Annotated in this window: 54 protein-coding genes and 1 tRNA gene (2 of these 55 cut by a window edge); 23 read left to right on the forward strand and 32 right to left on the reverse strand. The window is 65.4% G+C overall.

The window, feature by feature from the left end; genetic code table 11:
- The 4 genes from JQ592_RS10980 to JQ592_RS10995 all read left to right on the forward strand — a co-directional run.
- Positions 1-576, forward strand: partial view of a glycosyltransferase family 87 protein gene (locus tag JQ592_RS10980; RefSeq protein WP_211402866.1) — the 3' portion only. Its footprint begins 687 nt before the window's first position; only the last 576 of its 1,263 coding nucleotides appear in the window; its start codon lies off the left edge, out of view; the stop codon is at positions 574-576.
- Positions 577-730: 154 nt separating this feature from the next.
- Positions 731-952, forward strand: a complete 222-nt coding sequence (locus tag JQ592_RS10985) for a dodecin (protein ID WP_080135072.1) — start codon at positions 731-733, stop codon at positions 950-952.
- Between the two features lie 179 nt (positions 953-1,131).
- Positions 1,132-3,036: a sensor domain-containing diguanylate cyclase gene (locus JQ592_RS10990; RefSeq protein WP_211402867.1), complete on the forward strand. Its 1,905-nt coding sequence runs from the start codon at positions 1,132-1,134 to the stop codon at positions 3,034-3,036.
- Between the two features lie 141 nt (positions 3,037-3,177).
- A complete protein-coding gene (locus JQ592_RS10995; protein WP_246820339.1) occupies positions 3,178-3,345 on the forward strand; it encodes a hypothetical protein in 168 nt (55 codons plus the stop codon).
- Between the two features lie 58 nt (positions 3,346-3,403).
- On the opposite strand, the gene JQ592_RS11000 is transcribed toward JQ592_RS10995, so the two are convergent.
- The 10 genes from JQ592_RS11000 to JQ592_RS11045 form a co-directional block, all read right to left on the reverse strand.
- A complete protein-coding gene (locus tag JQ592_RS11000) occupies positions 3,404-3,598 on the reverse strand; it encodes a hypothetical protein (protein ID WP_211402868.1) in 195 nt (64 codons plus the stop codon).
- Positions 3,599-3,818: 220 nt separating this feature from the next.
- Positions 3,819-5,717, reverse strand: a complete 1,899-nt coding sequence (locus JQ592_RS11005) for a TRAP transporter large permease (protein WP_211402945.1) — start codon at positions 5,715-5,717, stop codon at positions 3,819-3,821.
- Positions 5,717-6,385 (reverse strand): TRAP transporter small permease subunit, encoded by a 669-nt coding sequence (locus JQ592_RS11010; protein WP_211402946.1) that lies wholly within the window; start codon positions 6,383-6,385, stop codon positions 5,717-5,719. The genes JQ592_RS11005 and JQ592_RS11010 overlap by 1 nt, the downstream gene beginning before the upstream one ends.
- Before the next feature lie 103 nt (positions 6,386-6,488).
- Entirely contained in the window at positions 6,489-7,625 is a 1,137-nt protein-coding gene (locus JQ592_RS11015; protein ID WP_211402869.1) for a TRAP transporter substrate-binding protein, read from the reverse strand.
- Positions 7,626-7,849: 224 nt separating this feature from the next.
- Positions 7,850-8,818, reverse strand: coding sequence for an ABC transporter ATP-binding protein (locus tag JQ592_RS11020; protein ID WP_211402870.1), 969 nt, complete (start codon positions 8,816-8,818; stop codon positions 7,850-7,852).
- A complete protein-coding gene (locus JQ592_RS11025; protein WP_211402871.1) occupies positions 8,815-9,810 on the reverse strand; it encodes an ABC transporter ATP-binding protein in 996 nt (331 codons plus the stop codon). Before JQ592_RS11025 ends, JQ592_RS11020 begins: the two co-directional genes overlap by 4 nt.
- On the reverse strand, positions 9,810-10,727 hold the full coding sequence (locus JQ592_RS11030) for an ABC transporter permease (RefSeq protein WP_211402872.1): 918 nt from the start codon (positions 10,725-10,727) through the stop codon (positions 9,810-9,812). Before JQ592_RS11030 ends, JQ592_RS11025 begins: the two co-directional genes overlap by 1 nt.
- A complete protein-coding gene (locus tag JQ592_RS11035; protein ID WP_211402873.1) occupies positions 10,693-11,652 on the reverse strand; it encodes an ABC transporter permease in 960 nt (319 codons plus the stop codon). Before JQ592_RS11035 ends, JQ592_RS11030 begins: the two co-directional genes overlap by 35 nt.
- A gap of 30 nt (positions 11,653-11,682) precedes the next feature.
- Complete coding sequence (locus JQ592_RS11040; RefSeq protein WP_211402874.1) at positions 11,683-13,473, reverse strand: peptide ABC transporter substrate-binding protein; 1,791 nt, start codon at positions 13,471-13,473, stop codon at positions 11,683-11,685.
- A 262-nt stretch (positions 13,474-13,735) separates the two neighbouring features.
- Positions 13,736-15,154 carry a M20 family metallopeptidase gene (locus tag JQ592_RS11045; RefSeq protein WP_211402875.1) on the reverse strand — a complete coding sequence of 473 codons (1,419 nt, stop codon included), beginning with the start codon at positions 15,152-15,154 and terminating at the stop codon, positions 13,736-13,738.
- Between the two features lie 288 nt (positions 15,155-15,442).
- Here JQ592_RS11045 and JQ592_RS11050 point away from each other — a divergent pair, with 288 nt between their 5' ends.
- From JQ592_RS11050 to JQ592_RS11060, 3 genes are all read left to right on the forward strand, one after another.
- Positions 15,443-16,414, forward strand: a complete 972-nt coding sequence (locus JQ592_RS11050; RefSeq protein WP_211402876.1) for a S1C family serine protease — start codon at positions 15,443-15,445, stop codon at positions 16,412-16,414.
- Positions 16,415-16,435: 21 nt separating this feature from the next.
- A complete protein-coding gene (locus JQ592_RS11055) occupies positions 16,436-17,506 on the forward strand; it encodes a phospholipase (RefSeq protein WP_211402877.1) in 1,071 nt (356 codons plus the stop codon).
- Positions 17,507-17,588: 82 nt separating this feature from the next.
- On the forward strand, positions 17,589-17,792 hold the full coding sequence (locus JQ592_RS11060; RefSeq protein WP_211402878.1) for a hypothetical protein: 204 nt from the start codon (positions 17,589-17,591) through the stop codon (positions 17,790-17,792).
- 96 nt (positions 17,793-17,888) lie between these two features.
- Here JQ592_RS11060 and JQ592_RS11065 read toward each other — a convergent pair whose 3' ends face one another.
- The 5 genes from JQ592_RS11065 to JQ592_RS11085 form a co-directional block, all read right to left on the reverse strand.
- Positions 17,889-18,551 carry a DsbA family protein gene (locus tag JQ592_RS11065; RefSeq protein WP_211402879.1) on the reverse strand — a complete coding sequence of 221 codons (663 nt, stop codon included), beginning with the start codon at positions 18,549-18,551 and terminating at the stop codon, positions 17,889-17,891.
- An 88-nt stretch (positions 18,552-18,639) separates the two neighbouring features.
- Positions 18,640-19,362 carry an LrgB family protein gene (locus tag JQ592_RS11070; protein ID WP_211402880.1) on the reverse strand — a complete coding sequence of 241 codons (723 nt, stop codon included), beginning with the start codon at positions 19,360-19,362 and terminating at the stop codon, positions 18,640-18,642.
- On the reverse strand, positions 19,359-19,742 hold the full coding sequence (locus JQ592_RS11075) for a CidA/LrgA family protein (RefSeq protein ID WP_211402881.1): 384 nt from the start codon (positions 19,740-19,742) through the stop codon (positions 19,359-19,361). Before JQ592_RS11075 ends, JQ592_RS11070 begins: the two co-directional genes overlap by 4 nt.
- 44 nt (positions 19,743-19,786) lie before the next feature.
- Positions 19,787-20,263, reverse strand: coding sequence for a PaaI family thioesterase (locus JQ592_RS11080; protein WP_211402882.1), 477 nt, complete (start codon positions 20,261-20,263; stop codon positions 19,787-19,789).
- A 3-nt stretch (positions 20,264-20,266) separates the two neighbouring features.
- Positions 20,267-20,695: an acyl-CoA thioesterase gene (locus JQ592_RS11085; RefSeq protein ID WP_211402883.1), complete on the reverse strand. Its 429-nt coding sequence runs from the start codon at positions 20,693-20,695 to the stop codon at positions 20,267-20,269.
- Between the two features lie 101 nt (positions 20,696-20,796).
- Between JQ592_RS11085 and JQ592_RS11090 the strand changes: the two genes are divergently transcribed.
- Positions 20,797-21,345 (forward strand): TetR/AcrR family transcriptional regulator, encoded by a 549-nt coding sequence (locus tag JQ592_RS11090; protein WP_211402884.1) that lies wholly within the window; start codon positions 20,797-20,799, stop codon positions 21,343-21,345.
- A 51-nt stretch (positions 21,346-21,396) separates the two neighbouring features.
- Here the strand turns inward: JQ592_RS11090 and JQ592_RS11095 are convergent, their stop codons facing one another.
- Positions 21,397-21,888 (reverse strand): hypothetical protein, encoded by a 492-nt coding sequence (locus JQ592_RS11095; RefSeq protein WP_211402885.1) that lies wholly within the window; start codon positions 21,886-21,888, stop codon positions 21,397-21,399.
- Positions 21,889-22,101: 213 nt separating this feature from the next.
- Between JQ592_RS11095 and JQ592_RS11100 the strand changes: the two genes are divergently transcribed.
- Both JQ592_RS11100 and JQ592_RS11105 read left to right on the forward strand, forming a co-directional pair.
- On the forward strand, positions 22,102-22,377 hold the full coding sequence (locus tag JQ592_RS11100) for a PsiF family protein (protein WP_211402886.1): 276 nt from the start codon (positions 22,102-22,104) through the stop codon (positions 22,375-22,377).
- 101 nt (positions 22,378-22,478) lie between these two features.
- Positions 22,479-23,564: an AbrB family transcriptional regulator gene (locus JQ592_RS11105; protein ID WP_211402887.1), complete on the forward strand. Its 1,086-nt coding sequence runs from the start codon at positions 22,479-22,481 to the stop codon at positions 23,562-23,564.
- On the opposite strand, the gene JQ592_RS11110 is transcribed toward JQ592_RS11105, so the two are convergent.
- Positions 23,565-24,104 (reverse strand): disulfide bond formation protein B, encoded by a 540-nt coding sequence (locus JQ592_RS11110; protein ID WP_211402888.1) that lies wholly within the window; start codon positions 24,102-24,104, stop codon positions 23,565-23,567.
- 159 nt (positions 24,105-24,263) lie between these two features.
- Between JQ592_RS11110 and JQ592_RS11115 the strand changes: the two genes are divergently transcribed.
- Positions 24,264-24,348: transfer RNA gene (locus JQ592_RS11115), tRNA-Leu, on the forward strand.
- A gap of 181 nt (positions 24,349-24,529) precedes the next feature.
- Positions 24,530-24,832, forward strand: coding sequence for a hypothetical protein (locus JQ592_RS11120; protein ID WP_018646482.1), 303 nt, complete (start codon positions 24,530-24,532; stop codon positions 24,830-24,832).
- A gap of 24 nt (positions 24,833-24,856) precedes the next feature.
- Here the strand turns inward: JQ592_RS11120 and JQ592_RS11125 are convergent, their stop codons facing one another.
- Positions 24,857-25,318, reverse strand: a complete 462-nt coding sequence (locus tag JQ592_RS11125) for a DUF6314 family protein (protein ID WP_211402889.1) — start codon at positions 25,316-25,318, stop codon at positions 24,857-24,859.
- Between the two features lie 123 nt (positions 25,319-25,441).
- Here JQ592_RS11125 and JQ592_RS11130 point away from each other — a divergent pair, with 123 nt between their 5' ends.
- From JQ592_RS11130 to JQ592_RS11145, 4 genes are all read left to right on the forward strand, one after another.
- On the forward strand, positions 25,442-25,675 hold the full coding sequence (locus JQ592_RS11130) for a hypothetical protein (protein WP_211402890.1): 234 nt from the start codon (positions 25,442-25,444) through the stop codon (positions 25,673-25,675).
- A 260-nt stretch (positions 25,676-25,935) separates the two neighbouring features.
- Positions 25,936-28,665, forward strand: a complete 2,730-nt coding sequence (locus JQ592_RS11135; protein ID WP_211402891.1) for a DUF2235 domain-containing protein — start codon at positions 25,936-25,938, stop codon at positions 28,663-28,665.
- Positions 28,666-28,781: 116 nt separating this feature from the next.
- Entirely contained in the window at positions 28,782-29,465 is a 684-nt protein-coding gene (locus tag JQ592_RS11140) for a response regulator (protein ID WP_211402892.1), read from the forward strand.
- Positions 29,462-31,372 carry a sensor histidine kinase gene (locus JQ592_RS11145; protein ID WP_211402893.1) on the forward strand — a complete coding sequence of 637 codons (1,911 nt, stop codon included), beginning with the start codon at positions 29,462-29,464 and terminating at the stop codon, positions 31,370-31,372. The genes JQ592_RS11140 and JQ592_RS11145 overlap by 4 nt, the downstream gene beginning before the upstream one ends.
- Before the next feature lie 265 nt (positions 31,373-31,637).
- Here JQ592_RS11145 and JQ592_RS11150 read toward each other — a convergent pair whose 3' ends face one another.
- The gene (locus JQ592_RS11150) at positions 31,638-31,928 is read right to left on the reverse strand and encodes a hypothetical protein (RefSeq protein WP_211402894.1); all 291 of its coding nucleotides are present in this window, start codon (positions 31,926-31,928) and stop codon (positions 31,638-31,640) included.
- Positions 31,929-32,163: 235 nt separating this feature from the next.
- On the opposite strand from JQ592_RS11150, the gene JQ592_RS11155 reads away from it, so the two are divergent.
- A complete protein-coding gene (locus tag JQ592_RS11155) occupies positions 32,164-32,388 on the forward strand; it encodes a cysteine rich repeat-containing protein (protein ID WP_211402895.1) in 225 nt (74 codons plus the stop codon).
- A gap of 182 nt (positions 32,389-32,570) precedes the next feature.
- Positions 32,571-34,151 (forward strand): GMC family oxidoreductase, encoded by a 1,581-nt coding sequence (locus tag JQ592_RS11160; protein ID WP_211402896.1) that lies wholly within the window; start codon positions 32,571-32,573, stop codon positions 34,149-34,151.
- Positions 34,152-34,154: 3 nt separating this feature from the next.
- Here JQ592_RS11160 and JQ592_RS11165 read toward each other — a convergent pair whose 3' ends face one another.
- The 3 genes from JQ592_RS11165 to JQ592_RS11175 form a co-directional block, all read right to left on the reverse strand.
- Complete coding sequence (locus tag JQ592_RS11165; RefSeq protein ID WP_211402897.1) at positions 34,155-34,841, reverse strand: hypothetical protein; 687 nt, start codon at positions 34,839-34,841, stop codon at positions 34,155-34,157.
- Positions 34,842-34,930: 89 nt separating this feature from the next.
- Complete coding sequence (locus tag JQ592_RS11170) at positions 34,931-35,638, reverse strand: hypothetical protein (protein ID WP_211402898.1); 708 nt, start codon at positions 35,636-35,638, stop codon at positions 34,931-34,933.
- A 133-nt stretch (positions 35,639-35,771) separates the two neighbouring features.
- A complete protein-coding gene (locus tag JQ592_RS11175) occupies positions 35,772-36,020 on the reverse strand; it encodes a hypothetical protein (protein WP_183246881.1) in 249 nt (82 codons plus the stop codon).
- Between the two features lie 221 nt (positions 36,021-36,241).
- On the opposite strand from JQ592_RS11175, the gene JQ592_RS11180 reads away from it, so the two are divergent.
- Both JQ592_RS11180 and JQ592_RS11185 read left to right on the forward strand, forming a co-directional pair.
- On the forward strand, positions 36,242-37,429 hold the full coding sequence (locus JQ592_RS11180; RefSeq protein ID WP_211402899.1) for an IS481 family transposase: 1,188 nt from the start codon (positions 36,242-36,244) through the stop codon (positions 37,427-37,429).
- 264 nt (positions 37,430-37,693) lie between these two features.
- Complete coding sequence (locus JQ592_RS11185) at positions 37,694-38,962, forward strand: Spy/CpxP family protein refolding chaperone (RefSeq protein WP_211402947.1); 1,269 nt, start codon at positions 37,694-37,696, stop codon at positions 38,960-38,962.
- Here JQ592_RS11185 and JQ592_RS11190 read toward each other — a convergent pair whose 3' ends face one another.
- The 3 genes from JQ592_RS11190 to JQ592_RS11200 form a co-directional block, all read right to left on the reverse strand.
- A complete protein-coding gene (locus JQ592_RS11190) occupies positions 38,963-39,829 on the reverse strand; it encodes a hypothetical protein (protein WP_211402900.1) in 867 nt (288 codons plus the stop codon).
- A 310-nt stretch (positions 39,830-40,139) separates the two neighbouring features.
- Positions 40,140-42,587 (reverse strand): adenylate/guanylate cyclase domain-containing protein, encoded by a 2,448-nt coding sequence (locus JQ592_RS11195; protein ID WP_211402901.1) that lies wholly within the window; start codon positions 42,585-42,587, stop codon positions 40,140-40,142.
- A gap of 216 nt (positions 42,588-42,803) precedes the next feature.
- Entirely contained in the window at positions 42,804-44,891 is a 2,088-nt protein-coding gene (locus tag JQ592_RS11200) for an AsmA family protein (RefSeq protein WP_211402902.1), read from the reverse strand.
- A gap of 235 nt (positions 44,892-45,126) precedes the next feature.
- Here JQ592_RS11200 and JQ592_RS11205 point away from each other — a divergent pair, with 235 nt between their 5' ends.
- Positions 45,127-45,801, forward strand: coding sequence for a Crp/Fnr family transcriptional regulator (locus JQ592_RS11205; protein WP_211402903.1), 675 nt, complete (start codon positions 45,127-45,129; stop codon positions 45,799-45,801).
- Positions 45,802-45,810: 9 nt separating this feature from the next.
- Here JQ592_RS11205 and JQ592_RS11210 read toward each other — a convergent pair whose 3' ends face one another.
- The 6 genes from JQ592_RS11210 to JQ592_RS11230 form a co-directional block, all read right to left on the reverse strand.
- Positions 45,811-46,047: a DUF4926 domain-containing protein gene (locus JQ592_RS11210; RefSeq protein WP_211402904.1), complete on the reverse strand. Its 237-nt coding sequence runs from the start codon at positions 46,045-46,047 to the stop codon at positions 45,811-45,813.
- A gap of 110 nt (positions 46,048-46,157) precedes the next feature.
- Positions 46,158-46,385 carry a DUF6883 domain-containing protein gene (locus tag JQ592_RS38835; RefSeq protein ID WP_433996414.1) on the reverse strand — a complete coding sequence of 76 codons (228 nt, stop codon included), beginning with the start codon at positions 46,383-46,385 and terminating at the stop codon, positions 46,158-46,160.
- Between the two features lie 33 nt (positions 46,386-46,418).
- Positions 46,419-49,568: an efflux RND transporter permease subunit gene (locus tag JQ592_RS11215; RefSeq protein WP_211402905.1), complete on the reverse strand. Its 3,150-nt coding sequence runs from the start codon at positions 49,566-49,568 to the stop codon at positions 46,419-46,421.
- Entirely contained in the window at positions 49,568-50,497 is a 930-nt protein-coding gene (locus JQ592_RS11220) for an efflux RND transporter periplasmic adaptor subunit (protein ID WP_211402906.1), read from the reverse strand. Before JQ592_RS11220 ends, JQ592_RS11215 begins: the two co-directional genes overlap by 1 nt.
- A gap of 158 nt (positions 50,498-50,655) precedes the next feature.
- Positions 50,656-51,327 carry an OmpA family protein gene (locus JQ592_RS11225; protein WP_211402907.1) on the reverse strand — a complete coding sequence of 224 codons (672 nt, stop codon included), beginning with the start codon at positions 51,325-51,327 and terminating at the stop codon, positions 50,656-50,658.
- 148 nt (positions 51,328-51,475) lie between these two features.
- The gene (locus tag JQ592_RS11230) at positions 51,476-53,005 is read right to left on the reverse strand and encodes a caspase family protein (RefSeq protein WP_211402908.1); all 1,530 of its coding nucleotides are present in this window, start codon (positions 53,003-53,005) and stop codon (positions 51,476-51,478) included.
- Between the two features lie 399 nt (positions 53,006-53,404).
- Between JQ592_RS11230 and JQ592_RS11235 the strand changes: the two genes are divergently transcribed.
- Together JQ592_RS11235 and JQ592_RS11240 are read left to right on the forward strand one after the other, a co-directional pair.
- Positions 53,405-54,211, forward strand: a complete 807-nt coding sequence (locus tag JQ592_RS11235; RefSeq protein ID WP_211402909.1) for an N-acyl homoserine lactonase family protein — start codon at positions 53,405-53,407, stop codon at positions 54,209-54,211.
- A gap of 238 nt (positions 54,212-54,449) precedes the next feature.
- On the forward strand, positions 54,450-54,767 hold the full coding sequence (locus JQ592_RS11240; RefSeq protein WP_211402910.1) for a hypothetical protein: 318 nt from the start codon (positions 54,450-54,452) through the stop codon (positions 54,765-54,767).
- A gap of 61 nt (positions 54,768-54,828) precedes the next feature.
- On the opposite strand, the gene JQ592_RS11245 is transcribed toward JQ592_RS11240, so the two are convergent.
- A protein-coding gene (locus JQ592_RS11245; RefSeq protein WP_211402911.1) for a class I SAM-dependent methyltransferase crosses the window boundary here: on the reverse strand, positions 54,829-55,361 show its 3' portion. 250 nt of this gene lie beyond the right edge of the window; 533 of the gene's 783 nt are visible here — the last part of the coding sequence; its start codon lies off the right edge, out of view; the stop codon is at positions 54,829-54,831.

Consider the following 55,361-nt stretch of genomic DNA (forward strand, 5'->3'; position numbering starts at 1 on the left):
TGGCAGATCTGGACGGCCTGGCTGGGCGCGATCAAGGAATCGGCGAGCTATCTCGAGCAGGGCTCCTATCCGCTCTATCGCATGATCTCGGCCTATGCGGCGCTCCACAAGGCCGGCCTTCCGGCAAGTATCGCCTTTTGGGGACAAGTGACCGTTGCGGGGCTGGCCTTGTTTGCCGTCCTCGTCTGCACGGCACGTGGCACGTCGTCCAAATTCGCACTTGGCATTACGGTGATGGTGTCGGTGATGATCAGCCCCTACGCCTATGATTACGACTTGCCGATGCTGGGGATCGGTCTTGCTTTGATCCTGCCTGAGCTCGCCGGGCTGGCGCGCCCGCGCGAGCGCAGCTGGATGTACGGGTTGATCCTGCTCGCCGGCGCCTATGGACTGCTGCAGTCGGCGCGGCTGGCCGTGCAAGTCGCGCAGAAAGCCGATCCCAGTCAGCATTTCGCACCCGCCATTGGCGGCTTCGCGCTGATGGCGCTGCTGCTTCTCCTGCTAAAACTGCCGTGGAGCCGGCAGAGAGAGCCGATCGTCCTGTCGCGCCGCGCCGAATCCATGGATAGCGCCTAGCTGGCGGACGCTGGCCGCCCCACCTCGCCTGGTGCATGCTGGCCATCGCCGGGCACGGAACCCGACGCGCGGGTGCCCGTTCACAGGGGAGGCCCAACGCTCTTGACCTCGGGAGCGGTATCCGGGCCCGCCACAGCCCAAGGGGAGTACCCTCATGCCCACAGCCGAGAAGGATCACGTCTACAAGATCCTGGAACTGGTCGGATCATCCGAGACCTCGATCGAGGATGCGATCAAGAACGCGATCGGCCGCGCCGCCAAGACCGTCCGCGAGATGAAATGGTTCGAGGTGGTGCAGACGCGCGGCCACATCGAGAACAACGCCGTGCGCCACTATCAGGTGACACTGCGGGTCGGCTTCACGCTGGAGGGATGACGCGGCCGATTCCGGGCAAACCCGTTACACCGCCGCAGCGTGGTTAACATCTGCCGACGAGAGTCGATCAAGATATATCGACCCCACCGGTTGAATACGGACCGCGCACAATCATCGCGGATATTGCAACACGCCGTTAAGTCCAAAGTGAGAGGTTTGCTCCGATTTGGAGCAAGCCGATGGTCACGAGCCGCGAATTCGCCAAGACGCGCCTTCCGCTCTGGGCGGCAGGCTTCGTCGTGCTGATTTGCGTGGCGATCCTCGGCTTGAGCGCCTGGCGCGAATGGGAGACGCGCAATGCCGATCTCAGGAACGCCGAGATCGACGTCACGAATCTCGCGCAATCGCTGATCCAGCACGCGGACGACACTTTCGAGCTCGCCGACACGATCCTGGTCGGGCTGGTCCACCGGCTGGAGCTCGACGGGACCGGCCCCGATACGATCGCAAAGCTCCAGACCTATCTGCCGACCCGCAAATCGTCGGACCGCATCCGCGGCATCTTCATCTATGACGAGACCGGCCGCTGGCTCGCCACGACCGAGCGCATCGATTTCTCCAAGCTCAACAACAGCGACCGCGAATATTTCCGGCAACACCGCGACTCCCCGGAGAAGGGCACGCTGATCGGACGTCCCGTCAAGAGCCGCGCCGGCGGCCAGTGGATCATCACTGCGTCGCGCCGGATCGACCGCCCGGACGGCAGCTTCGCCGGCGTCGCCCTGCTCACGATCGACGTCGCCTATTTCGTGAAATTCTACGAGCGGTTCGACTTCGGGCCGAACGGCTCGGCATCGCTGCTCAACAACGGCGGCATCATGCTGGCGCGCAGCCGCGACGAGGCCAGTGCCTTCGTCGGCCGCGACCTGTCAAATGCGCCCTTGTTCAAGACCTGGGCAAGCCGTCCCGCCGCGGCGGTCTATTATTTCACGTCGCCGCTCGATGGCGTGCAGCGGCTGAGTTACTACCAGCGCAGCAGCCGTTATCCGCTGATGGTGCTGGCAAGCAAGTCGCAGGACGACGTGCTTAGGCCCTGGCGCCGCGCGGCAACCGCGCGCATGACCTTCGTCCTCGGTCTCGTCCTGCTGATCGCGTTGATCGGCTTCTATCTGGTCCGTCAGCTGGTGCAGCGCCAGCGCATGGCGCAGGCCCTGGTCGCCAAGGAGGCGAATTTCCGCCTGCTGGCCGAGCAGTCCAGCGACATGGTGACCCGGATCGGCATGGACAACCGGCTGCTCTACGTCTCTCCCGCATGCGTGCGCATCACCGGCTGGTCCGCCGACGAGCTGCTGACGACTTCGGCCCTGGCCGGCATCCACCCGGACGACATGGAACGTGTCGAGCAGGCCATCACCGCGCTGAAGAATGGCGAGGCCGAGGAAGCGCGGTTCGTCTATCGCCAACGTCATCGGGACAAGGGTGAGATCTGGGCGGAGGCGGCGCTGCACGTGACCTTGGCGTCGGACAGTGGCGAGATCGACGGCGTCGTCGCAGTCGTGCGCGACATGACCGAGCAGAAGGATCTTCAGGACAAGCTCGCCTCGCTTGCGACGACCGACGGCCTCACCGGCCTTGCCAACCGGCGCGCATTCGACGAACGCCTCACCGATGAATGGGCGCGCGCCCGGCGCGACGGCACGCAGCTTTCGCTCCTGCTGATCGATGTCGATCACTTCAAGAAGTTCAACGACCATTACGGACATCTGGCGGGCGACGGATGCCTTCGCGCGTTAAGTCGGATTCTGTCCGCCCACGCCAGGCGCCCAGGCGATCTCGCCGCCCGCTACGGCGGCGAGGAATTCGCCGTGCTGCTGCCGAACACCGGCCCGGACGGCTGCGCCGAGGTCGGCGAAGCGATTCGCCAGGCTCTGCACGATCTCGCCATGCTGCATGCGCAAAACCCGCCCTCTCGCCTGGTGACCGTCAGCGTGGGCGCCGCGGCGAGCCTGCCATCGGAAACCACGGCGGACTCCAGCACGCTGGTCGCGGCTGCTGATCGCGCGCTCTACGCTGCCAAGGACCGCGGCCGTGACCGGCTGGTGATGTCGGGACAGGTCGTTCCCTGGCCCGCGAAGACCGCGTGACGGGATCGATCGCTCACCAGGCGTAGCGAACGCTGCGCCGCGCACCACAACCGTAGAGACAGTCCCGGGTTTGTCCTCAATACTCGGGCAGGATATGACTGCAGTCAGGGCCGGATGTTCGGCCAATCCGAGAGTGCTGCCGTGACTGATGGAATCAAGCTGGTCCTCTTCGACATGGACAACGTGCTCTGCGACTATGACAGGGCAAAGCGTGTCGCCTGCCTGGCAGAACTGGCGGGGACGACCAGCGAGTTCATCCACGAGGCGTTCGGGCAGGCCCTCTCGGAATATGGCCTGCTTCATGGATGAATATGCGTAACATCGTAACGCCGGTGAAGGCGTCCAGGCAGGCTCGGCCCCGGCGCAATCACTTGTCGTGATTGGGGACCCATTCCTCCGCGGTCGAGTCCCAATGATGGGTATCGTCGAAGTGCCGCCATGGGGGCCGCTGTGGTTTGGGCTCGGCGGGCTTTTTCCACGGTTGGGGCATGAGCGCGCCAAGCCTCATCGTCCAGTCACGGGCGCTCTGTTCCCAGTACGGCCTGTTGAAGGGCGTCAGCATCGGGGCCTCCTTCAAGCAAGAAGCGTGGCCATTCTAGCACCATCGGAGCCATGTGGTGTAAGATGCTTCACACTCCGAAATGAATTTTTCCGCTTACTCCTTCGCCCAAGGAGCGGCCGGCGGATCCATGCCGGCCCATGGCGGCGTCGAATGCGGGTGCGCCGGCCTTCGTTTCGAGGAGCCGGATTCCAGGCCGGCGAAGCACTGAGACGTTCGATGCTCAACTTCCGTACAGATAGTTCGGCAGCCACAGCGTCAGGCCGGGCCAGATGTACATGAACACCATGCAGACGATCACGATCAGCATGTAGGGCATCATGCCGGAGAAGATCTGGTTGAGCGTGACGTGCTTTGGCGCCACGCCCTTCAGATAGAACGCCGACATCGCCACGGGCGGCGACAGGAATGCGGCCTGGAGGTTGACGAAGACCAGCACGCCCCACAGGATCGGATCGATGTTGAAGTGCTTCAGCATCGGCAGGAAGATCGGCACGAAGATCACGATGATCTCGGTCCATTCCAGCGGCCAGCCGAGCAGGAAGATGATCGCCTGCGACAGGATCATGAACTGGACCGGCGACATGTTGAGCGAGAGCACCCAGCTTTCGAGTAGCGCCTGGCCGCCGAGGATCGCGAACACGGCCGAGAACAACGCCGAGCCCACGAAAAGCCAGCACACCATCGAGGTGGTCTTGGCGGTCAGGAACACCGCTTCCTTGGTGCGCTTCCAGTCCAGCGTCCTGGCCTGGAACGCGAGCAGGAAGGCGCCGGCCGCACCCACTGCCGCCGATTCCGTCGCGGTGGTGATGCCGAACAGGATCACGGCGAGCACGACCACCGTCAGGATGCCGAGGGGCATCACGGACATGACCAGGAGCCGCAGCACCTCGAACTGCTCGGCTTCCATGGTCCAGTAGTAATAGAGGAGCATGAGCGCGCAGATGCCGGCGACGACGGCAAAGTAAGTATAGAACTCAGGCGGCGGTCCGGACTCCGCGGGCGCGGCCGTGGTCTTGCCCCGCAGCTCGGCACTGCCCATCTGCTGGAGCACCTCGGGCGCGTTCGTCGTGGCCCTCTCCGACCGGCTGGCGGCGCCGCCGAGCTCCTCGAGCTTTTCTTCGGCGCTCTCCTGCTGCTGGGCGCCCGCGCCGAGCGGCTGGAGCGTCTCCTCCGCGCGCGGCTGTTGCTGCGTCGCGGCCGCGACCGGTGTTTGAATGTCGGCCTGCTGGTGGATCACGACGTACCACCAGGCGGCCCAGAGCGTTGCAAGCGTGAGGACCAGCGGCACCAGCGCGTAGCCGAGGCTCCGCACCAGCGTCGAATAGGTGACGCGGGCGCCATCGACGCCGGCATTGACGATCCTGGCAGGCGCCAGCAGGGCCGCAACGAGCGCCGGCAGCACTTTGCGCGAATAGGCCTGCTGCAGCGTGACGATCCACGGACGGACCGGAACCTTGGTTTCGCTTTCGGGAAGCTTCGGCGCAATCTTCGGATTGAGTAGCGCCCAGCCGACGATGTAGACGAGATAGAGGAAGGCCAGGAAGAAGCCCGGAAACATCGCCGCCGCGTAGAGCTTCACCACCGACTGTCCGGCGACGGCCGCGTAGACGATGATCATCACCGAGGGCGGAATCAGGATGCCGAGCGTGCCGCCGGCGGTGATGACGCCGGAGGCGAGCTTGACGTCATAGCCGGCCTTCAGCATCGGATTGAAGGCGATAACGCCCATCAATACCACGACCGCGCCGACGAGCCCGCTCGCGATGCCCCAGAACGTGCAGACGATCAGCGTCGCCACCGCGAGCGAGGCAGGCACACGGCGGAAGGCGAGCTGGATCGAGTAGAACATCTTGTCGACCAGCGCGCCGCGCTCCATGACGTAGCCCATCAGCACGAACAGAGGGATCGAGATCAGGACGTCGTTGGTCATCGCACCATAGGTGCGCTGAACCATCAGGTCGAAGATGTGGTTGTCGCCCCAGGCTTCGCCCGCCCGGTGATAGGCGAAGAAGCCGAAGAACATGCCGAGCCCCATCAGGGTGAAGGCGGTCGGAAAGCCCATCATGATCACGACCACGATGAGGACGAGCATCAAGAGTCCGAGTGCCGGATCGCTGATCATCCCTGCAGGTCTCCGCCCATGCCGCGCTGCCGCGCGCTTTCCTCGATGTCCTGCGCGCGTGCGATCGCCGCCTTCCGCGCCTCTTCGTCGACATGTTCGCTGTGCGCAAGCTGCTCCTCGATGACGTCGATTTCGGAGACATCGGCGAGCCGGCCCGGCCAGGTCCCTGTCTTGAGACAGAGCACGCAGCGGGCGATTTCGGCTACACCCTGCAGCAGCACCAGAGCGCCCGCGAGCGGAATCATGAACTTGAAGTGGTAGACCGGCGGCCCCTCGGCGGTGACGTTGGAATGCTCGTTGATGCGCCAGGAATCCTGCGCATAGTCCCATCCCGCATAGACCAGCGCGGCGATGCCGGGCAGAAAGAACGCCAGGTACAGCACGAGGTCGAGGCTCGCCTGGGTGCGCGGCCGCATCGAAGAGTAGAGGAAGTCGCCGCGAACATGGGCGTTCTGGGCCAGCGTATAGGCGCCCGCGATCATGAACAGGGTGCCATACAGCATGTTCGAGGCGTCGAAGATCCAGGCGGTCGGCATGTTGAGGATGTAACGCTTGAAGACCTCGGCACAGACCAGCGCCATCAGGCCCACGACCAGCCAGGCCGCGATCTTGCCGGTCCACGTGCTGATCGCGTCAATGGTGTACAGAAAGCGCTGCGGATTCATGTGCGTTGCCATCGCCAATCCTGGCGTTACTGCTGCCTAGAGACAAGACAAGCGCCATCCGGGTTGCGGTCCCGGATGACGCTTCGATCGTGCGATGAGCCTGCTAGCTCTTCTTCTTGGCGTTGGGACCAAAATAGTGGGTGTAGGCCATGCGGCGGCTGACCACCGTATCCTGCTCCCACTGCGTCGCCCTCTTGGCGAAGGCCAATTGCGATTCGACGATCTCCTTGAACAGCGGGTTCTCTGCCGACTTCTTCTCGGCCACCTGGTCGAACACCTCCAACTGCTTCTGGAGGATCGAGTCCGGCGTCTTGTAGAACTTGACCTTGTCCTTGGTCTGCAGCTCCTCGTAGTCCTTGGAATAGCGGTCGATCGCCTTCCAGGCCATGTCCTGGCCCGCCGCGTCGACCGCATTGGCGATGATCGCCCTCATCTTCTCCGGCAGCGCGTCGAACTTTGTCTTGTTGAACAAAATCTCGAACTGCTCGGCGTTCTGGTGGTAGCTCTGGAGCATGCAGATCTTGGAAACATCCGGGAAGCCGAGGACGCGATCGGATGTGGCGTTGTTGAATTCGGCCGCATCCAAGAGGCCACGGTCCATCGCCGAAACGATCTCACCACCCGGCAACGCGTTGACCGCAGCGCCGAGGCCAGTGAACACGTCGATTGAGATGCCGACGGTGCGGAATTTCAGGCCCTGGAAATCCTCCACCTTGGTCATCGGCTTCTTGTACCAGCCGAGCGGCTGGGTCGGCATCGGCCCGTATGGGAACGAGACGACGTTGGCGCCGATCGAGGCGTAGAGCTTCTCGAGGAGCTCCTTGCCGCCGCCATAGCGGTGCCAGGCGAGCAGCATGTTGGCATCCATGGCATAGCCCGGACCCGAGCCCCACAGCGCAAGCGCGTTCTGCTTGCCATAGTGATAGGCGAGCACGCCGTGCCCGCCGTCGAGCGTGCCCTTCGACACCGCATCCAGCAGGCCGAAGGCCGGCACCACAGCGCCGGCGGGAAGCACCTCGATCTTGAGGTCGCCGCCGGTCATGTCGTTGACCTTCTTGGCATAGTCGAGCGCGTATTCGTGGAAGATGTCCTTGGCCGGCCAGGTGCTCTGCCAACGCATGCTGATCGGCCCCTGCGCCAGGGCGATGGTTGGCGCGGCGACAGTGGCGGCCGCTCCGGCTGCGGCAGCCTTCAGAAAACGGCGGCGCGTCGACGCGCCGTCCTTGCTCGTGTTCGTCATGATGTCCTCCCTCAGCGCGATCCGTGACGGATCGCCCATTTTTTTTGTAAGGAGAAGACAAGGACTTGCGCCGGACTTTGGCAAGAAAGTTCCGGACGATGCGACGCTTCGACGCGGAGGGCGTGCAGGACGACGCCAACTCGCCTGTTCGAATTATTCCCCGCCCGTCGGATTAAATTAAGCGGCAGCGTGAAGGCGCCTGCTGCGCATGACGCGCTGCACCATTACGCCAGATGACACGCCACGAAGTGCCCGCCTGCCCCCTCCTTCAGCTCGGGCGCGCTTTCGGCGCAGCGCGGCTGGGCGATCGGGCAGCGGGTGTGGAAGTGGCAGCCGGACGGCGGTTTCATCGGGCTCGGCACGTCGCCCTTGAGGCGGATGCGCTCGCGCTTGAGCTTGGGATCGGGCACCGGCACCGCCGATAGCAGCGCCTTGGTGTAGGGATGCTGCGGATGGCGGTAGAGGTCGCTGGCCTTGGCGAGCTCGACGATGCGGCCGAGATACATCACCGCCACGCGGTCGGAGATGTGCTCGACCACCGAGAGGTCGTGCGCGACGAAGAGGTAGGTGAGGTTCAGCTCGGCCTGGAGGTCTTCCAGGAGGTTGATGACCTGGGCCTGGATCGACACGTCGAGCGCCGAGACCGGCTCGTCGCAGACGATCAGCTTCGGCTCGACCGCAAGCGCGCGCGCGATGACGATGCGCTGACGCTGGCCGCCGGAGAATTCGTGCGGATAGCGCCGCATGTGCTCGGCCTTCAGGCCGACCTTGACCAAGAGGCCCGCAACGCGCTCCTCGCGCTCCTTGGCGGACGAGGCCAGATTGTGGATGGTGAAGGCCTCGCCGAGAATGGCGCCGACCGTCATGCGCGGATTGAGCGAGGCGAACGGATCCTGGAACACCAGCTGCATGTTCCGCCGCATCGCACGCAGATCGTTGCCGCCGAGCTTGCGCACGTCCTGGCCGTCGAAGGTGACCTCGCCATCGGTCGGCTCGATCAGGCGCAGCACGCAGCGGCCCGTGGTGGACTTGCCGCAGCCGGATTCACCGACGAGGCCGAGCGTCTCGCCGCGATTGACCGAGAACGACACGCCGTCGACCGCATAGACACTGCCGACCTGGCGCGACAGCAGGCCGCCGAGCACGGGGAAATGTTTCTTCAGGCCGCTGACGCGGAGCAAGGGTTCGCTCATGACGCGGCTCCCAACTGCGTATCTCCCAGGTGACAGGCCATGCGATGGCCGGGCGAGACCTCGCGCAGCAGCGGCTCCCTCTCGGTGCAGACGTTCATGGCGAACTTGCAGCGCGGCGCAAAGCGGCAGCCCACCGGCGGATTGATCAGGATCGGCACCGAGCCGCCGATCGCCTCCAGCCGCGTCTTGTGCTCGCTGTCGAGATCGATGCGCGGGATCGAGCGGATCAGGCCTTGCGTATAGGGATGGCGGGGATCGCCGAAGAGATCGTCGACGGGCGCTTCCTCCACCACCTTGCCGGCATACATCACGACGACGCGCTGCGCGGTCTCGGCGACGACGCCCATGGCATGGGTGATCAGCATCACCGCCATGCCGAAGCGCTCCTTCATGTCCTGCAAGAGGTCGAGGATCTGCGCCTGGATGGTGACGTCGAGCGCCGTGGTGGGCTCGTCGGCGATGATCAGCTTCGGCTTGCAGGCGAGCGCCATCGCGATCATCACGCGCTGGCGCATGCCGCCGGAGAACTGGTGCGGATAATTGTGCACGCGGCCTTCGGCGTTGGGGATCTGCACCAGCTTCAGCATCTCGATGGTACGTTCGAGCGCCTGCTTCTTGGTCACCGCTTCGTGCCGGCGCAGGCTCTCGGCGATCTGCTCGCCGATCGTGAGCACCGGATTGAGCGAGGTCATCGGCTCCTGGAAGATGAAGCCGATCTCCTTGGCCCTGATCTCGTCGAGCTGATTGCTGGTCAGCGGCACGAGATCGCGGCCTTCGAAGATGATCTGGCCGGCCGCAATCCGGCCCGGCGGCATCGCGATCAGCTTCAGAATCGACATCGCGGTCACGGTCTTGCCGCAGCCGGACTCGCCGACGACGCAGAGCGTCTCGCCCTTGTTGATGGAGATGTCGACGCCGTCGACGGCCTGGAGGATGCCGTCGTCGGTGGAAAAGTGGGTTTTCAGGCCCTTGATCTCGAGCAGCGGCGCCATCAGATCACCCGTCGCGCATCGAGCGCGTCACGCAGGCCATCACCGATGAAGTTGATGGCGACCACCGCGATGAAGATCGCGCCGCCCGGAAACAGCGCCCAGTGCGGACCGATGTCGAGGAAGTCCTTGGCGTCATACAGCAGTCGTCCCCAGGTCGGCGTGTCGGGTGGAAAGCCGAGACCGAGAAAGGACAGCGTCGATTCGGCGATGATGGCGGCGGCGACGTCGATGGTGCCGGCAATGATCACCGGGCCGACCGCATTGGGCAGGATATGGCGCACCACCTGCCGCACCGGGCTGGCGCCGAGCGCGCGGGCCGCCTCGACGAACTCCTTCTCGCGGATCGACAGGAACTGCGCGCGCACGAGCCGCGCCACCGGCATCCAGCGCAAGCCCCCGATCACGAGCACGATCAGGATGAAGATGCCGCCTTCGGGACCGAACACCTGCTTCAGCCCGTCGCGGAAGAGATAGATGAGCAGGAGCAGCAGCGGCAGTTGCGGCAACGACAGGAAAAGGTCGGTGAGCCACATCAATCCGTGCCCGAGCGCACCGCGCGACATGCCGGCGAGCGCACCGATCAGCGTGCCGATGAAGACCGAGACCAGCATCGCGGCGAGCCCCACCGCGAGCGAGATGCGGCCGCCATAGATCATGCGCGCCAGGATGTCCTGGCCGAGATCGTCGGTCCCGAAAGGATGGGCGAACGACGGTCCCTGCATGCCCGCGACGATGTCGATGTCGTTGATCTTCACACGCCACACGAAGGGCCCAAGCACGACGGCGAGAACCAGAATGAGGAGCAGGAAGGCGCTGACGACGGCGAGTTTGTGACGGCTGTAGCGCCGCCACGTCTCGCGCCAGGGCGAGTAGGCGCCCCGCTCAGCGGAGGGAGATGCGAGGGTCAAGCCAGCCATAAAGGACGTCCGCGATGAGGTTGAACAGCACCACGAGGCACGCGAAGACGAAGGTGACGGCCATCACCACCGGCGTGTCGTTGGAAAGGATGGAGGAGATCAGCAGCGAGCCGATGCCGGGGATGCGGAAGATCTGCTCGGTGACGATGGCGCCGCCGAACACCGCAGGCATCTGCAGCGCGATCAGCGTGACCACGGGGATCATGGCGTTGCGCATCACGTGCTTGACGATCACCGTGGCCTGGCCGAGGCCCTTGGCTCGCGCCGTGGTGACGTAGTCGAGCCTGATGACGTCGAGCATCGCCGAGCGCACGAAGCGCGTCATCGACGCCGCCTGGAACAGGCCGAGCACAGCCACCGGCATGATGGCCTGACGGATCATCTCCAGCACCCAGCGGAAGCCGGTGGCCTTGATGTCTGTGGTGTAGACGAAGGGCAGCCAGTCCAGCGTGACCGAGAAAATCAGGATGAACAGGATGCCGGTGAAGAAGGTCGGCAGCGAGAAGCCGACGAAGGCGAGCGTGTTGGCGATCTGGTCGAACAGCGAATAAGGCTTGGTCGCGGCATAGACCCCGACCGGAATCGCGATCAGCAGCGCCAGGACCTGCGCCGAGCCGATCACGTAGAGCGTGGCCGGCAGACGCTGGAGGATCAGCGTGTCGACGTCCATCCGGCTGACGAAGGAAAAGCCCCAATCCCCGTGCAGCATGGCGTTGAGCCAGTGCAGGTAACGAAGGTGGATCGGATCGTCGAGACCGAACTTGGCCCGGAGTGCGGCTTGCACCTCGGGCGGCACGTTCGGGTTCGTCGCCAGTTCAGAGAACGGATCGCCGGGGGCGAGCGCAAGCACGACGAACAGCACGACCGAGATTCCGAGCAGGCTCGGAATCGCGATCAGGAGGCGGCGCAGGACGTATTGACTCATGAGGGAAGGCCCCGTCTTAGAGCTGGGGGATCATTCCTCGCGGTACCAGTCGAACAGGTTGTCGGTTTCGTTGGCCCAGCCCGAGATCACCGGGCGCAGCGTGTTCGAGGCCGCCTCCACCTTGAGCCGGTGCTGCGCCGGAATGAACACGGTCTCCTGGAACAGGATGTCGTTGGCCTTGATGTAGAGCGCCACGCGCTTGACCGGATCCATCTCGCCGTCGGCGGCGTCGATCGCCGCGTCGTAGTCCTTGTTGACAAAGCGCGGGAAGTTCGTGCCCTGCCACTTGTTCTCCTTGGTGGCGACGTTGCTCGAATGATAACGGCGCATGTGCTGGGCCGGATCCGGCTGGCTCATCGGGATCTGGAACATCTCGATGTCGGCGTAGAACTTCGCGTAGGTGTCGGGATTGGCGACGTCCGACGAGAAGAACACCGAGGCCACGACCGACTTCAGCTCGACGTCGATGCCGGCCTTCTGGCAGGCCTGCTTGACGATCGCCTGCGTCTTCTGGCGCGGGCCGTTGATCGAGGTCTGGTACAGCAGCTTGAGCTTCTTGCCGTCCTTCTCGCGGATGCCGTCCGCGCCCGGCTTCCAGCCGGCATCGTCCAGAATCTTCGAGGCCTTCTCGATGCTGAACTCCCAGGAGGTGTTCTTGGAGACGAACTTTTCCGGACCGTTGAGGAAGTTGGCGGTGGTGCGGCCGGCGCGGCCGTAGATCGCCTTCTTGATGGAATCACGATCAACCAGCAGCGACAGCGCCTTGCGCACGGCGGGGTCGGAGAACAGCGGATGCTTGGTCTTCATCGACGACTTCTCGCCGTCGACCTCGGTGCCGGGGTCGGTGAAGTTGAGCGCGATGAATTCGGTGTCGCCGCCGACGGCGTAGATGGTCTTGCCCTTGCCGCCCTTCTCCAGGCGCAACAGCACGTCGTCCTCGACCTGGATGTTCCAGCCGAAATCGTACTCGCCGGTCTGGATCACCGCACGCGCGGCCGAGACGGCGTCGCCGCCGCCCTTCATCTCGAGCGTGTCGAAATAGGGCCGGTTCGGCATGTGATAGTCTTTGTTGATCTCACCGCGGATGAGATCGCCGGGCTTGAACTCGATGAATTTGTAGGGGCCGGTGCCGACGGGCGCGAGGTTGTTCGGCGCCTCGCGGGACTTGGAGCCCTTGTACTCGGCGAACAGGTGCTTGGGCAGAATCTGTCCGGTTGCGCCGACGAAGGCATCCGCCCAGAACGGCGTCGGCTTCTTGAAGGAGAGACGGACCGTCAGATCGTCCACCTTCTCGACCGTGATGTCGCGATAGGTCGCTACCGTGACGGCGGCCGTCGCGGGATCGATGATGTATTCCCAGGTGAAGACGACGTCGTCGGCGGAGAACGGCTTGCCGTCATGCCACTTCACGCCGGGCTTCAGCTTCCACGTCACCGACTTGCCGTCGGCGGCGAGCAGGCCGTTCTGGGTCGAGGGAATTTCGGAGGCCAGAACCAGCTTCATGTTGCCGTCCGGATCCCAGCAGGCGAGCGGCTCGTAGAACAGGCGCGAGCCGTCCTGGTCCTTGGTGCCGGTGGCGAAGTGCGGATTGAGCAGAGTCGGGCCCTGCCACCACAGCAGCTTCAGCGCACCGCCGCCGCCACGCTTGGTCGGCTTGTAGGTGGTGGGGCCCTCGGCCATGGCGACGCCGCCGAGTGCCAGGATCTGGTTGGCCAGGGGAGCGGTGAGACCGACCGCGGCGAGGCGCTTGATGAAGGCGCGGCGATCCATCCGCCCGTCCTTCACCTGACCGATCATCGAACGCAGTTCTTTATCCAGCATGGTTGTCCCCCGTCTGGTTCCCGTATGGATGCAGGCGGCCGCAAGACGCGACCGCCGGGTTTGGCTGGCGGTAGATGGCACACCGATTAGGGGGCACGTCAACTGGGACCGTGTGTATGCAAACGGTCTTCTGGCTGTCCGTTGGGCAAAACTGTGTTCCGCAGCCCAAGCGTTCGGCAATCCGGCGCCAAAATGCGCCGGAAACCGCGCTGCACTGCGGAAAATTTGTTCGCCGGATCAGACGAAGTATCGAGACGGAATTCTACGCCACGGACATATCGAGCGGGGGCGCGACGTGGTCCGGCAGCGGACAGACGTAAGGCGTCTTCGCCGTGCGCTTCTTCAGGTCCGCCTTCGCGGCCTCGATCAGCTCCGGCTCCGTGAGCGCCTTGATGCCGAGCCCGGCCATCGCCTTGGCCGCCTGCACCATGGCCTTGTGCGCGTGCGGGCTCTTGCCCTGCGCCACCACCTGCCAGGTGTGGAAGGGCGTGCCGATTGCAACCGTAGGTGCGTGAACCTGCACGGTCGGCACCACCCAGCTGACGTCGCCGACGTCGGTCGAGCCGACAAGCGGGTTGCGCTTGGCATCGAGCGGCACCAGGAAGTCGGCCAGCGGCCGATCGGTCGGCTCCATGCCGATCGCGTAATAGACCGAGGCGATGTCCTTGTCGCTCAGCGTCGCGCGGATCTGGCTGGCAAAGCCCTTGTCCGCATCGTCGAAATGCGGCGGTCCGAGCTCTTCCATGACCCGGTGCAGCGCCTGCTCGAGCGGCGCGTTCGGCAGGATGTTGGAGACCGCGGAGATGATCTTCATCTCGACCTTGGTCTCGGTCATCAGCGCAGCGCCCTGCGCGATCTTGGACACGCGTTCGACCAGTTCGTTCATGCCGGGAAGATCGCGGGCGCGGATCGAGTAGCGCACCCGCGCATGCGCCTGCACCACGTTGGGCGCGATGCCGCCGGTGTCGAGCAGCGCATAATGCACGCGCGCATCGCTCGGCATGTGCTCGCGCATGTAGTTCACGCCGACATTCATCAGTTCCACCGCATCGAGCGCGGAACGGCCGAGATGCGGCGAGGCCGCCGCATGCGAGGTGCGGCCGGTGAAGATGAAGTCGGCGCGCGTATTCGCAAGCGACGGCGTCACCGCCACTTCCCAGAAGCTGTGCGGATGCCAGGTGATGGCGATGTCGGCGTCCTCGAACGCGCCGGAGCGCACCATGAAGGCCTTTGCCGCGCCGCCTTCTTCGGCCGGGCAGCCGTAATAGCGCACACGGCCGGGCACCTTGTTCTCGGCGAGCCAGTCCTTCACTGCGGTCGCGGCGAGCAGCGCGGCGGAGCCGAGCAGATTGTGACCGCAGCCATGGCCATGGCCGCCGGTTTCGACCGGACGATGTTCCGCGACGCCCGCCTCCTGGCTGAGGCCCGGCAGCGCGTCATATTCACCCATGAAGGCGATGACCGGTCCGCCCTCACCCCACTCCCCCATCAGCGCGGTCGGGATGCCGGCGACGTTCTCGGTGATGCGGAAGCCCTGATGACGCAACTCGGCGAGATGTTCGGCGGCCGACCGCGCCTCGGTGTAGCACACCTCTGGCGTGCCCCAGACCTTGTCGCTGAGGTCGATGAAACGCGCCTTGATCGTGTCGACGCCACGCCAGATGTCGCTGCGGTTATCCATGCTTCGGTCCGTGATCCCTTGGTCAAACGAAGCGGCAATGGTTAGCAGCTTCGTTGCAGCCCGCCTAGCACCTCGCCGGACAGCAGCCATGCGGCCGGTGCCGGATCGCGCGGTTGCCCGTCCCCTGTGCACGAGGCGTTTCCGTACGTTTCGAAGATTTCATGCGGCGTTCGCCGGAATAGTTGAGGAACGAGGCTTTCAAGACGGCCCTCTCCGGCCTAAATTATCCGTGCTTCGCGCGTCGTCCCGCACCAATGGCGGAGCGATGCACTCAGCCAGGAGAACTCCATGCCCGCCCTGACCGAATGGAGAGTGCCGCCGGCCAATCAGCCGCGCGCAAGCGACTACGGTTTCGATCTCGACCGCGCGCTCGCTTCCGTCGTGGGCCTGCACGCCATCGTCCCGCCGGACGCATTCAGCGCCGAGACGCTGGGCACCGAACGCGCCGGCAACGGCGTCGTGATCGACGACGGGCTGGTGCTGACCATCGGCTATCTCATCACCGAAGCGGAATCGGTGTGGCTGCACCTCGCAGACGGACGTGTCGTCGAGGGGCATGCGCTGGGTTTCGATTCCGTTACCGGCTTCGGCCTCGTGCAGGCACTCGGCGCGCTCGACGTCGAACCCTTGCCGCTCGGCAACTCGGCCGACACCCGGATCGGCGACCGCGTCGTGGTCGGCGGCGCCGGCGGCCGCACGCGATCGGTCGCAAGCCAGATCGTGGCCAAGCAGGAATTCGCCGGCTACTGGGAATATCTCCTGGATGAGGCCGTCTTCACCTATCCCGCGCATCCGAACTGGGGCGGCACTGGCTTGCTCAACGAGCGCGGCGAGTTGATCGGCATCGGCTCGCTCCAGCTCGAGCGTGAACGCGACGGCAAGGCCGAGCACGTCAACATGATCGTGCCGATCGATCTGCTGAAGCCGATCCTGGAGGATCTGCGCAAGTTCGGCCGCGTCAACAAGCCGTCGCGGCCCTGGCTCGGGCTCTATTCGACCGAGATCGACAACCGCGTGGTTGTGATCGGGATCTCCGCCAACGGCCCGGCCGCACGCGCCGAGCTCAAGACCGGCGACGTCATCCTGGCCGTCGACGGCGACAAGATCACGAGCCAGACCGCCTTCTACAGGAAGCTGTGGGCTCTCGGCGCCGCCGGCGTCGACGTGCCGCTGATCGTGCACCATGAGGGTGTCACCTTCGATGTCACGGTGACCTCGACCGACCGCTTCAAGCTTTTGAAGGCGCCGAAGCTGCATTGACCCCAAGCCAGGGAAGCCGCGATGAGCGAGGCCGTGATCGACGACATCGTGGCCGTTCTGCCGCCGCTGCTCAGTGCGCTTGAAGCGCTCGGCTTCTTCCAGCGGCATTTTCACCCGCCGGCCTTTGCCTCGGTGATGAACGCGATCGGCACGCCGGACGCGGCGCTGCAGGCATCACACGCCGCGATCGGCGAATGGCCGGAGCAGTTCGCGGGCTTGCTCGATCGGCTCGACCGCGCCTGCAACGAGACACTCGCCGCCTTTGCCGGCATCCGCGAGGTCGAGCACGGCAATGGCGATCTCGTTGCCGTCTTTCGCGCGCTGCGCCATCTGCCCCGTGCGCAGGAGGCGCTTTATCCGCTCGCGGTACAGTTTCCGCCAGTGAGCAGCTTCTTCCTCAACGCCGCAAATCGCGAGAATAAGGATCTGCTCTCGCGACTGGAGGTCAGCGCGAATGAGCACACCGGCATCTTCCACGATCACAACGAGCCCGGCAGCCGCGGCGGCTTCTCGGTCTATGTCCCCGAATATTACACGCCTGATCGCGCCATGCCGCTGGTGATGGCGCTGCATGGCGGCAGCGGCAACGGCCGCGGCTTCCTGTGGAGCTGGCTGCGCGATGCGCGCAGCCTCGGCGCGATCCTGGTGGCACCGACCGCAACCGGGCCGACCTGGGCGCTGATGGGCGACGATGCCGATACGCCGAACCTCATGCGCATCCTCGAGATCGTCCGCAGCCGCTGGAGCATCGATGCCTCGCGCATGCTGCTGACCGGCATGAGCGACGGCGGCACCTTCTGCTACGTCACCGGCCTCGACGGCGCCTCACCCTTCACGCATCTTGCGCCGGTCTCGGCGACCTTCCATCCGCTGATGGCGGAGATGGCGGATGCCGACCGCATGCGGGGCCTGCCCATCTTCATCACCCACGGCAAGCTCGACTGGATGTTTCCGGTGCAGACCGCGCGGCAGACGCGGGCCGCGCTCTCCGCCGCCGGTGCCGACGTCACCTATCGCGAGATCGACGACCTCAGCCACACCTATCCGCGCGAGATCAACGCGGAGCTGGCGCAATGGCTGAATGGAAAATGAACAACCTCTCCTTAGATGCGCCTCATGGCCGCGGAACCATCGCGCCGTGCCGACGTTATCGGCGCGACACCGGAGGCTTGCTATGAGAACTTTTTTCGGAATGATCCTGGGCGCGCTGCTGCTTGCGGGCAGCGTCTACGTCTACGACTCCATGCAGACCTCGGTCGCCAATGGCGAGGTCGCGACCACCAATCGCACCATCGTGAACTGGGATGTCGCCAAGGCCGATTGGGAAGCGCTGCGTGACCGCGCGCACAAGGACTGGGTCCGAATCTCGTCCAAGTAATCTCGTTCAAGTAGTCTCGTCCGAGCGACATGAACAAGGCGCCGTCGCGGGTTCGCGGCGGCGCCTTCATGTTGGCTGCGATCAACAATGCGCGCGTCAGTTCATCTTGGCTTTGCGGGCATCGGCGATGACCTGCTCGAATTCGGTCATGCTGAGCACGCCAGGCACGCGGTACTTGCCGACGATGAAGGACGGGGTGCCGCGGAAACCAAATGCCTCAGCCTGCTCGTTGTTGCGCTTGAGGATGGCGTCGATGTCCTTGGCACGGCCGGTGAGATCGCGCTTCAGCCGGTCCATGTCGACACCGGCCGCCGCGAGCAGCTCGTTGATGCGCGGCTCGGTCAGACGCGAAGAGACGCCCATCATGGCGTCATGGGCCTGGTGGTACTTGTCCTGGAATTTGGCCGCGAGCGCGATCCGCGCTGCCGTGACCGAGACCGGCCCGAGGATCGGCCAATCCTTCATCACCAGCCTCACCTTGCCGTCATCCTGGACGACCTGGCGCAGCTCGGGCTCCAGCTTGCGGCAATAGGGGCAATTGTAGTCGGACCATTCGACGATCGTGATGTTGCCGTCGGGATTGCCGGCGACCGGCGTGTCGGGATCGCGCAGCACCTTGGTTTCGGTCAGCACCTCGTCATCGGCGGCAGCTGCCATCGCCGAACCGATGCTGCCCGCCGCGAGGGCGCCCGCCCCGATCAGCGTCAGCGCCGCGCGCCGGGTCGGCACCAGGCGGCTCTTATTCCAAGATCCAATCATATCTCGTCCCGTTTCGGTCCCATCTTCGGCAAATACGGCTTGGGACCGGGAATTGTTACCGACCATATAGAGTGTCGCGGCGGCGATGTCATCGCACCAACAGCGTCACCGCCAAGGGGACCAGGAACGAGGTCACCAAAGCGTTCAGACTCATGGCGATGCCGGAGAAGACGCCGGCGATCTCGTCGACCTGGAACGCCCGCGCCGTGCCGATGCCGTGTGCGGCGAGACCGGCGGCAAAGCCGCGGGCCCGGTAATCGGTAATGCCGGTGCGGTTCATCAGCGGCGTCACGATGATCGCGCCCATGATGCCGGTGAGGATCACCGCGACCGCCGCCAGCGAAGGATCGGCGTGCAGGGATTCGGCGATGCCCATGGCGACGCCGGCGGTGACCGATTTCGGCGCCAGCGACAGCACGACATCGCGCGGCAGTCCGGCGAGCTCGGCCAGCAGCACCACCGACACCACCGCCGTGATCGAGCCCGCGATCAGCGCCACCAGCATCGGCACGATGGATGAAACCACGCGCTTGCGGTTCTCATAGAGCGGCACGGCGAGCGCGACGGTCGCCGGTCCCAGCAGAAAGTGCACGAACTGCGCGCCGGCGAAATAGGTCGTGTAGGAGGTGCCGGTGAGGAGCAGGAACACCCCGATGATCCACATCGCATGCAGCACGGGATTGGCGAGCGGATGGCGCCGCGTCGCCAGCGACACCGCATCCGTGCTCGCATAGACCAGCAGGGTCACGGTCAGCCACAGCAGCGGGGACTGCGAGAGATAGACCCAGAGCGAGAATGGGTTGTCCGTCATCGCGCGTCCTGCTGCCGCAACAGTCGGCTGACGAGGCGAAAGGTCAGCACGGTCGCGAGCAGCGTGACGACCACGGAAAGCGCGAGCACGACGACGATGGCGATGCCGTGAGAGGCGAGCAGGTCGAGCTTCTGCACGACGCCGACGCCGGCGGGCACGAAGAGCAGCGAGAGATGGGCCAGAAGGCCCTTGCTCGTCGTCTCGATGCCGCTGTCGCGCAGCGGCCCGCGCGCAAGCAGCTCAAAGCGATCGCGCGCGAGCAACAGCATCAGGAGCAGCAGCAGTCCGAGCACGGGTCCCGGCAATGGCAGGCCGAGGCCGCGCACGACGGCTTCGCCGATCAACTGGCAGAGCAGGATGATACCGAGACTTGCAAGCATGGCGTTCGCATCAAGGGACGCACCGCCAGGCTTGTCAATCGCCGCTATGCGCGGGACGCGCGCACCTCATGCGAAGCCGCAAGGCGAGGCAGCATCGCCATCAGTGTCCCGGTCATCGTGGCGATCAGCGTGGTCTTGCCGTCATGCTCGGCGAAGGCCTTGGCCTCGCAGAAGGTGAGCGTGCGGCCGGGCTTGACCACCTCGGCCTTGAACACGAACCGCTCGCCGCGGGCAGGAGCAAGCAGCGTGGTCTTGAATTCGACGGTGAGGATGTCGGCCTCCGGCGGCATCAAGGTGAAGGCGGCAACGCCGCAGGCGTTGTCGAGCCCGGCCGTGATGATGCCGGCATGGATGAAACCGTTCTGCTGTGTGAGGGCCGGCGCATGCAGCATCGCCAGCTCGACCTCGCCCGGCGCGAGACGGACGATCACGATGCCGAGCGTGCGCATCGCCGGCTGGGCGTCGAACATGGCGATGGCCGCAGCACGATAGCCCGGGTTTTTCGGCTCGAACGCGGTCATCGCTCAGGCCTCTGCGAACTCAGCGAGATGGCTCATCGCGATCTCGCGGATGGCATCGGCGAACGGCGCGGACTTGCGGAGCTGACGGTCCAGATGCACGCCCGTGATCTCGCACGTCGCGGCGATCTCCCCGGTCTCGGCATTCCGCATGTCGTGCCGGAAGCGGATCGACTTGTCGCGAACCTCGAGCAGGTGGCTGTGGATCTCGACGATGTCGCCGGCGAGCAGCTCGCGCTTGTAGGCGATGTTCTGCTGGACCGCGGCCATGCCGCGGCCCGAGCTGCGCAGGTAACTCGGCGTCAGCCCCAGGCGGGCGAACAGATTCCAGTTGGCCTCGTCGAATTTGCCGACATACCACATGATGTTCATGTGGCCGACATGGTCGCATTGCCACGGATACACCGTGCCGCGATAGGTCGCCTCCCGCTCCATCGCCAATCCTCCTGCCCTTTTGATTTTTGATACGGTAGCGTATCAGGACCGTCCTGCGTTAGCAATACGGCACCGTATCAAGAACCGGTGAGGCTTCCTTCATGAGCGACGGCAAGGGCGATGTCTGGGTCGAGGCGGGGTTCGCCGAGCTCGCCCGTACGGGGGTCGAGGGTGTCAGGGTCGAGGTGCTCGCCAAGAATCTCGGCGTCACCAAGGGTGGCTTCTACCGCCGTTTTGCCGACCGCGCCGCGCTGCTCGGGGCCATGCTGGAACGCTGGCGCGAGGGGCGCGCGGCGTCGATCGCGCAGCAGACGAGCCTCGACGGCGAGGCGCCCCGCGAGCGGCTGAAGGCGGTGATCCAGCTCTATTCGGAGCGGCTCAATCCGGAAGGCATGGCGATCGAGCTCGCGATCCGGCAATGGGCCCGCGCGGATGAGAACGCCGCGGCGGCGGTGGCGAGCGTGGATGCCGCGCGGCTCAAGCACGTTGCCGAGCTCTATCGCGCGACCGGCCTAGAGGCCGAGGAAGCCGAGGCGCAGGCCTTCCTGTTCTATTGCTTCATCTTCGGCCAGAGCCTGCTGTTCGTCGAGCGTGGCCCGCGCAAGCGTTCGCAGCTCGTGACGAGGTCGGCCGAGAAACTGCTCGACTAAGCAAAATGGCCGGAGCTTTGCTCCGGCCATCGTATCCTGTGACGTCGAAGCTCAGGCCGCGCCCTTCAGCTTCTTGGTGCATTCGCTGTAATAGCCGCCGCCCTTCTGGATCCACTTCAAGCCGCCATTGCCGTTGGTGGCCTTGTTGGCATTGTACTGGTCGACGCAGGTGTGCAGGCGGGCCTTGCCGGCGGTCTCCTTGGCGTATTTCGGATCGACCGCGTTCGGATAGATCGCGGGGCCGGCCGGCAGGCTCGGCGCCGCAGCGGGGGCCGCCTCCTTCTTGGCCTGCTTCGGCTCGGCCGGAGCGGCAGGCGCGGCCGGAGCAGCCGCGGTCGGCGCGGCGGCAGGCGTTGCATCGGCACCGCACTGGGCCTTGCGGAAGTCGTTCCACTTCATGGTGCCGAGCGAGCCGTCCTTCTTGGCGGCCTGATATTTCGCGCTGCACTCCTGCGAAGTCAGCGCCTGCGCCGGTGCGGCAGCCATCAATGCCACGACACCCGATGCCACAATAGCACACAGCAGTTTTGTCTGATTGGTCATCCCTGATCTCCTCCTTGGTCTTCCCTTGAGCTTCCCTTTGGGGGAAGTGAAACGAGGATTGCTATCCTAGCGTGCCGCTGGCCCGCGACAAGGAAGCGATGACTTTCGCCGCAAAAATATAGTGATCGCACCGTTCAAATCATTCATGTCGCGTTCAGCATCGCAAGCCGACGTTCCAGCCCTTCGCAATTCTCGCAAGAAGAGTGCAACATCATGACCCTCGCCTCTCGCCTCGCCGCCGCTGTCCTCGTTTCCCTGCTCGCCTCCGGCACCGCCTTCGCGCAGGCCACCGCGCCGGCCGCCAAGACCGATGCCGCTGCCACCGCCGACAAGAAGGCGACGCCGAAGGAGCGTTCGGCCGAGTCGCTCGAATGCTCCAAGCAGGCGGACGCCAAGGGACTGAAGGGCAAGGAGCGCAAGAAATTTCGCCGCGAGTGCATGAAGGAAGCGAAGGCCGGCACCGCCGCCCCTGCCGCCGACAAGAAGTAAATCCGTCACAATACGGTTCGCGAGCATTCGTGAGAGGCATGCGCATTGCGGCATGACGTAGCCGCAATTGTGCGCCTCTCGCTGATTTGCAATAAGGTGGCGTGAAGCAAATCACCGCCTCCCTGCCGTTCGAATGGCCGAGCCGTGCCAAGATCCTGAGCACGGTGGAAACGCTCGTCATCGGCACTGCCGGCGGTCTCGTATTTCTCTTCGCGGGCCTTCCCGGCGGGTTGATCTCGGGCTCGATGATCGCGGTCGGCATCGCCGCGATTGCCGGCCGCCAGCTGACGCTGCCGCCGATCCTGACCCAGACCGTGCTGGTGCTGCTCGGCATCTCGCTTGGCTCGGTGGTCTCGCGCCATCTGATCCAGCAGGTCAGTGCCTATCCGCTCACCATCGGGCTGCTCGCGCTCGCCACCTTCTGCTCGACCTTCGGCTCGAGCTATTACCTCCAGCGCATCCATGGCTGGGACCGCACCTCGGCCTTCCTCGCCGGCAGCCCCGGTGCGCTGTCGCAGATCACGATTCTGGCCGTCGAGCGCGGCGCCGACCTGCCGGGCATCGCGGTGGTGCAGACCATGCGCGTCATCATCCTCACCGCTGCGCTCCCGATGGTGCTGGCACTCACGGGCGTGGCGCCTTCGGCCGCACCGTCGCTGACGACGACGATCGCCTCGCCGCTCGGCCTCCTGGAGCTGGTCGCGGCCTCCCTGGCTGCGGCGCTCGTGCTGCGGCTGGTCAAGTTTCCGGCAAGCTGGATGTTCGGCGCGATGATCGGCTCCAGCGTGCTGCATGGCGCGGGCTGGGTCGAGGGCGGCTTGCCGGACTGGGCGCGCGGCGTGGCGCTGGTCGGCATCGGCGCGCTGATCGGCAGCCGTTTCGCGCGGATGCGGATCAAGACGCTCGCCGGCCACATCAATGCGGCGCTGGGCTCGTTTGCCGTGGCCATCGCCGTCTCCGCGATCTTCGTCGGCATCGTCGCGCTCACCACGCAGGTGAAGTTCTCCGACGTCGTCGTCGCCTTCGCGCCGGGCGCCATGGACGCGATGCTGGCGCTGGCGCTGACGCTGCATATCGACCCGATCTTCGTCGGCGCCCATCATCTGTCGCGTTTCGTGTTCGTGACGATCGCAACGCCGGGCATCGTGCACCTGTTCGGGCGCACGCAGGACGATGTGGATGATTAGCTAGCGCTTCGCTGTCCGCACAAATCCCCACGCAGCGATCGCGGCCATCAGGAGCGAGATCAGCACGTTGTAGCCGGCGAGCGAGAGGCCGAGGAAGCGCCACTGCACCTCGTCGCAGCGGACCACCTTCACCGTGTCGAGCTTCGACAGCAGATCAGCGGCGCTACCGAGATTGACCACGGGGCCGGAGCAATCCGTCGGGCCCTTCCAGAACCCCCATTCAACGCCGGAGTGGTAGGTGCCGAGGCCGGCATTGGCGAGGGTCGCCAGCGCGAGGATCGCAAGCCCTGCGAGCAGCAGCGGCCGCGGCGCGCCGGCGCGTGCCGCGAGCGCCGTCAGCGCGCCGAGCGGGATCGCGAGGTAATAGGCGTAGCGCTGCTCCAGGCACAGCGGACAGGGCAGGATTTCCAGCACGAGCTGGAAGAACCAGGCGCCCGCGATCGTGGCTGCCGCGATCAGGGTCACCGCAAGCGAGGCGGCCAGCGCGGAGCTCGTGGCCGCCGGCTTGAACGCAGGTATTGCGGCACTCTGGGTCGTCACGGCAGCCTCTTTCCGATCGGTCGCGCTCCCATGCCTCTAGCCCCGGCCCAAGCGGCTGTCGAGAACGACAGGGATCACTTTGGCGCGGGTTGACCCCGCCTTGTCCATGGCTATAGTCCGCCGGCTTCGCGACGCCCTCCTTGGAGGGGCCGACCGAGGGCCCCTGTGGCGGAACTGGTAGACGCGCTCGACTCAAAATCGAGTTCCGCAAGGAGTGCTGGTTCGATTCCGGCCAGGGGCACCACGCTTCGCCCTTCGGGCTTCGCGTGGCGCGGCCATGCGAAGCCCGAAGGGTGAAGCGTGTCCGGCGAAGCCTCTTGGCGAAGACGGACTGGCTCAACACAGCTCAATCTCCCGCGCCCTAGCAATCGTCACATCCCCACTGTATAAGCCGGTAGCTTCTTCCGTAACTCGAAGGAGCTCACATGAACGACCTGCACGCGTGGCTTTCCGAACAGCACCACGGCCTGCGAACCTTCCGGACATTTCAACAGAAGCTCGAGACGCTCGGCCGGGACGATCCCGCCCAGCGCGGCCTGTGCCGCCTGTTGAGCAGCCTCGTCGGCAGCTATGTCGAGGCCTATGACGAGGCCCCGCTGCCGGTCGAAGTCGCCGACAGCGCCTATCACCGCCTGCTGACGCTGGTCGCGAGCATCGATCTGAATGCGGACGCCGACCGCCGGCTCGCCGACATCAACCGCGTGGCGGAGAGCCAGCTCTGGCAGTGAGGCGACGCCGCCGCGTCGGCTCGATCACGACAGGCGGGTGTAGATCGTGTTCATCGTGTAGTCCTTGCTTGGACCCGACGCCACATGACGAACGACGAACGTTCCATCCAGCAGGAACATGTAGGCCGACCGATACTCGTCGCGCCTGCAGAGATGGCGCGCATGTCCGCTCAGCTCTCCTCCGGAAGACGCGGACAGTGAAATTTCGTGAAACAGCCGCGGTGGATCTTCCTTGAAGAAGACCTTGAATCCTCCGTCGCTGTTGCTGAAGACGTATTCGCGTTCGGCCTGCACCGTGGTGCCGTCCGCGAGCTTCAGTTGTCCCTGCTCGCGATAGGCCAACCGCTCCCTGTCGAGTGGCGTGAAGGTCGCGATACCCTGCATCGTGGCCTGGCCTTCGATGACCCGGTTGAAGGACCACGATCCGACCAGCTTTTTCGTGACTTCAGAGGCTTCGCCCCAGCGATCGATCGTGGCTTCGTTCATATCTTCAGGCCCGCGCGTTAACCAACCGGTCCGGACTTGCCAGAGCCGCTGCCGGGAGTTCGACTTCAGCGAACCGATACCTATATCCTACCGCAACGCATATCGATGCAGCGAGCAGCTTTGATGGCCAGACGACGCACGACGGAAGCGGACGCCGACGACCTCCCCCGCTATTTCGTCTGGGTCCGGGGCCTCGAAGGCCCCGAGCCACAGAAATGGATGGCGATGGATTTCGGCATCGGCGACTGGAAGCGGCCGCTGGTGCTGGCCTATCTGGAGCTGCCCTCGGACGAGCGGCATCTGCCGCTGTCGACGCTGGCGCGGCGTTATCCGCCGCCGCGGGTGGACGTCCTCTAGGGCAAGTTGGGCGCAGCCGTCACCCACCGCTTCCCTGTTCGCTGAAACAGAAGAGACGGCCCCGCCCCGCAAGACAGAAGTATTCACGACCGGCATTCCGTGGGTCCGGCCGCGGCGAGGTGGCACGTTCCTGCTTGCTACCTCAGCGGGATTGTGTACAGAATACATCCCATTTCATGACGCAACCATTGATTGAATAGAGGGAATGCAGCCCGACGCGGGCCTGAAGCGCTTTCTCGCGAAATTGCCGGAGAAGCCCCATGTCACATCATGATGGCGCGCCGAACATTGATACTGCCGAACCGGAACATCCACATCGCGATGTGAAGGCTGGCGGCGCGACAGACACCGCCCCGGCAAGACGCAAGCTGGTGCTGTTCGCCGACGGCACGGGCAATGCGTTCACAACCCAGGAATCCAGCGTCTGGCGGCTCTACGAGGCGCTCGACCACACCCAGCCGGACCAGATCTCCCACTACATCAAGGGCGTGGGCACCGCCGGCTGGGCGCCGCTCGCAGCCCTCGACGGCGCCACCGGTTTCGGCGTGCCCTCCAACGTCCGCAAGCTCTATCGCTTTCTGTGCTGGAATTGGCGCGAGGGCGACGAGATCTACATCTTCGGCTTCAGCCGCGGCGCCTTCACCGCGCGCACACTGGCGTCCATGATCGCGAGCCAGGGCCTCGTGCCCGCGGAGATCGACGGCATCCCCGTGTCGCACGAGGAGATGGAACGCAACGCGATGGCCGCGTGGCGGGAATACCGCCGCGACACCGTGCCGATGAAAAAGAGCCTGCCGACGATCTGGATCGCTCGCCTGATCCGCGATCTCCTGCTCTATCTCTATCATTCGATCTGCGGGCACCGTTCCTATGCCGACGTCCTCGCGGCGATGAACGGCCGCAAGGACATCGACATCGAATTCCTCGGACTGTTCGACACGGTCGAGGCCTTCGGCGTCCCGATCGAGGAACTGCGCGTCGCGATCGACTGGGCGATCTGGCCGATCTCGTTCCGCAATCACCGGCCCTCGCGCAAGGTGAAGCACGTCTGTCATGCGCTGGCGCTGGACGACGAGCGGACCACATTCCATCCGCTGCGGATCGACCAGAGCCATCTGGCGGCCGGCCAGACGGTCGAGGAAGTATGGTTCGCCGGCGTCCATTCCGACGTCGGCGGCGGCTATCCCGAATCCACGCTGTCGTTCGTGCCGCTGGTCTGGATGGCCGATCGGCTCAGCGGCAGGCTCCGGTTTCAGGACGGTGAGATCGAGCACTTCAAGGAATATCAATCGGCGATCGGACCGATGCACGATTCGCGCAGCGGCGCCGCGGTGCTCTACCGCTATGGGCCGCGCCCGGTCCTCGCCGGCGAGGTCAATGGCGGACTGCCGGTCGTGCATTTCGCCGTCATCGAACGCATGCTGTTCGGCTGCGACGCCTATGCGCCGATCATGCTTCCGGCGGACTCACTGGTGCTGATGCCGGATGGACGCAAGCTGAACCTGATGGCGGACGCCACGAGCGAGGACATGAAGCAGGCCTATCTCGCCAAGGCCCAGGGTCCGCGGCGCAAGACGGAGGCCGAAGCCTTCACGCTGATGAATGTGCCCAGCCCCGAAATGGCGCGGCTCACGCGCGACACCGTGTGGTGGCGGCGCGTCGCCTATTTCTCGCTGCTGTTCATGGTCGGCGTGATCGCCGTCTGGCCGTGGGTGGCGCGCAGCCTGATCGGGGTGTCGAAGGACAATGGCCTGCAAGGCACTCTGTTTCTGCGCATCGTCGCCACCATTGATTGGCTCGTCGGCGGCGTCCTGGGTCCGCTCGCCAATCTGGTCAGGAACGTTCTGCCATCCTATGCCGCACCGTGGCTGGACATCGCGCTGTACTACCCGTTCGCCACCTCGCTCGTCCTGATCCTCACCTATGTGATCTGGCGCAGGAACACGGTGCTGCGCGACACCATCCAGGAGCGCGCGCGGCTGGCCTGGAGCGAGCAACGCCGCATGGCAAGCCGGCAGCAGCATGTCGACGATCCCGGCCTGCTGCTAGGATTTGCCCGATGGATGCGGCTGAATGCCGGGCCGGCCCGCTGGCTCATCGCCAGGCTCGTGCTGCCCGGGATTTTCCTGTTCATCATCTTTTACTCGGCGCTGCTCATCGCATCGACCAGCGTCTTCACAGCCCGCACCGCGACCGGAAATATTTGCGCGACGTCCGGGCAGAGTTCAGGAACGCCGGTGTCCGACGAGCCGACCGATGCGCGCGGCCGCTTCGCGACCAATGAATTCTGCTGGTGGAGCGGCCTTGCAGTCGAGAAGGGACGCAAATATCGCGTCTGGATCCAGATCGAAGATCCCTGGTTCGACCGCACCATCATGAGCGGGACGAACGGCTTCAAGACCTATTTCGGGCGTCATTACCTCGCCTTGCCTACTCTCCGCCTGTTCGGCGCCGACTGGTTCCAGCCTGTCGTTCGCGTCGGCGCGAAGGGGATGAGCGACATCCCGCTTCAGGCCGTCAACGTCATGCCGGCCGACGAGTTGCCAAGACGCATGCATCCGACCATTCCAGCTGAGGACGATGCCGACAAGAGCAAGGGCCGGTATCCCATCCGGCTCGACAAGACCGGGGAATACGAGGCGCTTCCGAACGACAATCCGCTCAAGCTCGCGATCGGCAAGCTCGCCGATTTCGAGCCGATGCCAAAAGATCCTGTCGCGCGCACGATCTGGGAAGGCCAAGACCTGTCGGGACGGCTGGTCGCGGAATTCGTTGCGCCCGACGCCGGCGACCTGTTCTTCTACGTCAACGACGCCGTCCAGATCTACCCGACCCTGCTGCCGGCCTGGTTGCGCCCGGCAAAGCTCGACGCGATCCAGGGGCCGTACGATCAGTTCTACAGGAACAATGCCGGCACGGCACGCATCGTCGTACAGCGGCTGCCGAGCCCGCCCATGCCAACGGATAAGCCGGCTCCGGCGAAGCAGTAGGCTCCCACCCGGGGCGCCGTTTGATCGCGCCCCCATGATTATGGGTGTCGCGCCCTCCACGCTGCGGCTAAGCTTGGCCTTGCGCCGCGGGGGACACGTGGTGCGGGACCATAAACATGAGCGAACAGGGCGAGACCGGTGAAGCCATCACCATCCTCCTCGTCGAGGACGATGCGCCGACCTGCTGGCGGCTCCAGGACGCGCTGGTCAAGGCCGGCTACGAGGTGCGCAGCGCCGGCACGCTGGCGGAGGCCCGCTCGGCGCTGGCAGAGGCGGCCCCGCGCGTGCTGCTCACCGATCTCAGGCTTCCCGACGGCCACGGCGTCGAACTGATCCGAGAGATCCGGCAGCGCTTTCCCGACACCGAGATCATGGTGATCTCGGCGCTCGGCGATGAAGAGAGCGTGATCTCGGCGATCACGGTCGGTGCCACCGGCTACCTGCTCAAGGATGCCTTCCCCACCGATATCGCCACCACCGTGCGCGATCTGGTCGCCGGCCATTCCCCGATCTCGGCCTCGATCGCCCGTTTCATCGTGCGCCGAACGCAAGGTGCAGCGCAGAGTTCGGCCGAACCGTCGCCGGGTCCCGTGCTCAACACGGCCAAGCTGACCCCGCGCGAGATCGACATCCTCTGGGGCATCGCAAAAGGCTTCAGCTACGCCGAGATCGCGAGCCATCTCGGCCTGTCCAGGCAGACCGTGCCCGGGCACATCAAGAATATCTATCGCAAGCTCGAGGTGCACACGCGTAGCGAAGCGGTGTTCGAGGCGGTGCAGCAGGGCCTGATCAAGCTGTGAGCGAGATCGCGGCGAAGGCACCGACACGCCCGCGGCGCCGGCTGATCGCGTCGCGCCTCGTGCCCTATCTGCTGCTCCAGGCGCTGATCGTGATCGCCACCATCCTCGGGCTGCGGCTGGTGCCGCCGGACGACCCCGACGATTATGCCGTGTCCGAATTCACCCTGCGGGAGAACGGCGCGGCGCAGCCGGTGACGCTGCCGCACTACACCTCGTCGCGCTATTCACTTGGTGATCCACCGCTCTACAACGGCACTTTCAACTTCAGGAGCGGTGACGCGGCGACGGCATGGTCGGTGTTCCTGCCGCGTTTCAGCAATGGCGTCGAGGTCGCAGTCAACGGCGTCGTGGTGATGGATTCGCGGCGCGACGATACGGCCAACCGGCCCGACCGCAACACGCCTGCGATCGCGCTGATCCCGTCATCGCTGCTGCGTGACGGACCGAACCGACTCACGGTGCGGCTGTTCGTATGGGGCCCGCTGAAGGGATTCCTAGATAGCGTCTATGTCGGGCCGGACGCGAGCTTGCGGCCGGCTTACGAGACCCGTGCGCTGCTGTTCGTCACCCTGCCGGTGGTGTTTTCCGCCTGGCAGTCGCTGCTCGCCGTGATCCTCGCCATCATGTGGCTGATGCGGCGCCGCGAGCCGGTCTATGGCGTGCTGGCCGCTGGCATGCTGGTCGGCGCGGTGCAGGCCTTCGTGCCGGCGCCGGTGCCGCCGGCGCCCTATCCGCGGCTCGCCGCCATATTGCTGGCGTCCGCGCCGATCGAAAGCGCGCTGGTCGTGGTGTTCGCGGTGCTGTTCTTCGGCTGGCGCTGGCCGCGCTACGGCCTGCTGCTGTTCGCGCCGGGCCTGATCATCCTGGCCGTCGGACTTTTCGCCGGCCAGCCTGTGCCGCGCATCACCTTCCTGTTCCTCGGCGTGCCGACGGTCGGCCTGTGCCTGATGCTGCTCGCATTCATCGTGACCAAGGCGGTGATCAAGCGACAGGATGCGGCGAGCTTCACGATCGGCTGCGCGGTGTCGATCGTGCTGACCTGCTGGTTTCACGACATGCTCTCGGTGTTCGAGATCGTGCCGGACGAGCGCATCTTCGTCACGCGGCTGTCCTATTCGGCGATGCTGGTCGCGATCGGCGCCGGGCTGACCTGGCGCTTCGCCCGCGCACTGAACCAGGTCGACAGCTTTGCCGGACAGCTCGTGGCGCGCGTGCGCGAGGCCGAGGAGCGGCTGAAGGCGAGCTTTGCCCGCGAGGAGGAGCGCGCCCGCGCGGCCGCACTCGCCAATGAGCGCACCCGGCTGATGCGCGACCTCCATGACGGCCTCGGCGGCCAGCTCGTCAGCATCGTCGCGCTCTCCGAGCGCGGCCATGAGGGGGCGACCATCACGGACGCCGCCCGCGCAGCACTGAAGGATCTGCGCCTCGTCATCGATTCCATGGATGACATGGGCGGCGACCTCATGCTCGCGCTCGGCTCCTGGCGCGAACGCGCCACGGCACAATTGCGGCCGCACGACATCGCGCTCGACTGGCGCGTGGCGACGCCGCAGGGCTTGCCGCTGCATCCGGAACTGCGACCATGGCACGTGATCCAGGTCGTGCGTATCCTCGACGAGGCCGTGACCAATGCCGTCAAGCATGCGCAGGCCGGGAACGTCGCGGTGACCATCGAGACGCTCGACGGAGGTCAGGGACCGTATGGCGTGATCAGCGTGACCGACGACGGCCGCGGTTTTGCGCCTTCGGGCAACGGCGCGAGCCAGACCGCACGGGGCTTGCGCAATATGAGAAGCCGCGCCGCGTGCTGTGGGGCGGTGCTCGATCTCAGCTCGGACGGCTCGGGCACGCGGGTGCGGCTGCAATTGCCGCAGGTTTTTCCCGACAGCGACGCCGCCGGCGGCTGAAAAGCCCCCTCCCCGAACGTGTGGGACGCGCGGAGAGAGGGAACGGGCCGGAGTGTTTTGCCCTGCGGAGGACGGGGGGTTCGTCCGCTGGGCTCCTTTGCCCGAAACTCTTCTTCCTCTCCCCGCTTGCGGGGAGAGGGTTGGGGTGAGGGGGAGTCTCCACAAAGACGGTGACAGTTTGACTCGTGGAGAGTCCCCCTCACCCGAATTCGAGCTACGCTCGAATTCGACCTCTCCCCGCAAGCGGGGCGAGGTGAAGAAAAGCTCAGCGGACGCCGACTCGATTGACCGGACCACCGCGATTCATCGGCGTGCCGGCACGGACACCAACGCCGGGCGCGCCGACACCGGGAGTCGCGATCGCAGCCGCCGCAACCGGGGCACCCGGAGCCACCACCACCGCCGCCGTCGGCCGCACCACGCAGCCCTTGGGCACGCCGACGGTCTTGCAATAGACCACGGCCTGCGCCGGGCTCGTGCCCAGCGACACCATCGCCGCACCCGCCAGCACCATGACCGTCAGCCCGGCGCTCAGCGCTCCCGCTCTCTTCGACATCTTGCTCTCCTGCTTCCCGTTCGGCGCCCGATGCAATTCACCGGGTCTCGCAGCCGACGTGCAGTCTGAATGGCAAAAGACGGCGCGCGGATACATGCCATGAAGATGGGGGTGCAGCGGCCGAGGCGACGAGCCGATGCCATGAACATGGCATGGACCGGCAACTGCCGTTCGCGAGATGGTCCGGCCCGCTTGATCCCGAACGGGACCGCCGACAATCCCAAAGAGGTGCTTTATGAAGATTTCGGTTCTTGCCGCGCTGCTGCTTGCCGCCACCGTCCTGCCCGCCGCAGCGCAATCCGGCCCCACGCCACAGGAGCAGATGGCCTGCCGCAGCGACGCCAGCAAGTTCTGCGCCGAACACATCGGCAAGCCGCCGCAGATGAACGCCTGCCTGCGCGAGAACAAGTCGAAGCTTTCCGACGGCTGCCGCAGGGTCGTGGAATCGCACGGGGGCTGATCCAGCCGTCATTCCGGGGCGCGCCATCGGCGCGAGCCCGGAATCCATCGCGCTACGGTCACCGCGGATAAATGGATTCCGGGCCTGCGTGCTGCGCACGCATCCCGGAATGACGAGCTCTTGTTCCAAAGCACAAATCTTGCAAGCACTCCGCGACGTGAATGTCTTCGGAGTGCGCTTCAATGTACGACACCATCATCGTGGGCGCCGGCTCGGCCGGGTGTGTGCTCGCCAACCGGCTGTCGGCCGATCCACACCGCAAGGTTTTGGTGCTGGAAGCCGGCCGGGCTGCGCCGCTCGCTTCAGACATTCCGTCGGACTGGCCGACGATGTTCAACACATCGGTCGACTGGGGCTATTACACCGAACCGCAGGCGGGCTGCCGCGGACGGCGTATCTTCTGGCCGCGCGGAAAAATGGTCGGCGGCTCCGGCGCGATGAACGCGATGATCTATATCCGCGGTCTGCCGTCCGACTACGACGGCTGGGCGCGCGCGGGCTGCGCAGGCTGGGCTTGGCGCGACGTGCTGCCGAAATTCATCGCCTTCGAGAGCAATGCGCGCTTCACCGACGATCCCTTCCACGGCACGCGTGGTCCCCTGCATGTCGCCGACGTTCCCCATGTCGATCCGAGCGAGCTGAAATGGCTGGAGGCCGCGCAGGCCGCGGGGCTGCCGCACAATCCCGACTTCAACGGCGCCACCCAGGAAGGGGCAGGCTTCTTCCAATTCGTGATCAAGGACGGCGAGCGTTTCGGCACCGGCAAGGCCTATTTGCGCCCAGCGCTGGCGCGCGCCAATCTCACGCTGAAGACAGGCGCGCTTGTCACCCGCATCATCATCGAGCGCTCCCGCGCGATCGGCGTCGAATATCTCGAGAACGGGCAGCCGAAGAGCGCCTTCGCCACAACCGAGGTGGTGCTCGCCTCCGGCGCCATCGGCTCGGCGCAGCAACTGCTGCTGTCAGGCGTGGGCCCGGCCGACGAATTGAAGGCAGCCGGCGTGGATGTCGTGCACGAGCTCGCGGGCGTCGGCAGGAATCTCCAGGATCACTTCAACATTCCCATCACCTTCTACACGAAGGAGAAGATCGGCGTCGGCGCCTGGACGGAGGAGAACCTGGCCGCAAGCCTTGCCGAGTGGGAAACCAGCCGCAGCGGCCCGCGCACCTCGCCCTGGGTCGCCGCCGGCGCGCATGTGAAGAGCCGCCCCGAGGTCGAGCCTGACCTGCAGCTCTACGGCGCGATCAGCCCGCACCGCGACTATGTCCGCTTCCTGGCGTCCAGGCCGGGCATCACCCTGCATGCGACGTTGCAGCGGCCGAACAGCCGCGGCCGGATCACGCTGCGCTCGGCCGATCCGATCGAACATCCCGCGATCGACCCCGGCTATTTCGCTTCGGATGCGAGCGGCAGCGACATCGCGACCATGATCGAAGGCGTGCGCATCAACCGCCGCATCGCCGCGCAATCGCCTCTGAAGGAGATGATCGAGGGGGAGATCACGCCCAGCGCGGAAGCGGTCAGCGACGCCGAGATCGCCGACTACATCCGCGGCCATTGCACGACACTCTATCACGCCGCCTCGACCTGCCGGATGGGCACGGATGATCTGGCCGTCGTCGATCCGCAGCGGTTGCAGGTGCGCGGCCTCGACGGCCTGCATGTCGCCGACGCCTCGGTGATCCCGATCATGATCTCAGGCAACATCCAGACGCCGACGATCCTGATTGCCGAATGCGCAGCGGCGGCGATGCTGGGCTAAGCGCTAATCGTCGTCGGGGCCAAACAGCCTGATCTGCGGAAAACCGTTGCGTGGCCGGCCTGCATAGTCGCGCGCATCGGAATCTTCGCGGATGTTGCGTGCCACGTCGTCCCAATCGGTGCGGTCGCGCATGCCGCGCGAATCGCGGGAATCGTAGCGGTGACGTTCCGCCCAGCGCTCGCGGCGTTCGGCTCGGCGCCGTTCGGACGCGGCACGCCTCACGTCCGAATCCCTCGCCTTGGCATAGGCGTTGTCGAATGAGGAGGATTGGTTCGTCGAAGCCTGCTGCTCGGCAGGTTTCACGACTTGCGAAGATGATGTCGGTGCCAGCCTCGGCGGCTCAACCGCGGCCGCTTGTGAAGGCTGCGGCGCCGGTGGTTCAGCGTTCGCCTGAGTGGTCTGCGTGTCGGGCTTTGCGGCTTCAGGCTTTGCTTCGGCCTGGGCCGGCGCAGCGATGATCGTGCCGAAGGCTTGCGATCCCGTGAGATATTGGACGCGCTCCGACGGCGCATTGGTCTGGGCCGGCACGCCGGCGGCATCCGTGCGCTGCGCCATCTTGCTGGTATCCGGCCCTTGCTTGGGCGCGATCGGATTCATGATGTTGCCGGCGACGATGCCGCCGCCGAGGCCAATGGCAATAGCGACAACAATCGTTCCGGCACCGACGAAATAGGCTGTCGAGGCGCGCATTTGTCCACTCCCTCTTTTGGGGCGGGCAACGCATGGGGATTGCTGGATGTTCCTGATGGCTGCGGTTCCCAAGCAGGAAACCGCGCGTGTCAGATTTGCTGCGCGACCTTCTCGAGCCCGATGAGGCGGGCGAGCTTGCGCACTTCCTCTTTCTGGTCGTCGCGCAGCTGGAACAGCAGCGGCATCGCGGCCGACTTCAACTGCTGCACCTCGTCGCAATTCGGATCGATCTGCGCGCTGGGCGGCGCGTTCGGGTTCGACAGCTTGTTCGCCTGGATCTTGCGCGCGACGTTGCGCAGCGCGGTCTCGACCGAAGGCCAGTAATATTCCTGCGACGACGACAGCTTCAGGCGATCCTTGATGCCCGAAATCTGAACGTCGGAGAGCAGCGAATAGGATTTCTGCGGCTTGGCGACGACCTTCGGCTTGACCGGGACCTCGACGGCAGGAACTTCAGCCGCAGCGGGCGCCTCATGCGCATTTGCTTTCGGCATCGGGAAATCGGACGGCGTCGCAGCGGCAAAGGCCTGGCGCAGCGGTTCGGTCAGGACCGGCGCCTGCGCGAGCTTGTCGGCGGGCACCTGGACCGGCTCGATCGCAGCCGAGGCCAGAGCGAGCGTCGGAACCAGGCGATCGGCCTTGGCGGCACGATTGGTGGCAAGCGGCTTGGCGGGCGGGGCTTCGGTGATCATCTCGGCGCTGACGCTGGGCACGCTGTCACGGCCGAGAATGGCGGTGGTGGCGGCGCCGAGGACGAGGAAACAGGTCAGCACGACGATGGTGATGGCTTTGGACAAACGTCCCTCCGCGCCCACAACTTCAAGTCCACGTGATCAGTGCCCGGAAACTGGGCGGTAATTAAGGCCTAACCGTGCCATTGCGGCGGCAATCGCGCGGACTGCGGCGACATCGCCGAAAACCTCAAGGAAATCAGGCAGCTGCCGCCAGATCATAGGCGTCCTGGATGTCGGCGACGATCTCGGAGGCCTCCCAGACCGCGCGCGGCTCGACCGACTGCAGCGTGACCGTCCAGTTGCCGCCCCGGCGGGTGCGGGGGACGCTGACGATGTCGAAGCGCACATTGCGGCACAGCGGATGGCGGGCCAGCGCATGGGCGACGCGGACGCGGATCTCGTCCAGCGATGCCGCCGTCTTGGTGTTGAGAAACTCGTAGTCCATCGCCTGTCCCTCTCGGTCCTGATTGGCGGCCTCGAGAGGGATTCTTGGCGAGCGATGGTTAATCTGCCGTTAAATGAGGGGGTTTTGAGGTATGCGGGATTAACTGTGACCGATGCGATCTTCTCTCCCTCTCCCCGTTCTTTGTTCAGACCGGGGAGATGGTGGACGGGTGTTCGGAGACATCGTGGACACTTTCGACAGCGAAGCAAGGAGGCTGTCGGATGCCGTTCCGCGAGGTGTCCCGGATGGGCGCGAGATTGGAGTTTGTGATGTTGGCCTCGGAAGAGGGAGCCAACGTTCGGCAGTTGTGCCGTCGCTTCGGCATCAGCCCGACGACCGGTTACAAATGGCTGGAGCGTTGGCGGCTCGGCGGGATGGCCGGACTTGCGGAGCAGACGCGGCGGCCGCAAACCTCCCCGGCGCGCAGTGCGACAGCGATCGAGGACGCCGTACTTTCTGTGCGGGCCGAGCATCCGGCCTGGGGTGGGCGCAAGATCGCCAGGCGGCTGAAGGATCTGGGACAGGAAGCCGTTCCGGCGCCCTCGACTGTCACGGCGATCCTGAAGCGGCACGGGGTGGAACTGGGCAGGTTCGGCGGCGGTTCGTCCACCTTTACCCGTTTCGAACGATCGCGGCCGAACGAGTTGTGGCAGATGGACTTCAAAGGCCACGTGGCCCTGCATGTCGGCCGGCTTCATCCTCTGACCGTTCTCGACGATCACTCGCGCTTCTCGGTGGCACTGGCGGCCTGCGCCGACGAGCAGACCGAAACGGTCAGGCAGCATCTCATCGCGGCTTTCCGTCGCTACGGCCTGCCCGAGAGGCTGATCACCGACAACGGTTCGCCCTGGGGCGACGGTCCGGGCAGCCCGTTTACCCCGCTCGGGGTCTGGCTGATCGAGCATGGCATCAAGATCAGCCATTCGCGGCCCTATCATCCGCAGACCATGGGCAAGGACGAACGCTTCCACCGCAGCCTCAAGGCCGAAGTGTTGTCCGCTCCTCCCTTCGCCGATATCGCCGCCGCCCAGCGTGCTTTCGAGCGATGGCGCACCGTCTACAACACGCAGCGGCCTCACGACGCGCTCGATCTTGCCGTGCCGGCTAGCCGTTACCAGCCGAGCCCGCGCGACTATGTCGAGACTGTCGCGCCCTTCGAATACGCGCCAGGCGATGCCGTGCGCCGGGTCCAGCAAGGCGGACACGTCAGCTTCCTCGGCCGCAACCTCAAAGTCTCCAAGGCCTTCCGCGGCAAAGCCGTCGCGTTCCGGCCAACCACAGAGGATGGCGTCTTCAACGTCGTCTTCAGAACCCAGATAATTGCTACCGTCGACATCCGGCCTCTCGACGGGAGTCCAGAAAGTGTCCACGATGTCTCCGAACACCCGTCCACCATCTCCCCGGTCTGAACACTCTTACGGGGAGAGGGTTGGGGTGAGGGGCCTCTCTCCACCTGGGCAACTGTCGAGAGACCTGTACCCCCTCACCCGGATTGCATCTTCGATGCAATCCGACCTCTCCCCGCAAGCGGGGCGAGGTTAGCGCGACTCCCAGCGAACGCTTTGCGCTCCTCCACCTCCGGAACATTTGGTTCCCTCGCGCGTCATTATGGGTGAGGCGCATTGCGCGCTTCATGCGGGAGGGAGGGCCAGGAAGTGGCCAAAGCGGCGGTCATGTCGGGACGCATGGGGCTGGTGCTCGCTGGCGCGACCCTCCTGATTGCGGCAGTGCTGCTGCCGAATACGGCGGAAGCGCAGTTCGGACTGCGCGGTGGCCCGCTCGGTGTTGCGCGGTTTGCCGTCGGTCACGTCATCGGTATGTCACGCCTGCGCCATGCTCGCATGGCGGTGCGCGGTGGCCGCTACCGTTCCGCTGCGTTGCGGTCCCAGGATCCGCGTGGTGCCGAGCGTGGGCAGGCTTCCAATCCTTACATCATCCGTGCGGCCCTCTCGGCGCAAGCCGCGCTCGCCGGCTGGCGCGGCGGCCGCAGCCCGCAGGGCTGGTGGCGTCATCCCGACGGCAGCTATGGCTGGGCCGGCCCGGTATTCTGGCCGTTCGCACATGACGATCTCGCCAACGCGGTCATCTTCGCCGACACCACCAGCATCTCGCTTTATGGCTATGGCGACATCTATGCCGCGATCTTCTCGCCCTATGCGGCCACCGAGCTTGCTGCCTACGCTGCGCCGCAGGGCCGGCGCGCGCGAAAGGTCCCCTCGATCGAGAGCATTTGCGACGCCAGCGACACCGGCGGCCTGCCCGTCGATCGCATCGCTGCGGTCGCAGCACCGAGCGAGTCGCAGCGCGTAGCGCTCGACGAGCTCGCCGCCGCCTGGAATGCAGCGCGCGACACCATCCGCGCCGCCTGCCCGGCGCAGGCGCCCGCAACCGCCGCCGAGCGTCTCGGCCTGATGCGCGAGCGCATCGAGGCCATGATCAAGGCGACGGATGCGATCGAAGCGCCGTTCGCGAAGTTTGCAGGTCTCCTCAATGACGACCAGAAGGCCAGGCTCAATGCCCTCGCCAATGATCGTCGCGCCGCGCTGGCGTCTCGCCAGCCCAAGGACGCGCAGGCCGCTGCCGCTTGCAAGCCGGACTACGATCCCCGCTACGACGAAAAGGCGCAGCGCCAATATGAGCAGCTCATGCAGCAGCAATGGCCCGCGGACGACATTGCTTCCACGCTCCGTCTCGACGAGACCGCCCGCGCCCGCCTCGAGGTGCTCCAGGACACCACGCTGCGCACCATGGAGACACTGAGCGCCTGTCCTGCGGAGGCCGCCGCGACACCGCTCGCCCGCCTCGCAGCCGTGAAGGCACGGCTACAGACGATGCTGCAGGCGGTGAACGGCGTCACCGATGCGCTCGACGATTTCGAGGCCGATCTGAGCGACGAGCAGAAGGCCGGCTTCGAGGCGATCGGGCCGAAGCGGGGGGCGTGATCACCCGCACGCCCAGTCGAACTTCATGTCCTTGAAGTCGAGCTGCGCGTTGCCGGTGCCGAAATTGTAGCCGCCGAAATATTCCTCGAACTCGATGTAGAACGGGCTCATCTCCGGCACCGCCTGGCAGGGCCGCATGGTGCCGCCGAGATGGTTGTGAGCGTGGTCCTTGGCCCAATCGTGCAAGCGGTAATTCTCAGTGCTCGGGACGCCGCCGACAAAGTAGTAGTAGGACTGATAATCGCTCGGCGGGTTGCGCGGGAAGTGCGGGTCCTGCGGGGCCTTGCCGGCGTTGGGATCGGTCGCGCGCGGCATCAAGGCGATCGCGAGGTTCTCCGCCAGATCGGCCCGCGGAGGGCCGGCGAACATCTTCTGCGCGAAGGGCGGGGCGGACTCGAAGAAAGCCCTGGCGCCGCCGACATCGAGCCAGCGCGGCCGCTGCGCCGTCGCAAGCGCAAGCGGTGCCGGCGGCGTCGCGAACGCGCCCTCGTATTCGGCTGCGGTCAACAGCAGCGCGGCATATTCGTAATCGAGGATGTCGGTCATGCGCGACAGGCGCGGATGCGCGGGCCGCGCCAGCACCGCCTCGCGGATCTCGGGATCATCGGGCGCGCCGCCGTCATTGTGATCGGGCGGCGTCGCAAAGAACGACACCGCGACGATGTCCGCGCCATGCACGCGATAGTCCTCCGGCAGCAGAAGCGTGAAGCCGTGCATCAGCGGATAGCCGGTGACGGGATCGAGCGGCCATTGCTCGCTGCTGATGCCCGGCGGCAGCCCATAGACCCAGCCCTGGTCGCGCGCGCGGTCCGCGGGCCGGTCCAGCATCTGCAAATCATACGCACGCGAAGGCAAGGCAAACGTCACGATCGTCTCCCACGAAATCCGCCTCGCCGTTGAGGCGATGGTTAGTCGTGGGGAGGGGAGATGTGGTTCGTGGGGGGAGGTGGGAGATGATGCCATTCTGCCGGTGTTTTGCCCGACGGGTCAACGCAGGCCGGCACCCGCATAAGTCATTGATCTTGCAGACCCCGTCTACTGTGCATGGGGTTGTTTTCGACTTTTTGTTTGGTCTCGTAGCCCGGATGGAGCGAAGCGCAATCCGGGACCGCTGTCGCTTGTGGCACGACCCCGGATTTCGCTGCGCTCCATCCGGGCTACGATGTCGTCGCGGCCGCTACCCTCGTCGCCGCGCGACCGACGCATCCACCACGTTCTCCACCTCCTCGCGCCAGCTCAAAATCTCCATCGCCAGCACCGGGTGATTGAATCCCTTGAGCTGGAGATCGTCGAGGGCGCGGGCCTCGACCCAGGGCTCGACCATGCCGTAGACGCGGCGGCTGACCACGATCTGGTTGGGCTTGGCCTCGCCGCAGAGGCGGGAGGCGAGGTTGGTGACGCTGCCGATCGCAGCATATTCCAGCCGCTGCTCGAAGCCGACCTGGCCGAGCGTGGCATAACCGAGCGCGATGCCGATGCCGAAGCCGAGGCTGTGGCCGCGGTTGCGCCAGCGTTCGGTCAAGGGGCCGATGGTGTCGCGCATCTCCACCGCCATCTTCACCGCGCGCTGGGTGTGGTCCTCGAACTGGATCGGCGCGTTGAACAGGATCATCACGCCGTCGCCGGCATATTTGTCGAGCGTGCCTTCGTATTTGAAGATCAGCTTGCCGAGCGCGGCGTGATATTCGCGCAGCACGTTCATCGCCTCTTCCGGCTCGGTCGCTTCCGTGAACGCGGTGAAGCCGCGCAGGTCGCAGAACACGACCGTCACCTCGCGGCGCTGGCTGGTGAGCAGCCCCTCGGGGCTGTCGGAGGAGGCGATCAACTGCGCCACCTGCGGCGCCAGGAAACGCTCGAGCTTGCGGATGCGCTCGATCTCGCCGAGCTGGGTCCTGACGCGCTCCTCCAGCGACTTGTTCCAGTCCTTGAGCTGCTCGGTCTGCTGCTTGAGCTTGTCGGCCTGGGCGCGCACGGTCTCGTGCGCCGCCTCCAGCGCGTGGCTCTTGTGATCGACCTCGGTGAACAGCCGCGCATTGCGCATCGCCAGCACCGCCTGGTTGGCGAAGGTGCGCATCAGGCCGATGAGGCTGCCGGCGAACTCGCCACTGGGGCGTCGCAGCACCACCAGCGCGCCCAGCGTGCCCTGCTGGTCGACCAGCGGCACCACCAGCACCGAGTGGAAGCCGGCCGCGATCGCGGCGTCGCGCAGCGGCTGCCCGGCCGCATGGTCGAGATCGGCAAGCGCGATCGGCTCGCCGCTATTGGCGGCATCGCTCAGGATGTTGTCGCCTTCGTCGATGGTGACATGGGCGCCCTCGGCCGATCTGTCGATGCCGCCCGCTTCCACCAGGTTGAAGCGCCGCGTCTCGGCGTCATAGCCGTAGATCAGCACCGCATCGGCGTGGGTGATCTCGATCGCGCGCGCGGCGATGGTCGGCAGCACGGCGTTGAGATCGAGCGAGGAGGAGACCGCGCGGCCGACCTCTTCCAGCACCTTGAGCTCGTTGATCGACTGCGCGAGATCGCGGGTGCGCTCCTCGACCTTGGTCTCCAGGCTCGAATAGGTTTCCTGCAGTTGCGTGGCCATGCGGTTGAACTGGCCGGCGAGATCTTCCAGCTCGTCGGAAGTGTGCACGTCGATGCGGTGGCTGAAATCACCTTCGCCCAGCTTGTGCGCACCGTCGCGCAGCGCGGTGATCGGAATGATCATGCGGCGTGCCAGCAGCGTGCCGGCGAGGATCGCGACCATCAGGCCCATGCCGATCAGAAGCGCGATGCGCACCAGCTGGTCGCGGATCGGCGTCAGGGCCTGCGTGGTCGGCTGCTCGAACATCACGCTCCAGCCGAGCTTCGGCACGGTGCTCGCGGCTGACAGCACGGCATGGCCGTTGAAGTCGGTGCCTGACGTCTCGGGGGCGCCGCCGGGCGAAATCGCGGCCGCCACCTGCGGCAGCTTCGAGAGGTCCTTGCCGACATCGGGACCTCTAGCCGACGTCGCCAGCACGCGGCCGCGCGGATCGACCACGTAGGCGAAGGCGGCCTTGCCGACCTGGGCGTCGGACAGGAAGTCGGAGAGGAAGCTGAGGTCGATCTCGGCGACCGTGACGCCGGCGTTGAAGCCGGAATGCGCCACAGAGATCGACATGAACGGCGTCCGGTCGGAGAACCAGGCCGGCGCGTAGCTGACGCCGCGGGCGACGGTGTCGGTGAAGCGCATGTCGCGGGAGAGGTCGGCATTGCCGCCGGTCGTGGTCGACTGCCGCGAGACGCGCAGCACCTCGCGGCCGTCGCCGTTGAGCTGGAACAGCTGGTTGACGACCGAGACCTGGTGCAGGAGCGAGGCGTAATCGGCGCGGCGCTTCTCGAGCGTGTCCTGGCTCGCCCGCGTCACCCAGCTGATCTGGCGCTCGAGCTCGGAGATCGACTGCTCGATCCGCCGGGCGGCGCCTTGCGCCTTGTCCTCCAGCCCGCCGGTCAGTTGCGTCTTGGTGGCGCGGTAGGAGATCCAGGTCTCCATCGCGCCGTTGACGGCGAGCACGAACACGACGAGGCCGACGAGGGAGACGACGTATTTGGCGAACAGGCCCTCGCGCAAAAACCGTGTCTTGTCGTTCGCCCCAGCCATCCGGATCCTCTCGCGCCACCATTGACGGTGCGCGCTACGGGCCGTGCAGCCCAATTGCCCTTCTAGCACAATTTGGGCCGGCGGACCGGTGGACCGGCCGGTGTGGTTACCCGTTGCGGACGCCGGGACAGGCCGAAGGGCGGTGAATTGTCGCAGCCTCATCCGTTCGGAGGAAGCAGCGGACGGGGAAGCCGATGTAAGGGGATTGGCGTGACATCATCGATTGAAGAGCTGCCGCAGAACGTCGTTCATCGGCTGGCTGTCCTGCTGCGCCACCGGCGGGTCCTCCTGGCCGGGGGACGCGGGCGAGGCCTGCGGCGCCGGGGTCGATGGCGTTGCCGGCAGGCTGCGGCTGCGGCCGGTGCCCGTCGCGGTGCCAGTGCCTGTTCCGGCGCCACTCGAAAGCCCCTGCTGGATCAGATTGCCGATCGCCTCGCCGAGGGGGCCGCCGAGCAGGTTGTTCTGCCCCGGCTGCTGGGCTTGCGGAGTCGCATTGCCGGTTGCATTGCCGCTCGGCGCGGTCGTGCCGCCAAGACCAAGATTACTTCCGAGGCTGCCCAGGAGGTTGCCAAGCCCGGCGCCGTCAGGGCCGAACAGACCCTTGCCCATCTCGCGCAGCTTGGCATAGGCGGCGTCGGGATTGTCGAGCATGCCGGCCATGTCAGGGTAGATCTTCGGCTGCGACCAGCTGCCCTGGATCATTACGGGAATGCCGAAGCCGACCGGCTCGTTGGCGCGGCCCTGGCCTTCGGTCGTCATCACCAGCTTGGGCTCGACGCGAAAGCCCATCATCTTGGTGTCGAGCGCGATCGTGCCGGCGCCGGTGACGCGCACCAGCGGCCCGATCAGGTTGAGATCGGTCGTCACCGCCTGACCCTTGTCGATGCGGAAGGAGGCCGAGAGCTGCGACAGATCCGTGCTCTGCTCCTGGTTGCTGTTCTGGCTGCTGCTCTGGCTGTCCTGCCAGCCGGAGAGCGTGCCCGTCGTCAGCGAGCGGATCATCTGCGCGACGTTGATGCCGCGGATGGCGCCGTCCTGGAAATTGACGAAGGCCGTGCCCTGCATGTTCGCCATCAGCGCGCGCTGGCTGGTGCCGGCGCTGCGCAAGGCGAGCTTGGCCTGCAGCTTGCCGTCGATCCGGTCGAATTCGGCGAGCCCCTGTAGCAGCGGCAGCGCGCGCACGCCGACGAGGTCGGAATGCATGGCAAAGCTCGGTGCGCCGGTGGTCGCATCCAGGATCACCTCGCCGGAGACCTGGCCGCCATAGGCGCCGAGATTGGCGGTGCCGGCCTTCAGCACGCCGCCGGCGAGCTTTGCATCGAGCGCCAGCGGCGCAAGGCGCGCATCGCCGATCACGGCCTCGTTCGCGGAGATCCTCACTTGCGCATCGACATAATTGAGCCCGGAGACGTCGATCGGCGCATTGCTCCAGGGCTGCCCCGATGCACCGTCAGGCGTCTTCGCCAGCGGAATCGCGAGGCGCTGGAAATCGAGATCGACCTTGACCAGGGGCTTGCTCGCGATATCGACCGAAGCCCAGCCGTTGAAGGCGCCGTCGCCGAGCCTGCCGCTCACGCCATTGATCATCACGACATCGCCATTGAGCCGCATCTCGGCATGGCCGGTGAGCTGGGATTTCAGCACGTCAGGCATGTCGATGGCGAAATCCACCGGAATGGTCGGCCGCTCGGCCGGCGGCGTCGGCGCCGTCGCCTTGATATCGAACTTGGTCGGGTGATCGCCGACACGCGCGGTGCCGGTGATGTCGACCTTGCGGTCGCGGCCGACGACGGCGTCGGCGTTGATGGCGCTGATGCGGCCCTCGATGCGGTCGCGCACGCGCGCGAATGCGACCTCGCCGTCGGTGACCTTGACGCGGTCGATGGTCGCCCCGGCCGTGTCGAGCGCGAGCGGCCTCGACGCGGCGCCGGCGTTCGGCAGGCGCTCTCGCAGCAGCGGCTGGTAGAGCACGGGATGAGTGACGACGAGCTCGCTGATCCTGGGGGTGCCGGACCACACGCTGGAGAGCGACATGTCGGCCTGCACACTGTCGACCGTCAGACGGACGATGCCGCTGCGGTCCTTGGGGTCGGCCAGTGTGAGGTCGTTCAGCGTGACATTCAGCGTCGGCCACAGGCTGATCTTGGTGGTGCCGTCGATCGACAGGCGATAGCCGGTCGCGCTCTCGACCCGCGCGGCAATCGTCGAGGTCAGGAAGCCCGAGGGGATTCCGACCACGAGCAGAAGCGCGATCACGATGATGACAACGGCGGCCGCAGCGCCGGCGAATTTCACTGCTCTCATGTCGACTTTCCAACGAGGGACGAACGGCGCCGAAACCGGCCGCTTACCCGTCCCTTGCGTGTGAGTTTATCCCCGGACGGGAAGCGGCTCCAAGCGGTCAAAAATAGTCAGGGGGTGCTGCAAAGTTATGTGACTTATGACACACTTCTCCGGCGCGGTTTTACGCGATCCTGATGCTGATGGTTCCAAGCGATTTGCCGGCGAAATTGACAAGCAAATTCACAAGGACGTTCAAATGAGCAAACAGGCCGAATTTGCGGTCATCCTGAAGATGAACCCGATGTTCGCCGATCTTGGCGCGGACGAGCTCCAGCGGCTGTCCAATCTCTGCCATACCCAGCATCTGGCGAATGGCGAAGTGCTGTTCCAGAAGGGCGATGCCGGGGACGCGCTGTTCGGCGTGCGCCGCGGCCAGGTCCGCATCGAGACCGGCGCCTCCGACGGCAGCCGGCTGACGCTGAATTTCATGGGGCCGGGCGATCTGTTCGGCGAGGTCGCGGTGCTGGACGGCCAGAACCGCACGGCGGATGCGACCGCGGGTGAGGTCAGCGAATTGTTCGTGCTGCGGCGCGAAGACTTCCTCGGCTTCCTCGAGCGCGAGCCCAAGGTCGCGATCAAGATCATCGCGCTGCTCTGCCAGCGCATCCGCTGGCAGAGCGAGCGCATGGAAGAGTCCATGCTGCAGCCGCTGCCGGTGCGCCTGGCGCGGCGGCTGTGCGCGCTCGCCGCCGATTTCGGCTCGGAAGTGCACATCTCGCAGGAGCAGCTCGGCGTCTTCGTCGGAGCCGCCCGCGAGAGCGTCAACCGCCAGCTCCAGGCCTGGCGCAAGGAAGCCATCCTCGATCTCCAGCGCGGCCGGATATTGCTGCGGAACATGACCAAGCTGACGGCGATCGCGCGGAACGAGTAGGGAGGGCAGCTAAGCTGCCTCCGGCACGTAGTGCAATGTCAGTAACTCAGACCGCGGGCACGGGGCGACGGCATATGGCCGCCCATCGTCGTCGCTGAATTCGACGAGTACAGTCTTGTCGTCGAGTTCTTCGAGGATCGTGCCGACGTTGCCTCGCGCCAACCGATGCTCCGGAAGGCTTGCGAGCAATGCGACAACGTCCAGTGCTTGCGGCGTTCGATCTTCCTCGTTGTTCGCTGTACTCATCATAGCACCCAGCAGGTGACGAAGGTCGGCCGGTCGTCGCCGGCCCGTATGATCCAAGCGGTTCTTACCACAGCTTGTTTCCGATGTCGCCTGAGCAGGACATCCATCCGCTAGTGGCTACCCCAGCGATCCGTCGTAATCTGGGACGCCTCGCAGGAAAGTACCGACTCGAGCAGCGCATCTCTGAGCCACGATGCATCGGATCGTTGGAGATCGAGTGCGTCCCTGAATACTCTTGCCTTGTGCCGGCCGCGTGGATGCGAGGGATTCAGGCAGTAATCCTCGATCTTCCGAATGTCGACGGCAGCGTTCTCGCCATTCGGAATGCGCATCGTCATCGCAGCCAGGTTTTGTCTCGGCTCACGTGAACTCTACTCCGCCGCCGGATGCACGATGTTCTTCGGAACCGGCGCCGCCTCCGCAGGCGTAGCCCCGTGATGGTCGCCGGTCTCCGCATCCTCGCTATGCACGATCAGCCGCTTGCCGAAACGCCAGATCAGGGCGCCGAGATCGTCCATCACCATGAACATCGCGGGCACGAATACCAGCGACAGGATGGTCGAGAAGAGCAGGCCGCCGATCACCGCGAGCGCCATCGGCGAGCGGAATTCGCCGCCGGCGCCGACCGCGAGCGCGCTCGGCATCATGCCCGCGGCCATGGCGATCGTGGTCATCACGATCGGGCGGGCGCGCTTCATGCCGGCGTCGATCATGGCCTCCTCACGCGGCTTGCCGTCGCGGATCGCTTCGATCGCGAACTCCACCAGCATGATGGCGTTCTTGGTGACGATGCCCATCAGCATCAGGATGCCGATCCACACCGGCGTGGTGAGTTGCTTGCCGGTGACGAGCAGGGCCGCGATCGCGCCGCCGATCGAGAGCGGCAGCGAGAACAGGATGGTGATCGGCTGCAGGAAGGTGCCGAACAGCAGCACCAGCACCGCATAGACCATCATCAGGCCCGCCGTGATCGCGGTGGCGAAGCCGTCGGACAGCTCGTTCAGGCTTTCGGCATCGCCCGAGGGTGAGACCTTCACGCTCTTGGGCAAGGTCTTCATGACGGGCAGGTCGTAGATCTTCTTGGTGGCATCGCCGAGCGCGGCGGAGCCGACGAGGTCGGCTGCGACGGTCGCCTGCCGCTCGCGGTCGTAGCGGTTGATGCTGGTCGGGCCCTGGTCGAGCTTGACGTCGGCGATCACCGAGAGCGGCACACCGCCCTTCTCGCCGCGCTCGCCGAGCGGCACGCGCAATTGCTCGAGCGTCTTCAGATTGCCGCGGGCGGCATCCTCGAGCTGGACGCGGATCGGCACCAGGCGGTCGCCGACGTCGAACTTGGCGAGCGCCGGCCCGACGTCGCCGATGGTGGCGACGCGGATGGTCTGCGACAGGCTTTCGGTCGAGACACCGAGGCGTGCGGCGAGATCGGCGCGCGGCTCGATGCGCAGCTCGGGCCGCTCCAGCGTGGTTTCCGAGATCACGTTGGAGATGGTCGGAATCCGCTTCATCTGCGTCGCGAGCTCGCTGGCGACGTTGTTGACGATGTTGGCGTCGACGCCAGTCACGACCAGCGAGATCGCGCGCAGGCCGTTTTCGTCGAGGAACCAGAAACGGATGTCCGGAATGTTCTCGAGCTCCTGGCTGATCGAGAATTCCAGCTCGCGCTGGGTGATGTCGCGATCGGCCTTGGGCGTGTAGTTGATGATCAGGGCGGCGCGCCGGACTTCCTGGGTCCCGGGCGGAACGCGGCCGCCGTCGACGAAGATGCTCTTCACCTCGGGCCGCTTGCGCAGCCGCGCGACGATGTCCTCGGTGACCTTCTCGGTGTAGGCGAGCTGCGTGCCCGGCGGCAGCTCGAGGGCCAGTAGCGAGCGCGCGCTGTCCTGCGCCGGCAGGAAGCCCTGCGGCAGCAGCGTGATGCTCCAGATCGAGGCGGCGAAGATGCCGAAGCCGATCAGCACCGTGATGAAATAGTGCTTCACCGACCAGGCCACGATCCCATGATAGGACCGCAAGATGCGGCCGGGCGGCGGCTCCTCGTGATGGCCATGTTTGAGGAAGTAGGCGGCCAGCACCGGCGTGACGAAGCGCGCGGCGAGCAGCGAGAAGAACACCTGCACCGAGACGGTGATGCCGAACTGCTTGAAGAACTGTCCGGCGATGCCCGACATGAAGCTCGCCGGCGCAAAGATCGCGATGATGGTGAGCGAGATCGCGATCACCGCGAGGCCGATCTCGTCGGCCGCTTCCAGCGCAGCACGGTAGGGCGATTTGCCCATGTTCATGTGCCGGACGATGTTCTCGATCTCGACGATGGCATCGTCGACGAGAATACCCGTCGACAGCGTGATGGCGAGGAAGCTGACGAGGTTCAGCGAGAAGCCGAGCAGGTCCATCGCCCAGAACGCCGGGAAGATCGACAGCGGCAGCGAGATCGCGGCGATGATGGTCGCGCGCAGGTCGCGCAGGAACAGGAGCACGATCACGACCGCGAGGATGGCGCCCTCGAACAGGGTCGAGATCGCCGCTTCGTAATTGCCGTTGGTGTATTCGACCGAGGTGTCGATCAGCTTGAGGTCGACGTCGGGATAGGCCGCCTTCAGCGCGTCGATGCGCTTCTGCACCGCGGCGGCGACCTTCACGTCGCTGGCGCCCTTGGAGCGCTTGATGCCGAGCGCGACCACCGGCTCTCCGTTGAAGCGGGCGAAGGTGCGGCGGTCGGCGATGGTGTCGGTGACGGTGCCGAGATCATCGAGCCGCACCTCGCCGCCGCCGAACAGCGGAACCATGGTGCCGGCGAGATCGCCCAGCGTCTTGGCTCCGGCCAGCGTGCGGATCGCCTGGTCGTTCTTGCCGATCTCGGCGCGGCCGCCGGCGACGTCGACATTGGTGCCGCGCAGGCTCTGGCTGACATTGACGGCGGTCAGCCCCATCGCCTGCAGCCGGTCGGGATCGAGCGAGACGAGAATTTCGCGCTCGACACCGCCGATGCGCTCGACCTGGGCGACGCCACGCACGCCCTGCAGCGCGCGCTTGACCACGTCGTCGACGAAATAGGACAGCTGTTCCGGCGTCTTGCCGGGCGAGATCGCGGCATAGGTGACGATCGGCAGGCCGATCACGTCGACGCGCTGGATCAGCGGCTCGGTGACGTTCTGCGGCAGGTTCGAGCGCACGCGCGTCACGGCGTCCTTGACGTCGTTGAGCGCGCGGTCGGTGTTGGTCTCCAGCGCGAACTGGATGGTGGTCAGCGACAGGCCGTCGGTGATCTGCGAGGTGATGTGCCTGACACCCTCGACGCCCGACACCGCGTCTTCGATGGTCTTGGTGACCTGGGATTCGAGCTCGGCGGGCGCCGCGCCGAACTGCGACACCGCGACCGAGATCACGGGAATGTCGGCCGAGGGCAGCCGCGTCACCGCGAGCTTCACGAAGGAGGTCCAGCCGAGCACCAGAAGGATGATCGAGAAGACGACCGAGGGCAGCGGGTGACGGATCGACCATGCCGAAATATTGAGAGCCATCAGCGTACCCGCGTGCGATCGAGTTCATCGGCGAACATGGTCTTGATCTGGTCGCCGTCATGCAGCGAAGAGCCGGCGTCGGCCACGACGATTTCGCCGACGTCGAGCCCTTCCAGGATTTCGGTCGCGGTGTCGGACGACAGTCCGACCCGCACCTTGCGCGTTTCGACCGTGTTGCCCTTGACGACCTGCACGGTGAGATGGTCGATCGCGGTCTTGGGGACCGCGACGCCGCAGCTTCGCTTGGCGTCGATCGAGGCGCGGGCGAACACGCCGACCTTCAGCGACGGATTGTTGGTGACGCTGATGCGGACGCGGCCGAGCTGCGTGGTGCGGTCGATCTCAGGTGCGACCAGCCGCACCCGTCCGATCAGATCGGGCGCGTCGTCGCGGCTGATGCGCACGGTCGCGCCGGGGCTGAGCTTGGTCATGTGGACCGCCGGAACCTGAGCGTCGAGCTCGATCTCGTTGTTGACGGCGATGCGGAACATCGGGCCGGCCTGCGGGGAAGCGGGCGCGCCGACGATGGTGCGGACCTCGGTGACGAGGCCCGGCGCAGGTGCCTTCAGCGAGACCGGACCTTGCGGGCCCGGCCGCTGCGGCTGGCCCGGAATCTGCGGCGGCGCGGTCAGGCGCGCCAGCTCCTGGTTGTCGGTGACCAGGGTGCCTTCGCTGACGAAGAGGTCGGTGACCCTGGAGCCTTCCTGGTCGGCGACGACCACCGCCTCGCGGCGCGGCACGAAGAAGCCGGTCACCCGCACGAGGTCGGAGAAGCAGGCATTGGTCGACTTCGTCACGATGACGAGCGCCGTGCTCGGAGTCTCCTTCGCCTCGGGGCGGCGCCGATGCTCGAACAGATAATAGCCGACGCCGAGGGCCACGACGAAGGCCACGGTTCCGGCTGGCTTGAGATATTCGGAGAGGTTCATCGCCGGATCATCCTGGCCTGGCTCACGGCCGTCCGAACGAGGCCCATGAAGAGCATTTCCCTGAAATAAAGCGGCGTCCCGCAAGGCTGCGGGACGCGCTTTGGACGCGAGACTTTACACCACATCACGACTGGTCACTGCAAAGGGTTACGTCGTACTTACTTCGATGCAGTGGTCTTGTTTTCCATGTTGACGACCTGCACGCGGCGGTTGACCTCGGCCATGGGCTGGCTCGGGTCCTTCAGCTTGCTCTTGCCGTAGCCGACGGTGACGAGGTCGGTCGCCGAGATGCTGTACTTCTCGACCAGGTAGCGCTTGATCGAATCCGCGCGGCGCTCCGACAGGTCCTGGTTGTAGGCCTCGCCGCCAGCGGCGTCGGTGTGGCCGGCGACCACGAAGGTCGAGCCCTTGAGGTCGGGGCTGGTCAGCGCGCGGCCGAGCGCCTGCACCGAGGGCATCGACTTGGCGCTGATATTGGCCGAGTTGTAGTCGAAGGTGATCTCGAGATCGATGTTCGGCTTGTCCTTGGCGACTGACGCGATCTCCTCGCGCTCGGTCGACGACAGCGAGCGCGTCGAGCGTCCGCGCACGGACTGGATCAGCTTGGTCTCCGCCGGGTTCGGCGCGGGATCGGCCTGCGGGGCCATCGAGAGGCCGCGGGTCAGCGGCTTCTTCGCCGGCGGCGCCAGTGCGCGAAGGATCTCGTCCTCGGTGACGTTCTTGCTGTTGCCGTCATCGGCGGCGAAAGCGGGGGCGGCCGGCAGCGATAGTGTCGCGCCAATGGCCAAGATGGACAGGATTGCGGTCAGTCCCTTTGCAGCCAATCTCATAGCTAGTCCCTCCTGCGCAGCGTGCCCGCGCGGTTCCAAAATTCCTGCAATAGGCCCCCCGGGAAAGGCCGCCTGCGGCATCCGACCGTTAGTCTTCCGTGGGCCGCCAAGGGTTCGAGGCGTCTGGCCGCCCGAACCCAAAAAAATACTAGCGTACTCCGTAGCTTGCGAATTCCTGAACGATGTTCGGATCCATCGCCTTGGCATTGGCAATGTCCAGCGCGCCCTCCTGGGCGGAGCCGTTACGCTGCTTGGCGAGGCCGCGGCCGTAGAGCGAGGAGGTCAGGCGCGGGTTGATCCTCAGGGCTGCATCGAAATCGGCGATCGCATTTTTGACCGCGCCCGACTTCAGATTGACGAGGCCGCGGCTGTCCAGCGCATCGACGAAGTTCGGCCGCAGCCGCAACGCCTCGTTGCAATCCTTCAGCGCGCCCTGGAGGTCGCCGACCACGGTGCGGGTCCAGCAGCGGTTGTTCAGCGCCTCGACATCCTTGGAATTGATCCGGAGCGTGTCGTCGAAATCCTTGATGGCGAGGCTGTAGGCGCCCTTGCTGGCATAGACCTGGCCACGCCGGTACAGCGCGTTCACATCGTCCGGATTGGCCGCGATCTTGGCCGTCAGGCCCTTGATGGTGGGATCCTCGGCCAGGACGGCAGCGCTCGGCCCGCTATCCGCGTTCGGCGCGGGCGCGGGATCGACCGGTTTCACCGGCGGTGGCGGCGGGGGCAGGGCAGCCTCGACCTGCGGCTTAGGTGACGGAGCCGGTGCGGGCGCCGGCGGAGGGGCCGGCGCTGCAACGTTGTCAGCCGGCTTCGAGGGCGCCGGCGGTGACGGCGGCGCGGGTGGTGCCGGCGGTGGGTTGTTGGCGACGACGGGCGGCGCAGGCGGCGGGGCCGCCGTCGTTGTTGTCGGGCGCGACCCGGCGGCTCCCGGAATGAAGGAGAAATCCTCGGCCAGCGAGGAGGAGATCCACGGCACCTGCTCGCCGCGCGAGGCGCGGGTGACACCCATCTTGGTGCGATTCAGCGTCTCCTCGGCCATCAGGTCGGGGACGCGGATTTCCTTCAGCAGTTCCTGCACGAACAGGCTGTGCTCGCCGCCGGCGTCCGAGACCACCGAGGCCAGCGCCGCCGAATACATCACCAGCGTGCCGTTCGGCGCGATGACGGGCGTAAGGCCCGCCGAGAAGCTGCGGAACCGGCGCTCGAACGGGTTGCGCCTGGAGGCATCGATCAGCGCGATCTTGACGCCGGCGCCGCGGGTGTTGAGTTCGCCGAGCACGGTCTCGAGGCTGAAGCCGTCGCGGCGCACGTCGGATTCGGTCCAGATCTGCGCGTCGACCGGCAGCATGTAGCTCTGGCGCGCCGACTGGATGCCGAAGCCGCTGAAGAACACCAGCGCCACCGAGCCCGGCTTGATCTTGCCATAGAGCTTGTCGAAGGCGCGGCGCATGCCGTCGCCGGTCAGGTTCTCGCCGATCTCGACCGAGAAGCCGTCGCGCTTGAGCTCGTCGGCCATGTCGCGCGCATCGTTGAGCGGTTCCTTCAGCGGCGCATCCGCATCCGGATATTTGGCGTTGCCGATGACCAGCGCATGGCGGTCGCCGGCCGCCAGCGATGGCGCAGTCGGGACGAGCGAAACGAGCAATGGGAGAAGGAAAAGGAAGCGAATTTTCATAATCAGCGCGGTCCAGCCAAAAAGGCGCCGTTCCAGCTTGCGCCGCGGCGACCTTAACTTACGCTCCATGCATTATCAAACCGGGGGGAGGGGGCGTCAACCTCTTGGAGATTCGGCATTATCGCGACGATTGACCGCAACGCAGGGTCGCGCCGGTCGCGGAATGAACGCGCTGTCATGTTCGTGTTCGACCCGACCTGGTTGGGCATTGCAGCGGCCATGTTGCAGCAGTGATGTTAGGGGGCTGATGTTAGGTGGCTCTTGGCGACAAAAATGTGATTGGTCTCACATTGCAGGCCCGCGGTTGTCGCGGCCTCAGCTGTTTGACCTTTGCGGCGGACGATGGCTTGGTGCGTCCGCTCGTTCAGGTCCCCTCATAAAAAAGCAAAGCCAAGAGCCATGGGAAACGTCTACGAAATCTACGCCCTGCGCTACGCGACGATGTCGCCGCGCACCCCCGGCATGAACTTCCTGGCGCCCGATCCGCATGACAGCGCGGCGCAGGATCTCGACTATTTCGTCTGGCTGATCCGAGGGCACGGCCGCGACATCCTGGTCGATACCGGCTTCAATGCCGAGGAGGCGAGCGCGCGGGCGCGCAAGCTGACGCTCAACCCGGTCGATGCACTGGAGCGCTTTGGCGTCACGGCTTCGAGCATTCGCAACGTCATCGTGACGCATCTGCATTACGACCATGCCGGCAATCTCGACCGCTTCCCGAATGCGCGCTTCCATCTGCAGGAGCGCGAGATGGCTTACGCGACGGGGCGGTGCATGTGCAACGGACTGTTGCGACATCCGTTCTCGGTCGAGCACGTCACGCAGATGGTGCGCCATGTCTATGGCGAGCGAGTCACGTTCTATTCGGGCGACGGCGAGGTCGCGCCCGGCGTCACCGTGCACCGTGTCGGTGGCCATTCCGACGGCTTGCAGGTGGTGAAGGTCGAGACCGCGCGCGGCTCCGTGGTGCTGGCCTCCGATGCAGCGCATTACTACGCCAATCTCCAGCGCCGCAGCCCATTTCCGATCGTCTACAATGTCGGCGACATGGCGCAAGGCTGGGAGACGATCGAGCGCCTCGCCGGCCATCCTGACAGGTTCATCCCCGGCCACGATCCGATCGTCACGGAGATCTATCCGCGCGCCAGCGACAAGGTCGACGCCTGGGCGCTGCATCAGCCGCCGACGCGGTCGTTCGCGAAATGACGCGATAGCGTCATTCCGGGGCGCGCGCAGCGCGAACCCGGAATCCAGAGGTTGTAGCGCGAGATTCCGGGTTCGCCGCGTCGCGGCGCCCCGGAATGACAGCATCGGCTAATACGCCTGCTTCGCGTCCGCCTCTTCACCTGATCGCAAGGTGCGGCTTTCGACAATGGCGATTGGAACTAGGAAACCTTGGGAAGTTCACGCGTTGAGGTGGCTGAGCAAGCCGTGGAGGAGAAGCATGCGAACAGCAGTTCTCGCGTTGATCGTAGTTGCCGGAAGCGCAATTACCTTCCAAGCAACGGCCCAACAGCAAAAGGCCGCACCCAGTGAGCAAACCAAGGAGGAGATGCAGCGTGATGTAGACCAAGGGCTCAAGGCTGGCGAGCCCAACGAGCAGATGCAGCGTGATGCGGACAAAGGGATCAAGACCCGCAACTCCGGAGAGTCCGGATACGTGGCCGATCAAGCCAAGCCGGGCGCTTCTGCGAATCCTCCGGGCCGACCGGGAAGTGAGCAGACCACGGGTTCGGGTGGCCAGACCAGCACTCCGAAATAAAACCCTTGGAGATGTGCTCTAGGCAGCTTCTGGGGGAGGAGTGGAAGAGCAATCGACAGCTCTATCCGGGCCGACGGCCGACGATCGCATTGGCGCACGCCTCGATCGAGACACGCCCACTCGCCTCGACAGGCACCTGCTCACGAACCCGAGACTTCAGTTGCGTCACGTCGGCTGACGCCATCGTTGTGAGCATCGGAGCGAGATTGGGCGCCGCGATCGTCGTGGACCAATAGTCCTCGAAATCGTCGAACGTTCGTCGCATGCGAAGAACGCGCGCTTCGATATCGGCGAAACCCGCCCGGGTCCACAGCGCATGTAGTCCTTCGGGCGTCGAGGCTTCCGCTTGCGGGGCCCGCGGTGGCGTGAACCCCATGCCTTTCATCTCGATGATGATGGCCTCCGACGGGCCGCCGCCGCTGACGACGTCCCAGACATAGGCGGCCGCGAGACCGCCCGGCCGCAGGACGCGAGCCATGTCAGCGACGCCCCTGGCAGGGTCGGGAATGAAAAACACAACGAGCGCCATTACGGCCGCATCGAAGGTGCCATCGGCAAATGGCAATGCCATTGCATCGCCCTGTCGAAATTTCG

Source organism: Bradyrhizobium iriomotense (assembly GCF_018129405.1).
GTDB classification, from domain to species: Bacteria; Pseudomonadota; Alphaproteobacteria; order Rhizobiales; family Xanthobacteraceae; genus Bradyrhizobium; species Bradyrhizobium iriomotense_B.

What these genes read in the sequence shown, in the direction of transcription:
- JQ592_RS11140 (WP_211402892.1), top strand. Translation starts at nt 28,782, where the DNA reads ATGAGCGAACAGGGCGAGACCGGTGAAGCCATCACCATCCTCCTCGTC.
- JQ592_RS11025 (WP_211402871.1), bottom strand. Translation starts at nt 9,810, where the DNA reads ATGGCGCCGCTGCTCGAGATCAAGGGCCTGAAAACCCACTTTTCCACC.
- JQ592_RS11010 (WP_211402946.1), bottom strand. Translation starts at nt 6,385, where the DNA reads ATGAATCCGCAGCGCTTTCTGTACACCATTGACGCGATCAGCACGTGG.
- JQ592_RS11060 (WP_211402878.1), top strand. Translation starts at nt 17,589, where the DNA reads ATGAGAACTTTTTTCGGAATGATCCTGGGCGCGCTGCTGCTTGCGGGC.
- JQ592_RS11150 (WP_211402894.1), bottom strand. Translation starts at nt 31,928, where the DNA reads ATGTCGAAGAGAGCGGGAGCGCTGAGCGCCGGGCTGACGGTCATGGTG.
- JQ592_RS11175 (WP_183246881.1), bottom strand. Translation starts at nt 36,020, where the DNA reads ATGGACTACGAGTTTCTCAACACCAAGACGGCGGCATCGCTGGACGAG.
- JQ592_RS11075 (WP_211402881.1), bottom strand. Translation starts at nt 19,742, where the DNA reads ATGCTTGCAAGTCTCGGTATCATCCTGCTCTGCCAGTTGATCGGCGAA.
- JQ592_RS11000 (WP_211402868.1), bottom strand. Translation starts at nt 3,598, where the DNA reads ATGCTGACGCCCTTCAACAGGCCGTACTGGGAACAGAGCGCCCGTGAC.
- JQ592_RS11045 (WP_211402875.1), bottom strand. Translation starts at nt 15,154, where the DNA reads ATGGATAACCGCAGCGACATCTGGCGTGGCGTCGACACGATCAAGGCG.
- JQ592_RS11100 (WP_211402886.1), top strand. Translation starts at nt 22,102, where the DNA reads ATGACCCTCGCCTCTCGCCTCGCCGCCGCTGTCCTCGTTTCCCTGCTC.
- JQ592_RS11240 (WP_211402910.1), top strand. Translation starts at nt 54,450, where the DNA reads ATGCGAACAGCAGTTCTCGCGTTGATCGTAGTTGCCGGAAGCGCAATT.
- JQ592_RS11185 (WP_211402947.1), top strand. Translation starts at nt 37,694, where the DNA reads ATGTCGGGACGCATGGGGCTGGTGCTCGCTGGCGCGACCCTCCTGATT.
- JQ592_RS11210 (WP_211402904.1), bottom strand. Translation starts at nt 46,047, where the DNA reads ATGAGTACAGCGAACAACGAGGAAGATCGAACGCCGCAAGCACTGGAC.
- JQ592_RS10990 (WP_211402867.1), top strand. Translation starts at nt 1,132, where the DNA reads ATGGTCACGAGCCGCGAATTCGCCAAGACGCGCCTTCCGCTCTGGGCG.
- JQ592_RS11130 (WP_211402890.1), top strand. Translation starts at nt 25,442, where the DNA reads ATGGCCAGACGACGCACGACGGAAGCGGACGCCGACGACCTCCCCCGC.
- JQ592_RS11085 (WP_211402883.1), bottom strand. Translation starts at nt 20,695, where the DNA reads ATGGAGCGGGAGGCGACCTATCGCGGCACGGTGTATCCGTGGCAATGC.
- JQ592_RS11230 (WP_211402908.1), bottom strand. Translation starts at nt 53,005, where the DNA reads ATGAAAATTCGCTTCCTTTTCCTTCTCCCATTGCTCGTTTCGCTCGTC.
- JQ592_RS11125 (WP_211402889.1), bottom strand. Translation starts at nt 25,318, where the DNA reads ATGAACGAAGCCACGATCGATCGCTGGGGCGAAGCCTCTGAAGTCACG.
- JQ592_RS11020 (WP_211402870.1), bottom strand. Translation starts at nt 8,818, where the DNA reads ATGAGCGAACCCTTGCTCCGCGTCAGCGGCCTGAAGAAACATTTCCCC.
- JQ592_RS11195 (WP_211402901.1), bottom strand. Translation starts at nt 42,587, where the DNA reads ATGGCTGGGGCGAACGACAAGACACGGTTTTTGCGCGAGGGCCTGTTC.
- JQ592_RS11090 (WP_211402884.1), top strand. Translation starts at nt 20,797, where the DNA reads ATGAGCGACGGCAAGGGCGATGTCTGGGTCGAGGCGGGGTTCGCCGAG.
- JQ592_RS11120 (WP_018646482.1), top strand. Translation starts at nt 24,530, where the DNA reads ATGAACGACCTGCACGCGTGGCTTTCCGAACAGCACCACGGCCTGCGA.
- JQ592_RS11095 (WP_211402885.1), bottom strand. Translation starts at nt 21,888, where the DNA reads ATGACCAATCAGACAAAACTGCTGTGTGCTATTGTGGCATCGGGTGTC.
- JQ592_RS11065 (WP_211402879.1), bottom strand. Translation starts at nt 18,551, where the DNA reads ATGATTGGATCTTGGAATAAGAGCCGCCTGGTGCCGACCCGGCGCGCG.
- JQ592_RS11135 (WP_211402891.1), top strand. Translation starts at nt 25,936, where the DNA reads ATGTCACATCATGATGGCGCGCCGAACATTGATACTGCCGAACCGGAA.
- JQ592_RS11040 (WP_211402874.1), bottom strand. Translation starts at nt 13,473, where the DNA reads ATGCTGGATAAAGAACTGCGTTCGATGATCGGTCAGGTGAAGGACGGG.
- JQ592_RS11015 (WP_211402869.1), bottom strand. Translation starts at nt 7,625, where the DNA reads ATGACGAACACGAGCAAGGACGGCGCGTCGACGCGCCGCCGTTTTCTG.
- JQ592_RS11220 (WP_211402906.1), bottom strand. Translation starts at nt 50,497, where the DNA reads ATGAACCTCTCCGAATATCTCAAGCCAGCCGGAACCGTGGCCTTCGTC.
- JQ592_RS11215 (WP_211402905.1), bottom strand. Translation starts at nt 49,568, where the DNA reads ATGGCTCTCAATATTTCGGCATGGTCGATCCGTCACCCGCTGCCCTCG.
- JQ592_RS11030 (WP_211402872.1), bottom strand. Translation starts at nt 10,727, where the DNA reads ATGGCTGGCTTGACCCTCGCATCTCCCTCCGCTGAGCGGGGCGCCTAC.
- JQ592_RS11070 (WP_211402880.1), bottom strand. Translation starts at nt 19,362, where the DNA reads ATGACGGACAACCCATTCTCGCTCTGGGTCTATCTCTCGCAGTCCCCG.
- JQ592_RS11050 (WP_211402876.1), top strand. Translation starts at nt 15,443, where the DNA reads ATGCCCGCCCTGACCGAATGGAGAGTGCCGCCGGCCAATCAGCCGCGC.
- JQ592_RS11160 (WP_211402896.1), top strand. Translation starts at nt 32,571, where the DNA reads ATGTACGACACCATCATCGTGGGCGCCGGCTCGGCCGGGTGTGTGCTC.
- JQ592_RS38835 (WP_433996414.1), bottom strand. Translation starts at nt 46,385, where the DNA reads ATGACGATGCGCATTCCGAATGGCGAGAACGCTGCCGTCGACATTCGG.
- JQ592_RS11205 (WP_211402903.1), top strand. Translation starts at nt 45,127, where the DNA reads ATGAGCAAACAGGCCGAATTTGCGGTCATCCTGAAGATGAACCCGATG.
- JQ592_RS11180 (WP_211402899.1), top strand. Translation starts at nt 36,242, where the DNA reads ATGCCGTTCCGCGAGGTGTCCCGGATGGGCGCGAGATTGGAGTTTGTG.
- JQ592_RS11035 (WP_211402873.1), bottom strand. Translation starts at nt 11,652, where the DNA reads ATGAGTCAATACGTCCTGCGCCGCCTCCTGATCGCGATTCCGAGCCTG.
- JQ592_RS11165 (WP_211402897.1), bottom strand. Translation starts at nt 34,841, where the DNA reads ATGCGCGCCTCGACAGCCTATTTCGTCGGTGCCGGAACGATTGTTGTC.
- JQ592_RS11200 (WP_211402902.1), bottom strand. Translation starts at nt 44,891, where the DNA reads ATGAGAGCAGTGAAATTCGCCGGCGCTGCGGCCGCCGTTGTCATCATC.
- JQ592_RS11225 (WP_211402907.1), bottom strand. Translation starts at nt 51,327, where the DNA reads ATGAGATTGGCTGCAAAGGGACTGACCGCAATCCTGTCCATCTTGGCC.
- JQ592_RS11055 (WP_211402877.1), top strand. Translation starts at nt 16,436, where the DNA reads ATGAGCGAGGCCGTGATCGACGACATCGTGGCCGTTCTGCCGCCGCTG.
- JQ592_RS11080 (WP_211402882.1), bottom strand. Translation starts at nt 20,263, where the DNA reads ATGACCGCGTTCGAGCCGAAAAACCCGGGCTATCGTGCTGCGGCCATC.
- JQ592_RS11155 (WP_211402895.1), top strand. Translation starts at nt 32,164, where the DNA reads ATGAAGATTTCGGTTCTTGCCGCGCTGCTGCTTGCCGCCACCGTCCTG.
- JQ592_RS10985 (WP_080135072.1), top strand. Translation starts at nt 731, where the DNA reads ATGCCCACAGCCGAGAAGGATCACGTCTACAAGATCCTGGAACTGGTC.
- JQ592_RS11235 (WP_211402909.1), top strand. Translation starts at nt 53,405, where the DNA reads ATGGGAAACGTCTACGAAATCTACGCCCTGCGCTACGCGACGATGTCG.